General features: G+C 34.6%; 49 protein-coding genes (2 of these 49 cut by a window edge). 21 read left to right on the top strand and 28 right to left on the bottom strand.

Going from position 1 to position 57,671, the window contains the following annotated elements; all coding sequences use genetic code 11:
• Positions 1–4,225, bottom strand: partial view of a fibronectin type III domain-containing protein gene (locus tag BC781_RS21020; protein WP_109621619.1) — the 5' portion only. 857 nt of this gene lie to the left of the window's left edge; 4,225 of the gene's 5,082 nt are visible here — the first part of the coding sequence; its start codon is at positions 4,223–4,225; its stop codon lies beyond the left edge, outside the window.
• A 382-nt stretch (positions 4,226–4,607) separates the two neighbouring features.
• Here BC781_RS21020 and BC781_RS21015 point away from each other — a divergent pair, with 382 nt between their 5' ends.
• The 4 genes from BC781_RS21015 to BC781_RS21000 all read left to right on the top strand — a co-directional run bounded on the left by BC781_RS21015 (position 4,608) and on the right by BC781_RS21000 (position 8,044).
• Positions 4,608–5,498, top strand: a complete 891-nt coding sequence (locus BC781_RS21015; protein ID WP_109621616.1) for a dienelactone hydrolase family protein — start codon at positions 4,608–4,610, stop codon at positions 5,496–5,498.
• A gap of 584 nt (positions 5,499–6,082) precedes the next feature.
• Positions 6,083–6,814, top strand: coding sequence for a DUF6261 family protein (locus BC781_RS21010; RefSeq protein ID WP_109621614.1), 732 nt, complete (start codon positions 6,083–6,085; stop codon positions 6,812–6,814).
• A gap of 188 nt (positions 6,815–7,002) precedes the next feature.
• Positions 7,003–7,563 (top strand): hypothetical protein, encoded by a 561-nt coding sequence (locus tag BC781_RS21005; protein WP_109621612.1) that lies wholly within the window; start codon positions 7,003–7,005, stop codon positions 7,561–7,563.
• Positions 7,564–7,759: 196 nt separating this feature from the next.
• The gene (locus BC781_RS21000; RefSeq protein WP_146201751.1) at positions 7,760–8,044 is read left to right on the top strand and encodes a hypothetical protein; all 285 of its coding nucleotides are present in this window, start codon (positions 7,760–7,762) and stop codon (positions 8,042–8,044) included.
• A 77-nt stretch (positions 8,045–8,121) separates the two neighbouring features.
• On the opposite strand, the gene smc is transcribed toward BC781_RS21000, so the two are convergent.
• Complete coding sequence (gene smc / locus BC781_RS20995; RefSeq protein ID WP_109621608.1) at positions 8,122–11,673, bottom strand: chromosome segregation protein SMC; 3,552 nt, start codon at positions 11,671–11,673, stop codon at positions 8,122–8,124.
• A 101-nt stretch (positions 11,674–11,774) separates the two neighbouring features.
• Here smc and BC781_RS20990 point away from each other — a divergent pair, with 101 nt between their 5' ends.
• The 4 genes from BC781_RS20990 (at position 11,775) to BC781_RS20975 (ending at position 14,174) form a co-directional block, all read left to right on the top strand.
• Positions 11,775–12,233, top strand: coding sequence for a hypothetical protein (locus BC781_RS20990; protein ID WP_109621606.1), 459 nt, complete (start codon positions 11,775–11,777; stop codon positions 12,231–12,233).
• A 16-nt stretch (positions 12,234–12,249) separates the two neighbouring features.
• Positions 12,250–12,666, top strand: a complete 417-nt coding sequence (locus tag BC781_RS20985; RefSeq protein ID WP_109621604.1) for a hypothetical protein — start codon at positions 12,250–12,252, stop codon at positions 12,664–12,666.
• Complete coding sequence (locus BC781_RS20980; RefSeq protein ID WP_109621602.1) at positions 12,659–12,922, top strand: hypothetical protein; 264 nt, start codon at positions 12,659–12,661, stop codon at positions 12,920–12,922. Before BC781_RS20985 ends, BC781_RS20980 begins: the two co-directional genes overlap by 8 nt.
• A 154-nt stretch (positions 12,923–13,076) precedes the next feature.
• On the top strand, positions 13,077–14,174 hold the full coding sequence (locus BC781_RS20975; RefSeq protein WP_109621600.1) for a hypothetical protein: 1,098 nt from the start codon (positions 13,077–13,079) through the stop codon (positions 14,172–14,174).
• 44 nt (positions 14,175–14,218) lie between these two features.
• Here the strand turns inward: BC781_RS20975 and BC781_RS20970 are convergent, their stop codons facing one another.
• The 3 genes from BC781_RS20970 to folK all read right to left on the bottom strand — a co-directional run bounded on the left by BC781_RS20970 (position 14,219) and on the right by folK (position 17,000).
• Complete coding sequence (locus BC781_RS20970) at positions 14,219–14,701, bottom strand: SiaC family regulatory phosphoprotein (protein ID WP_109621598.1); 483 nt, start codon at positions 14,699–14,701, stop codon at positions 14,219–14,221.
• 345 nt (positions 14,702–15,046) lie between these two features.
• On the bottom strand, positions 15,047–16,447 hold the full coding sequence (rlmD, locus tag BC781_RS20965) for a 23S rRNA (uracil(1939)-C(5))-methyltransferase RlmD (RefSeq protein WP_109621597.1): 1,401 nt from the start codon (positions 16,445–16,447) through the stop codon (positions 15,047–15,049).
• A gap of 55 nt (positions 16,448–16,502) precedes the next feature.
• Positions 16,503–17,000, bottom strand: coding sequence for a 2-amino-4-hydroxy-6-hydroxymethyldihydropteridine diphosphokinase (gene folK, locus BC781_RS20960; RefSeq protein ID WP_109621945.1), 498 nt, complete (start codon positions 16,998–17,000; stop codon positions 16,503–16,505).
• A 251-nt stretch (positions 17,001–17,251) separates the two neighbouring features.
• Here folK and BC781_RS20955 point away from each other — a divergent pair, with 251 nt between their 5' ends.
• On the top strand, positions 17,252–18,031 hold the full coding sequence (locus BC781_RS20955; RefSeq protein WP_211323913.1) for an alpha/beta fold hydrolase: 780 nt from the start codon (positions 17,252–17,254) through the stop codon (positions 18,029–18,031).
• Positions 18,032–18,157: 126 nt separating this feature from the next.
• Positions 18,158–18,805 (top strand): HAD hydrolase-like protein, encoded by a 648-nt coding sequence (locus tag BC781_RS20950; protein WP_158281543.1) that lies wholly within the window; start codon positions 18,158–18,160, stop codon positions 18,803–18,805.
• Positions 18,806–18,855: 50 nt separating this feature from the next.
• Here BC781_RS20950 and BC781_RS20945 read toward each other — a convergent pair whose 3' ends face one another.
• The 5 genes from BC781_RS20945 to BC781_RS20925 form a co-directional block, all read right to left on the bottom strand.
• Positions 18,856–19,377: a DUF6913 domain-containing protein gene (locus tag BC781_RS20945; protein ID WP_109621591.1), complete on the bottom strand. Its 522-nt coding sequence runs from the start codon at positions 19,375–19,377 to the stop codon at positions 18,856–18,858.
• An 82-nt stretch (positions 19,378–19,459) separates the two neighbouring features.
• Positions 19,460–21,511 (bottom strand): NAD-dependent DNA ligase LigA, encoded by a 2,052-nt coding sequence (ligA, locus tag BC781_RS20940; RefSeq protein ID WP_317047248.1) that lies wholly within the window; start codon positions 21,509–21,511, stop codon positions 19,460–19,462.
• A gap of 57 nt (positions 21,512–21,568) precedes the next feature.
• Positions 21,569–21,964, bottom strand: coding sequence for an HIT family protein (locus BC781_RS20935; protein ID WP_109621588.1), 396 nt, complete (start codon positions 21,962–21,964; stop codon positions 21,569–21,571).
• A gap of 241 nt (positions 21,965–22,205) precedes the next feature.
• The gene (locus tag BC781_RS20930; protein ID WP_109621586.1) at positions 22,206–22,958 is read right to left on the bottom strand and encodes a tetratricopeptide repeat protein; all 753 of its coding nucleotides are present in this window, start codon (positions 22,956–22,958) and stop codon (positions 22,206–22,208) included.
• A gap of 141 nt (positions 22,959–23,099) precedes the next feature.
• Positions 23,100–23,978: a prephenate dehydrogenase/arogenate dehydrogenase family protein gene (locus BC781_RS20925; protein ID WP_158281542.1), complete on the bottom strand. Its 879-nt coding sequence runs from the start codon at positions 23,976–23,978 to the stop codon at positions 23,100–23,102.
• Positions 23,979–24,116: 138 nt separating this feature from the next.
• Here BC781_RS20925 and BC781_RS20920 point away from each other — a divergent pair, with 138 nt between their 5' ends.
• Complete coding sequence (locus BC781_RS20920) at positions 24,117–25,490, top strand: hypothetical protein (protein ID WP_109621582.1); 1,374 nt, start codon at positions 24,117–24,119, stop codon at positions 25,488–25,490.
• Here the strand turns inward: BC781_RS20920 and BC781_RS20915 are convergent.
• Positions 25,468–25,965 (bottom strand): hypothetical protein, encoded by a 498-nt coding sequence (locus tag BC781_RS20915; RefSeq protein ID WP_109621580.1) that lies wholly within the window; start codon positions 25,963–25,965, stop codon positions 25,468–25,470. The genes BC781_RS20920 and BC781_RS20915 overlap by 23 nt on opposite strands.
• Positions 25,966–26,126: 161 nt before the next feature.
• On the opposite strand from BC781_RS20915, the gene BC781_RS20910 reads away from it, so the two are divergent.
• Positions 26,127–26,600: a DUF4293 domain-containing protein gene (locus BC781_RS20910; protein ID WP_109621578.1), complete on the top strand. Its 474-nt coding sequence runs from the start codon at positions 26,127–26,129 to the stop codon at positions 26,598–26,600.
• A gap of 120 nt (positions 26,601–26,720) precedes the next feature.
• Here BC781_RS20910 and trxA read toward each other — a convergent pair whose 3' ends face one another.
• Both trxA and BC781_RS20900 read right to left on the bottom strand, forming a co-directional pair.
• Positions 26,721–27,044, bottom strand: coding sequence for a thioredoxin (gene trxA / locus BC781_RS20905; protein WP_109621576.1), 324 nt, complete (start codon positions 27,042–27,044; stop codon positions 26,721–26,723).
• A gap of 198 nt (positions 27,045–27,242) precedes the next feature.
• On the bottom strand, positions 27,243–27,836 hold the full coding sequence (locus BC781_RS20900; RefSeq protein WP_109621574.1) for a nitroreductase family protein: 594 nt from the start codon (positions 27,834–27,836) through the stop codon (positions 27,243–27,245).
• Between the two features lie 177 nt (positions 27,837–28,013).
• On the opposite strand from BC781_RS20900, the gene BC781_RS20895 reads away from it, so the two are divergent.
• Positions 28,014–29,201, top strand: a complete 1,188-nt coding sequence (locus BC781_RS20895) for a proline dehydrogenase family protein (protein ID WP_109621572.1) — start codon at positions 28,014–28,016, stop codon at positions 29,199–29,201.
• Positions 29,202–29,254: 53 nt separating this feature from the next.
• On the opposite strand, the gene BC781_RS20890 is transcribed toward BC781_RS20895, so the two are convergent.
• Positions 29,255–29,899 (bottom strand): hypothetical protein, encoded by a 645-nt coding sequence (locus BC781_RS20890; protein WP_146201750.1) that lies wholly within the window; start codon positions 29,897–29,899, stop codon positions 29,255–29,257.
• 376 nt (positions 29,900–30,275) lie between these two features.
• Between BC781_RS20890 and ispG the strand changes: the two genes are divergently transcribed.
• Positions 30,276–32,270 carry a (E)-4-hydroxy-3-methylbut-2-enyl-diphosphate synthase gene (ispG, locus tag BC781_RS20885; protein ID WP_109621568.1) on the top strand — a complete coding sequence of 665 codons (1,995 nt, stop codon included), beginning with the start codon at positions 30,276–30,278 and terminating at the stop codon, positions 32,268–32,270.
• A gap of 74 nt (positions 32,271–32,344) precedes the next feature.
• Here ispG and eno read toward each other — a convergent pair whose 3' ends face one another.
• Together eno and BC781_RS20875 are read right to left on the bottom strand one after the other, a co-directional pair.
• Entirely contained in the window at positions 32,345–33,754 is a 1,410-nt protein-coding gene (gene eno / locus BC781_RS20880; RefSeq protein ID WP_109621566.1) for a phosphopyruvate hydratase, read from the bottom strand.
• 129 nt (positions 33,755–33,883) lie between these two features.
• Positions 33,884–35,122 (bottom strand): aminotransferase class I/II-fold pyridoxal phosphate-dependent enzyme, encoded by a 1,239-nt coding sequence (locus BC781_RS20875; RefSeq protein ID WP_109621564.1) that lies wholly within the window; start codon positions 35,120–35,122, stop codon positions 33,884–33,886.
• A gap of 329 nt (positions 35,123–35,451) precedes the next feature.
• Between BC781_RS20875 and hrpB the strand changes: the two genes are divergently transcribed.
• The 3 genes from hrpB (at position 35,452) to BC781_RS20860 (ending at position 39,303) form a co-directional block, all read left to right on the top strand.
• Entirely contained in the window at positions 35,452–37,935 is a 2,484-nt protein-coding gene (gene hrpB, locus BC781_RS20870; RefSeq protein ID WP_109621562.1) for an ATP-dependent helicase HrpB, read from the top strand.
• 140 nt (positions 37,936–38,075) lie between these two features.
• The gene (locus BC781_RS20865) at positions 38,076–38,591 is read left to right on the top strand and encodes a DUF3575 domain-containing protein (protein ID WP_109621560.1); all 516 of its coding nucleotides are present in this window, start codon (positions 38,076–38,078) and stop codon (positions 38,589–38,591) included.
• 271 nt (positions 38,592–38,862) lie between these two features.
• A complete protein-coding gene (locus tag BC781_RS20860) occupies positions 38,863–39,303 on the top strand; it encodes a hypothetical protein (RefSeq protein WP_109621557.1) in 441 nt (146 codons plus the stop codon).
• A gap of 61 nt (positions 39,304–39,364) precedes the next feature.
• On the opposite strand, the gene BC781_RS20855 is transcribed toward BC781_RS20860, so the two are convergent.
• The 7 genes from BC781_RS20855 to BC781_RS20825 form a co-directional block, all read right to left on the bottom strand.
• Positions 39,365–41,761, bottom strand: a complete 2,397-nt coding sequence (locus tag BC781_RS20855; RefSeq protein WP_109621555.1) for an outer membrane beta-barrel protein — start codon at positions 41,759–41,761, stop codon at positions 39,365–39,367.
• A gap of 744 nt (positions 41,762–42,505) precedes the next feature.
• Positions 42,506–42,928 carry a DUF1353 domain-containing protein gene (locus BC781_RS20850; RefSeq protein ID WP_109621553.1) on the bottom strand — a complete coding sequence of 141 codons (423 nt, stop codon included), beginning with the start codon at positions 42,926–42,928 and terminating at the stop codon, positions 42,506–42,508.
• Between the two features lie 33 nt (positions 42,929–42,961).
• Entirely contained in the window at positions 42,962–43,708 is a 747-nt protein-coding gene (locus BC781_RS20845; RefSeq protein ID WP_211323911.1) for a lycopene cyclase domain-containing protein, read from the bottom strand.
• Positions 43,699–44,172 carry a sterol desaturase family protein gene (locus BC781_RS20840; RefSeq protein WP_109621551.1) on the bottom strand — a complete coding sequence of 158 codons (474 nt, stop codon included), beginning with the start codon at positions 44,170–44,172 and terminating at the stop codon, positions 43,699–43,701. Before BC781_RS20840 ends, BC781_RS20845 begins: the two co-directional genes overlap by 10 nt.
• 14 nt (positions 44,173–44,186) lie before the next feature.
• Complete coding sequence (gene idi / locus BC781_RS20835) at positions 44,187–44,708, bottom strand: isopentenyl-diphosphate Delta-isomerase (RefSeq protein WP_109621549.1); 522 nt, start codon at positions 44,706–44,708, stop codon at positions 44,187–44,189.
• Position 44,709: 1 nt separating this feature from the next.
• Positions 44,710–45,555, bottom strand: coding sequence for a phytoene/squalene synthase family protein (locus BC781_RS20830; protein WP_109621547.1), 846 nt, complete (start codon positions 45,553–45,555; stop codon positions 44,710–44,712).
• A gap of 6 nt (positions 45,556–45,561) precedes the next feature.
• On the bottom strand, positions 45,562–47,070 hold the full coding sequence (locus tag BC781_RS20825) for a phytoene desaturase family protein (protein WP_245935643.1): 1,509 nt from the start codon (positions 47,068–47,070) through the stop codon (positions 45,562–45,564).
• 285 nt (positions 47,071–47,355) lie between these two features.
• Here BC781_RS20825 and hemH point away from each other — a divergent pair, with 285 nt between their 5' ends.
• The 4 genes from hemH (at position 47,356) to BC781_RS20805 (ending at position 52,153) form a co-directional block, all read left to right on the top strand.
• Positions 47,356–48,420 carry a ferrochelatase gene (gene hemH / locus BC781_RS20820; RefSeq protein ID WP_109621543.1) on the top strand — a complete coding sequence of 355 codons (1,065 nt, stop codon included), beginning with the start codon at positions 47,356–47,358 and terminating at the stop codon, positions 48,418–48,420.
• A 121-nt stretch (positions 48,421–48,541) separates the two neighbouring features.
• Entirely contained in the window at positions 48,542–49,786 is a 1,245-nt protein-coding gene (locus BC781_RS20815) for a cystathionine gamma-synthase family protein (protein ID WP_109621541.1), read from the top strand.
• A 94-nt stretch (positions 49,787–49,880) separates the two neighbouring features.
• Entirely contained in the window at positions 49,881–51,215 is a 1,335-nt protein-coding gene (locus BC781_RS20810) for a hypothetical protein (RefSeq protein WP_109621539.1), read from the top strand.
• Positions 51,216–51,307: 92 nt separating this feature from the next.
• Positions 51,308–52,153, top strand: coding sequence for an SDR family oxidoreductase (locus tag BC781_RS20805; protein WP_109621536.1), 846 nt, complete (start codon positions 51,308–51,310; stop codon positions 52,151–52,153).
• Here the strand turns inward: BC781_RS20805 and BC781_RS20800 are convergent.
• From BC781_RS20800 to BC781_RS20780, 5 genes are all read right to left on the bottom strand, one after another.
• Entirely contained in the window at positions 52,148–52,540 is a 393-nt protein-coding gene (locus tag BC781_RS20800; protein WP_109621939.1) for a thiol-disulfide oxidoreductase DCC family protein, read from the bottom strand. The two genes, BC781_RS20805 and BC781_RS20800, sit on opposite strands and share 6 nt — an antisense overlap.
• Positions 52,541–52,623: 83 nt before the next feature.
• The gene (locus BC781_RS20795; RefSeq protein ID WP_158281541.1) at positions 52,624–53,931 is read right to left on the bottom strand and encodes a sensor histidine kinase; all 1,308 of its coding nucleotides are present in this window, start codon (positions 53,929–53,931) and stop codon (positions 52,624–52,626) included.
• Positions 53,924–55,327, bottom strand: a complete 1,404-nt coding sequence (locus BC781_RS20790) for a sigma-54-dependent transcriptional regulator (protein ID WP_109621532.1) — start codon at positions 55,325–55,327, stop codon at positions 53,924–53,926. The genes BC781_RS20795 and BC781_RS20790 overlap by 8 nt, the downstream gene beginning before the upstream one ends.
• A 9-nt stretch (positions 55,328–55,336) precedes the next feature.
• Positions 55,337–56,524 carry an ABC transporter permease gene (locus tag BC781_RS20785; RefSeq protein ID WP_109621530.1) on the bottom strand — a complete coding sequence of 396 codons (1,188 nt, stop codon included), beginning with the start codon at positions 56,522–56,524 and terminating at the stop codon, positions 55,337–55,339.
• Positions 56,521–57,671, bottom strand: the 3' portion of a protein-coding gene (locus BC781_RS20780; RefSeq protein WP_109621528.1) for an ABC transporter permease. The gene runs 82 nt beyond the window's last position; the window shows 1,151 of its 1,233 coding nt (coding positions 83–1,233); its start codon lies off the right edge, out of view — the gene reads right to left on this strand; it ends in the stop codon at positions 56,521–56,523. The genes BC781_RS20785 and BC781_RS20780 overlap by 4 nt, the downstream gene beginning before the upstream one ends.

The raw sequence follows: 57,671 nt of genomic DNA, 5'->3' as shown, positions 1-57,671 counted from the left end.
ACCATCCTGTAATATCTTCACGAGCGGCAGCCAAATCACCTCCATGTGCAAATTGAGCATCCAATACATCATCTACAGGAGAAGCACTTGCCTGCCATACATAAGCCACATTCGTAACGCCTCTACTACGCATTCCTTCTACTATATGTCTCCACGCAGCTTTGTATTCTTCTTGTTTGTGATAACCACCCGGATAATCTCCACCTGCTGTATCTTCAGAATTCCAACGTCCTTCGAATTCATAACCTATACGTAAATAGATTTTCTTATTCGGATATGAATTACAGAATAAAGCAAGCTTATCAATATTTGCTTCATACTGTCCATTTGCAATTCCTTGCAGTCCATTCAAGTTCCAGTTTTCAGTGATAGACATAGCCATGATCAGTGCCGAATGATCCCAACCGTCCGCTACACTTGCAGCATTCAAAGGACCAGCTCCCCAATCAGTATCTACACCGGTTAAATTACCGCCATTATCCATACCTGTAGCACCGTAATTGATACCATATTGATCTAAGGTTAGCATGTAGAAGGCAATATAAGCTACTGCTGCTCCTGGTTCTGGCATTCCGCCCTCTCCTGCTTGTAGACCAAAATCATAAGTATCTGGCATCACATCTCCATATCTATAACCAGCTAAAGAGAATAAATCTTGGCCAATCGCTAGAAGTGTCTTGCCATCTGCTGGTGTAAATTTCCCCTCAATCTTATCTGATGGAGGTGGAGGCGTAACTCCCGTTTCTGTCGTAGCACTAACTTGTGAAGAAGGATTACTTTCACCTACTGAATTTGAAGCAGAAACCACAAAGTAATAAGTAGTGCCTTCAAATAAGTTTGATATACTTGTAGAAGTCGAATTTACATTTTTAGCAGTAGTATAAACACCACTACTTGTTCCATAGCTCACCGTATAACTATCAGCGTTAGAAACCTCATTCCAAGATAAACTTATTGTATTGCCACTTGCAGAAGCATTTAATCCTGTAGGTGAATTCGGTACAGTACCTGTTGTGTCGCCTTTTAGGATTGCAAAAAGATTTTCTGAACCATGAATCCAAGAGTCTTTTGCCAATTCTGCAGCCCATTGTTGACTTACATAATCATTGGTTTCAATACGAGTATCTCCCCAAAAACCATTTCCAGCATCTGGCCATCTCCACATTTCTTGTGATTGCCAATCGGCATTGATATAAGCCACAGAACGAATCACATCTTCATTGTTATGGATAAATGGTAAAAGTTGATCAACCCAATACTGATTCCAAATTTCTTCACCAGTCATAGCTGTTGGATTCGCCAGACTGTTGTATGGATGGAATAACCCTAGCTCTAGATCATAATACTGAGCCGATACTTCAGCCATCATGATTGGAATCTGCTTTTCTCTAGCCAAATCAAGCATATAATTAAGATTTGGGCCATTGAAACCTTCATCAAAGAAGAAGAATGAAAGTCCTAAATAATCTACATAAGCATCTCCCGGATACCAGCTACTAATTGGCAAGCCATTGTAAGTAGTTCCATAAGTTGCCGATTGCCAAACGTAAGCGACATTTTCTACATTTTGAGCATTCATATAATCAACTAAATACTTATATGCAGCAATGTATTTACTTGGCTCGTAGTGATTCCATTCACCATCAAACTCATAGCCAATTCTTAAGAAAATTGGACGATCAGCATTGTTATTGAAGAAATCAGCTATTCGTTGCAATTCTATGTCATAAAGACCATTTACAATGTCCGTTAAACCATTCGGATGGTCAATTCTACCTAATCGGTCAGGGTTTCCTTTTCCGTCATTGTCTTCTACCATATACAAACCAATAGATAAGGTAGAATTTGGATAGCTATCTAAAGCACATTGTAGACACAAATCTCCAGCACCATAGTTTGTTGTGGTTTCCAAACCTGCCAAATCATAGATATTCGTGTATTGCGTGACACCTCCTATTTCTGGGAATTTCCCACTATTCACATAACCAGCAACTGATCCAAGATCTTGCCCTAAAATTAAAAGCGTTTGTCCTGTACTCGCTGTAAATTTAGCTTTAGCTTTGCCATCTTCATTTCCATCTACTGGAGGGTTTGTTTCATCGGGAGGCGTTGTAGCTGTACTGTCTACAAAAGCAGAAACTTCTGAAGCATCGGCACTACTACCCACACTATTCACTGCATTTACTGTGAAATAATAAGTAGTAAGTTCTTGCAGATTTGAAATAGTTCTGCTCGTTCCCGTCAGACCGTTAAGAGTTTGACTGTAAGACTGAGATGCCGTACCGTATTTAAGTGTATATGAATCAGCATTGCTTACGCTATTCCATCTCACTGTTACTGATGTACCATTAACTGATGCAGATAATCCCGATGGTGTATTAGGAGCTGTTTCTACTGGTTCTTCAGGTGTCTCTGTGCAACCACTACTCGCTGCTTGTTGCCCATCTTCCCAACATTGCCCACAAGCCTCATAAGGGTGAGATGATGGACAATTACTACTTGCAGGAGGCGTCGTTTCCCCATTATCAGGGTTCCCTGTATTTGGATCTTCAGTACAACCTGCACTTTCAGCTTGTGCAGCATTTTCCCAACAATTTCCGCATGCTTCATAAGGATGAGAAGTTGGGCAATTATTACTTGGTGGAGGTGTTGATATGTCATCTGTAGTAATAGCTACAGAATTACTATTTGCTGAATTCCCTTCGGCATTATAAGCTTTTATTTGATAGGTGTAAGTAGTTGATGCGCTAAGTCCTGTATCAGTAAACGAAGTTGTATTTGGGGCAATCGTGGCATATTGCACACCATTTCTAGTTACATAAAAACCGTCTTCATTATCTGAATTATCTGTCCAAGACAGCGTAATTTCATCTGCAGACTTTGAAGTACTCACCAAAGCCGATGGTGTATTCGGAACTGTCTCTGAAACTGGATCACAAGGTGCACAAGAACCTCCACAATCAATACCTGTTTCATCGCCATTCTGAATTCCATCTGCACATGATGGTTCTGGAGACTGCCCATTATATTGCACATAGCGAGAGTTATTGATGACATTTTCCATCCAATACGCTTTTACATCAGCAAAAGCTTCAACTCTAGAATCAGCCCATTGTTCTGGCCAACCATGTGATTGCCAATCTGAATTGATATAGGCCAACGAACGGATATCATAGTTTTCTACGACTTCCAACAGACGATCTAAATATTCAATAAAGGGATTGTCATATGGAGAAGAAATATAGTCTTTCCACTCGGCAGGGGCATTCTGATAGGCCGATTCAGCGATAATCACTGGCTTTTTAGCCGTAGACCAATCCAAACTTTGTTCTAGATTTCCGTCCAGTCGAGAACCATTCGAACCAATTTCACGAATGACTTGAATCGACTCATCAGTACCCATAGAAATGTCATGGTTAAAGATCGAGAAAGCAATATAATCGACGTATTCATCGCCAGGATAAAGCAATTTCACCTCTCCAAAACCACGAACAGGATGATAGACAAACTTCACATTTGTAGCTCCTTCCTGCTCTCTGATGATCTGAGCCATTTTATTGTAAGCATCTGGAAAGGCATCAACATCAATATGATCTTTTGAAACCGTATTATAAAATTCTTCTTTCGGTAAATCATAGATATTCACGCCTTGGTCATTGTAGATGTTCAAAACATCGCCAAATTCCATTCCTTCAGCAGCATTTCCCATAGCCAAAAGACTGACTTCATAACCCAATCTGACCATAAATTTAAGGTTGGGGAAAGACTTAAACTTATTTGCCAATTGAGCAATCTCCGCATCCCATTTAGTTGTGTAAGCGATATCCTTGGTCGCTTTATACACCCCATTAGGATCATAATTTGAGCTATTCGGATTCAATTCACCATATCCTCCAGCACCCGGATTATCTTTGATGCTTATAGCTATCAGAATTGTTGCTCCTGGATAATTGTCATTTACCCATGTTAAATACGGTGACGAATCATCAAAATTTACGCCGTCATCGCCTTGGTTGATGGTACCCGAATACAATTCGGCGTAATGTGAAGAACCTGCAGGTGCAGTACCGATGCCATTGATATAATCAATGTATTCTTGTTGGAAAGTCTGACCAATGATTAGGGATGTCTTACCATTTCCGTAGTCAAAACTTTGTGCTAGTGTGTATAAATGAAAACCTATGACGAGTAGTAACGTTAGGCAGCTTTGTAAAACATTTTTCATAGTGTTTAAGGTGTGTGTTTATGAAAAATAAAATGCTGTGCGCATCAGCATCAAAATGAAAGCAGAAAGTAAGCTTAGCTTTTGCTTCTACAAGTTTTGAATATTTTAAGCTGTTTTTGAAAGATTTAGCTACTTCACAGATACTTCACTTAGACTAAAAAGTGTATTTTCAACTATTAAAAAGTATTATTCACACTTCAATATTTCAACGTGCGTATTTACAACACTTATAAGAGAGTTTTCACGCTAAAAATTGGCGGCTATTAATACATAGAGTTCCCGTTCATTTTTTCTATCTCAATTAAAACTCAAACATTCTTATTTCTTTATAGTTTGAAAGTCAAAGACCTTGGTCTTACACTACAATTCCAAAAACTAAAACATGAAAAAACTATCACTACTGATCCTAGGCTTATGTTCAAGTCTTCTGATTACCGCTTTTGTTCTCAAACCAACAGATAATGGCTACATCACTCCTTCTAATGTAGGTGTGTACTGTCATGGTAATTATGAGGCGATTGACAACTTTGCGACACTGACAGAGGACAAGGACTTTCGTATGGCTCATGAGCTACCAAGAGCTATTACAACTGAAGGTACAGGCGAAATGATTACTTACACAGTAAAAGGTGGAGGCGAAGCCAACGCTTACCTGATCAAATCCGCTCAAGCTTCTGACAAATACCTTTTTGTGATTCATGAATGGTGGGGCTTGAATGATCATATTAAAGCTGAAGCAGAAACACTTGCTAAAGCCTTGAAAGATGTAAATGTGATTGCCTTAGATATTTATGATGGAAAAGTAGCCACTACAAGAGAAGATGCTGGTAAATATATGCGTTCGGTCTCTAAAGAAAGAGGGCAAGCCATTGTAGAAGGAGCGATAAAATACGCTGGAAAGAAGGCTGAAATAGCTACGATTGGTTGGTGTTTTGGTGGCGGATGGTCTTTACAGTCTGCACTATTGGCTAAAAAACAAACGGTAGGCTGTGTAATATATTACGGAATGCCCGAAACAGATGCCAGTAAATTGAAAGGCCTAAACTCTGATGTATTGGGTATTTTTGCAGCTAAAGACAAATGGATTACTCCAGAAGTGGTTGGTAAATTTGAGGAAAGTATGAAAAGCCTTGACAAAGGTTGCCAAATAGAAATGTACGAAGATGCAGATCACGCTTTTGCGAATCCTTCTAGCCCTAGATATGTGGAAAAAGACGCACAAGATGCTAACGCAAAAGCTGTTGCTTATTTGAAAGAAAGATTTGATTCTTAGTTTTAACTAGACCTTTAGTAAAAAAACAAAAGAGACAGGTAGTTAATACTTGTCTCTTTTTTTGTAGAAACATTTTGCCAATAAAGATTTTTTAATCTTCTAAAGCATAACTTTTTAGCCTACAACACCAATGATATAATTATTGGCCCTAAAGGAGTTTAAAGTCTGCTTATAAATCCAGCCAGCATACCCATGAATAATTTTTTAGGCAGCAAAACGTAGCCAAGTAACCTCAGAATTATTTTTAGTGGGGCTAAATACAGCCAGCATGCTAAAAAACTTTTAGAAATGGATTTGGCTGTATTTTTTGTAGTAAAAATCTTTTGGGAACAACCCTAAATGTAGCCAACCTAGCTTAGAATTTTTCTAAGGCTACTTGGCTACATTTAGGCTTAGTCAGAATTATTTTTTAGTAGGCTGGCTATATTTAGGCTTTATAAAATTTAATTATGACTTAGCTAAATACAAAAACAAAGCTCTCAACATCATTTATTTACACCAATTTCAGACATACTCTTTATATTATACTATATTGATTTTACATTAATCTTTTTTAAGTATCACTTTTTCAACCCAACTATACTATGATAGAGGTAAAAACAATCCCAAGTTATAATCTTACTGTAGACGAAACGAGAGCCATTGGAAAAATGTATTTTAATCTGTTCCAAGATTTTGATGTCGCTACGCATCACCTAGAAAACTATGTAAATCCGTTTAACACCGCATGGACAGATTATGACGCTGTCAGTAAACCTAGTGGTGCTTCTGTCATCACAAAAGAGATCAGAGATTATGACCAAGATCGTGACTATGATTTCTTAATCTTCCGTTCTTATGTAGAGCACTTGCGTTATGTTCAGAGAGGTGCCGAAAGCAGAAGCTTAGACGAATTAGAACTGCTGATACAGACCTATGGTTATTCGCTCCAAGCTTTTGGATATATCAAACAAAGTAGTGCAATGGATGGCTTATTGAAAGATTTGAGAACCAAAGAAAAGGCCATAGAAGCGATAACAGAATTTCAATTAGAAGAGAAAGTTGCTGCTATGGAGGCTAGTCAGCAGAAATTCATGGATGCTTATGTGCAGAAGTATGAAGAAAAAGCGGAGAAAGCAGCAGTAGGAAGTGCCATTGAACTTCGTAAAGTTTTGCTTGAGAAAATGATGAAATTACTCACTGGTCTAGAAATAGCGGCTAATATGTTTATGTCTGAAGAAATCAAAGATTTGGTTCAAAATATCAATGCGATCAATGAAGATTTCAGTGCACGTATTCAGAGTAGAGAAACCAGAAATGAGATAGGTGCTTCTTAAGCTAAATTGCACCTTTTAGCTTTTTATAAAAAATAAGAGATTTTAGAGTCTAAGTGACTGAGGAAATTGTCATTGAATTATAAACTTTAATTCAGAACATTGACAAGTAATTAATTCCTCTGTTACTCAGACTCTTTTTTATTGAATTAATACACTTTTTACGAAGTATTTAATGACTTTTTAGACAAATGAAAAAACTCTCAATTCTGCTTCTGCTATTCTTAGGTAGTTTTAATCTCTTCGCACAAGTTTCTTCCGATAAAGCTTTGATGGCTGGTGTGGGTTACGCGCTCTCTTCCAATAGAGAAAGCGATGGGCAAGGTATGAGTTATCAATTCGGGTATCAGCTACCGATAGGTATAAAAAAGCGAATCAGGTTTATCCCTAGCTTGACTTTTGGGACATTTACAGAAAATGGTTTTGATACCGAATTCGGGATTAATTCTTACTTCAATTCTACGAATCTAAAACTAGATTTGAACTTCGATGTTATCAAAATTGAAAGCTTTTCTTTCATCTTAGGGACAGGTATAGGAGGAAATTATAGTACAGGATTAACCATTGCAGGAACATCAAATACCATTAGAGAATCACATCTTACAACCAATCTATTACTTGGTTTTAGAGTAAATCCACCCAATCACAGATTAGGCTACGAACTGAATCTATTTAATGCTTCTTTGAATTTCATGAGTTGGTACGCAGAGGCTAGTCCTTTCCAGTTTAGGGTATTTTGGAAGTATAAGTGATTGTTTTATTTGATCTTACTCTGTTAATGAACCTCTAATTTTTCATTCTACACATTTTTATACTAATAAATTAATTATGAGAAACTCTTATTTTTTTTACGTCTTAACCCTTTTATTCCTCAGTTTCTCTTCGTGTGAAACTGCTGATTGTGATGGTTGTACAAGTGATACCATCAAACTTTCAAAGAATAAGGTAATGTTTAACTCAAGTGAAAACTCAGAAACAATTAAAACTGAAGGAGCAAATTGGTGGATAGCATCAATTATAGTTGATAAAAATGGGATAGATCTAGGTGACATTGATACAACTAAAAAGAGCTTTTTAATTGAAAATGATGTATTTACATTTGAGAGACAAAATGGGAATGAAATTTTTATTTCAGTTTCAGAAAATCAAACAAATGAAGAACGGATAATTACTTTTACTTTACAGAGTGGGAATTACCATGATGGAATTAGAGTAGTACAGTCTTCAAATTAAAAAAAATCCCCACTAAAATTGAAAATCAATTTTAGTGGGGATTTTAATTTATCTCAAAATCTGGTGATAAAATAAGTTTACGTCAATTTCAATTCTGGAATATTTCTGATATCTACAGGTACTACTGAAGTAACTCCTTGCTCAATCATCGTCACACCATAGATCACTTCAGTACTGGTCATCGTACGTTTGTTGTGTGTAATAATGATAAACTGAGAATTCTCAGAGAACTTACGGATAATCTTGTTGAACTTATCTACATTAGCATCATCCAATGGAGCATCTACCTCATCAAAAATACAGAATGGTGCAGGCTTTAGTAGATAAATTGAAAAAAGAAGTGCTGTAGCTGTCAGTGTTTTCTCTCCTCCCGAAAGCTGATTGATGGTCAAAGGACGTTTTCCTTTCGGCTGAGCCATAATCGCAATCTTAGAATTCAAAGGATCATCAGGATCAACTAAACGAAGGTCACAGTTATCTTCTTCTGTAAATAACGAACGGAATACTTCGATAAAGTTATCACGTACCAAATCAAATGACTCCATAAAACGCTCCCTCGCTACCGTGTCAATATCAGAGATCGTTTGAGCCAATTGTTCTTTGGCTTTCAGTAAGTCATCTTTCTGCGTTGTGATAAAAGTATGACGCTCTTTCACCTCATCAAAAGCTTCAATAGCCATATGGTTCACTGGCCCAATTTTACTGAGCTTCTCTTTTGTCTGAGCAACCAACGGACGAAGTTCAGACTCTGCCATTTCTTCAAATGGATTGTCTTCGTCTTCTTCATTGGCTAATTTCTCCAAATCAAGATTAAACTCCGCAGATATCTTTTCTTTTACAGAAGTCAAGTCCAAACGGATATTCTGAATTTTTTCAGAAAGCTGCATGATGACATTATCCGTAGTTTCTTTCTTACGCTGATAATCTCTTAGCTCAATTTCAAGATCATTGATATTACCACGGCTCGCATAGAAAGTCTTTTCCGCCTCTTTCACAGCTTCTTCAATCGCTTCTTTTTCTTCGTATAGCCCTTGAATCACTTGATCTCCGGCTACATCCATATTAGAAATTCGTTGAAGCTCCTCCTCTACTTTCTTCAGTTCGTCATGAATGGCTTGCAAACGCTCACTACCTTTTGAATAGGTGGATGCTTTGAAGTTTAGCTCATTTTCAAGGCTCTGAATCTTATTTTCTTGCTGATGGAAAAGGATGTTTTGCTCATTGTATTGAGCCGATTTCTGACTTAAAAGCTCTTGCTCCTTTTGAAGTTCATCTTTGATGTCTTCAAAACGATTTTCAAGGTCTTCCAAAGTGTAAGTCTCATCCTCCAATCTCGGACGGTCATTTTCTAATGCTTCTTGAAGACTTACTATCTTCTCTTGCATTGCCTCACGTTTGTGTTCAGCGTCAGAAAGGAAAGAAATGAATTGCTCACGTTTTGTCTGAATTTTCGTCAGTTCTTGACTTACCACATGGTATTTATCCGTCAATTCTGTGAGTAATTCTTTTTTATCTTGATCTAAAAGTATCTCTAACTCAATCTTGATGTTCTCTAAAGCTTCTTTCTTAGCTGAAATTTGAAGTTTTAGTTCTTCAATCTCTTGAGCAAGGTTTTCAAGGTTCTTTGATCTACCAATCTTTTTCCCTTCAAAAACACCCACAGAACCTCCCGAGATGATAAATTTCTTTTTGATAAACTTACCATTTTCAGAAATAAAGATCGCTGAATCGTCAGCAGGTAAATCTTCTACATCTCCCTTTAACATATAAAGATTGTCCAACATAAAGTTGACCAAATCTCTATGCTTTTCATCGTATTGAACGATATCGATGACAGGGAAAGCATCTTCAAATTCTTTCTTAGGCAGGGGCTTATACCCCGAAAATTTACTTAACAAAAGGAAGTTTGCTCGACCTTTTCCATTATTCGTCAAAAGCTCAATCGACTTCCAAGCGTGATCTTCATCTTCAAGAATAAAGAAGTTCAGATATGGCTCAAGATAATTCTCAATAGCTGTTCTGTATTTCTCTTCAGAAGTGATCAGATCAGATAATAGAGGTGCTTTTTGCCCCCAAGAAGTACGTTTGCGAATAAACTTAATCGCCTCAGGAAAACCTTCAAGGTTATCGACCATAGATTTTGTTAAATCATACTCATTCTGCTTTGCATCAAGCGTACGATTCAACTCTGCTACTTCATCTTTAATGGTTTTCTCCTGCCCTTCCAGCAGAGCCTTTTTACTATCGTTTAGTTGTTGTTGCTCTTTTACTTGCTCCAACTCCAAACGCAATTCTGTTTCTTCTTTCTGAATTGTATTCAGTGCTTCATCAAACTCTTGAAGGTTGTTTGATTTCTCTGAAGAATTCTGATGTTCTTGTTCCAACTCTTGCTTGAGAGCTGTAAGCTGAAGTTCATTGACTTCTAAGCTCTTTCTCAGTTGGAAAAGTGTGGTTTGTCTATTCTTTATCTGAACCTCTAAGTCTGTAGATTGACGTTTTAATCCTTCTACTCGCTCCTTCTGAGATTCAAATGATGTTTTATATTCTACGAGCAAATATTCGGTTTCAGCAATCATTTTCTGAACCACCTCAGACTCCACTTTCAGCTTGTCTAAACTCGCTTTCATGGAATTGATACTTGCTTGCTCTTCATCTAAGTTTTGGAAAAGTGCCTGTTTCTTTTCGTCTAAGAAACGTCCTTTTTCAGCCTTGAGCTTTTTATCTCCTTCCACCTCATGAATTTTCATGAGATGTTCATTGAGTGTTTTTCTGCGGCTATCAACTAGTTTTTCTTTATCCTCTACTCCTTCTTTTTCGTTCTTGAGTTGGAGTTCTTTCTCTTCAGCAAGTTTATTGAAATTTTCTTTGAGCGTCTTTTCTTGTTGGATTCGATCAGCAAATTCTTCCAATTGATCCAATTGGCTACTCACTGATTTTTTAGCATAACTAATACTGATCTGTTTGTATTCCTTTTTGAGTTTCAAGTAACGTCTCGCTTCTCTAGCCTGACGCTCCAGTGAACGCATGTTTTTCTCAATTTCATGCAAAAGATCATCTACACGCTCAAGATCGGCATCTGTATCAGCTAATTTTTTAAGCGTTTCTTTCTTACGTTTCTTGAATTTGGAGATACCTGCTGCCTCTTCAAATAAGTTACGACGAGAATTATTGATATCGTTGAGGATTTCATCGACCATTTTTAACTCAATGATCGCATAGCTATTTGAACCAATTCCCGTATCTAGAAAAAGATTTTGGATATCTTTCAAACGACAAGAAACACCGTTTAGAAGGTATTCTCCATCGCCCGAACGGTAAAATCGACGACCAATAGTCACTTCCGAATATTCTGTAGGAAGTAAATTCTTGTGGTTTTTAAAAGTTAGAGATACCTCTGCCATATTCAACGGACGACGTTTTTTCGTACCATTGAAAATGATATTATCCATCTTTTCTGATCGCAAAGCTTTTGTACTTTGCTCTCCCAACACCCATCTGATGGCATCTACAACATTCGATTTCCCAGAACCATTGGGCCCAACTACCGCAGTTACTCCTTCATCAAAGTTCAGAGTCACCCGATCACCAAAGCTTTTAAAGCCTTTTATCTCCAGTTTATTCAGTAGCATAGTTAAAGCTAAAAATCCTCATATCAATCCAACAATAGAAACAAAAATATCACTTTTTTAGGATTTCTTTGCTATTGCTCGGTATTTTAAACTATCTTAAGATGACTAAATATGATGATATGGATAATTTCAGCGAGTTAATTTATTATGCCATTTTCCTAATTATTTCTTGGGCATTAAGCACATTAGGAAAAAAGAAAAAGAAAAAACCTATCCCTACTTCGGCTGAGCAAAACCAAGACGGACGAAACACATCTAGTTCTCCTAACATCAATTGGGAAGACTTGGTGAAACAGCTAAACCCTAATTATGTAGAGACAAAAGAAAGGCCTCAATTTGAGGAAGAATACGAAGTTGAAGAAGAAGAATATGAACCTGTTCTAAATACCTTCGAGCAGACAAGTGTAAAGAAAGAATATGAAAAGAATCAGACGAATCTAAAAGACACTTCAACTAAGGAAAATAAGTCAAAGTCAAGAAGTCTTAGGCATAAACTTAGAAATAAGAGTGATATTCGGGATGCATTTGTGCTTAAAGAAGTTTTAGACAGAAAATTCTAACACACAAACCTAAGGAATGAAAACTCTGATTGATGAAATCAACGTTAAGCTTCAACTTGATGAAGTAAATAAAGTCATTGAATTATTATTCAGTGGAAAAGTAGAAACTTCTGATTATCAATTCGCCTATAATCACCTACTTACCTATGCAGAACTTGAAGAGATAAGTAGCTTTATCATCAATGAGAAAAATGGTGATATTCCTACTGAAGCTAAAGCATGGCGTTTAGGTGTTTTTTTCCCTAAATTAGTTGCAAAAATAGGCAGAGAACTCAATTTAGTTTTTATTTCTGAAAGTGGCTCGAAACGTTCTTTGAGCCTAAAGACATTTGAAAAAATGCTTGAAAAGATAAGTAAAAGACTAAAACTTACGTTCAGTCAGAATGAAGAGTCAGCCAGAAAATTTTTAATAGATAAAAGAAAAAATGGATAGATTATTATTCAGAATGCTTGCTATGGGTCTTCTTATGGGAGTTATGGTTGGTGATTTTGTATTTAGAAAAGGCCTTTACGGAGATACCCAAGATGATCAGACCGTCTTATTTATAGGTTTTGGAGCATTATTTATGCTTGTTTTATCTGGGGTTTACTTCTTGATTAAAGATAAAGAAGAAAAAGCAAGACAAAATACTATGCTAGGAATTGTTGTAGTGGCTGGACTTATTGTAGCTGGAAACTATTTGATGTAATATTCAAAAATACATTTCTACAGGAAAGGCAATCTGAAAAGATTGTCTTTTTTATTTTAAACTTACACTGCTTACTTTTTCACCCTAATTAATGGATAATTTTATTCTCAAAATTGTATCTGATAAGTAAATAAAAGATGCGAATTTTAAGAGTATGAACAAGCTGACTAACTACATTCTAATAATTCTATTACTATTTGGTTTTTCATGTAAAGACAAAGATAAACTAAGTAACCCTAAGCCAAGCGAACCCGATGAGTACAATTTCAGAATTGCTTTTAGAGTCGAAAGAGAAAATGAAAACTCTGCTGTTTTAAATAGAATACAACAAGATGATTACGTCATAGAAATTGATGGACTTGAAACAGGGATTCCTTACCTAAAAGACAGTATCAATATCTTAGATGAGGTTGAAGTTACTACACTTGACAAGATTCTTCATATTACCCTTAAACCTATTTTTGAGAAAGAAATTTATGATTCTGTACAGATAGAATGTAATGAAGACATTTCTTACAAAGACTCCTTAACACAGTTTATCAACATCGAAAATAAAGACTGGGATGTAATCACATTGAAAGATTCTCTACTCGTTGAAGATGAAACACCATTAGTTTTTAAAGATACAGCGCAGCCTGAACCTGATTCATTATCACTTGAAAATGAACAGTACATCATCTTTGCAAAAAACAGTTTAGATAAGATTTACTTAAAGTACAATTCAATTTTTGGAGTACTTAGTGATACTATATCAATAGTTGGGAATAAAAGACACCAAAGTGATTTAGAGCCGATCTTTGATCCTAATTGGATTTATAATGCAGAAGTAAGCATCCCTAATCAAGCTAAAAATAGCTTCAAAATTATAAATCAAAATAATAAAGCAGCAAACATCAAACCTACAGGTGAATTTGGTCAATTACTCAAAGATTTTAAATATGACATCGAGTTTGACACAGGTGTAGAGACACCATTTCTGAATATATATATTATAGAATTTTTGAACGACAATAACTCAAATAAGAAGAGAATCGATGTGTATTACACACAGGAAGGAGACGTACAAGGATACTTAATTGATAATACTGAAAACTTTGATTCTTGGGAGCAAGTTTTAAATAGCTATGGGGAATGGTATGTAAATCCTAATTATATAGAATTTCCTTTAAGAACAAACTTAATACTCCGATTAGGAGATACAAGATACAGAGGTAAAGATGAGTCTATTATAAGAAAATATAAATGGGAATAAATAATAAAAAAAGCCTCTAGATTTCTCTAGAGGCTTTTTTATTATCAGTTTTGAGGAAGATCGTCTTTAGTTAAGTAACCATTTTCATCCATGATAATAGGTAGCCCCGTATCATCAGTAAAATCTTGAATCTCTTCTTTCAAATCTGAATCCAAACTGTCAAAATGCCAATGTACAGAAATATCTGGGTATTCTTTTGACCATTCCTTACACGTAAAGAATAGCTTTAATAGACCTTTTGAAGATCCTGAATTAAAATAATCTAAAGATAAATGAAGTGATTGCCAATCCTCTTTTTTTAAGCTTTTAGATAAAAAGTTTATTAATTCATCAAAAAATACCGCTGAATTCTCCATATATGCAGCACCAAGCATATATACCTTTTTTCGATCTGAATCAATAGAAATTTTTGGTATATAAGGCCCCTTTCCATAAGGATCTAACCAAGACAAATCATTTTTTTCAGTTGCCTTTGTTTCTCCTTTTTTTGACTTTGAAGAAAGTAATGAAAAGATCGGTTTAAACATCGTTAGTCCTTCTTGTGGTTAAAATAATATTCCCAAATTAAAAAATGATCTAGACTATACAAAGATAGTTAATAATTAATAATAAAGGAATATGATTAAAATAAGTTGTATATAAACTTTTCTAGAATAAATAGAATAATAATACTGATACTAATCGTTTATATACGTTTTTATGAATATTAATTTTTCAAATTACCATTGAAACCACTTCATAGTACATCACGATGTAGCTATTGAATTATAAAGTGATATCTAACAAAATGATTCATATTAGATTGTACAAAAAAGAGGTAGCATACCTAATTTGTATTAGCTTACCTCTTTTTTGAAATATAAAAATTATAATTATTTCAACTCTAACAGTACCACATTTTCGATATGCCAAGTATGTGGAAACTGGTCAACAGGTTGTACTTTAATAACTTTATACTTAGCATCTAATAATTCTAAATCACGAGCTTGAGTCGCAGAATTACAGCTAACGTAGACAATTCTTTTCGCAGCTACTTCCAATAATTGATTGACTACATCTTGATGCATACCAACTCTTGGAGGGTCAGTAATAATAACATCTGGAATACCATGAGCATCAATAAATTTCTTCGTTAGGAGATCTTTCATATCACCTGCATAGAATTTACAATTAGTAATTCCATTTAGCTCTGCATTCTTCTTCGCATCTTCTATAGCAGCTGGAACAGATTCAATCCCTACAACCTCTTTTGCTTTTCTAGAAACAAACTGAGCAATAGTACCTGTACCTGTATACAAATCATAAACTCTCTCATTTCCTGTAAGCCCCGCAAAATCTCTCGTGATTTTATACAGTTCGTAAGCTTGAGCAGAATTGGTTTGATAGAATGATTTTGGCCCTACACGGAATTTCAGGCCTTCCATTTCTTCAGTAATGTATGGTACACCATGATAACAAACTACATCTAGGTCATAGATCGTATCATTTCCTTTACCATTTACTACATACATCAGAGAAGTAATTTGAGGGAATTTCTCTTTCAAAAATTCCATCGTTGTAGTAATAATTTCAGTTTCTTCTTTATGAAACTGTACTAAAACCATAACATCACCAGTTGATGCTGTTCTAATCATAAGCGAACGCATCAGACCTTCTTGCTTTCTAGCATTGTAACAAGTCAGATCATTTTCTTTAATGAAGTCCATCATTGCAGATCGGACATCATTAGAAATATTTCCTTGTAAATGGCAGTGGTTTAGATGTACAATCTTATCAAACTTACCAGGTATGTGGAATCCACAACCCCTCGTTTCTTTTATATCAAGGTCTTTCTCCTCTTCAAGTAACCAACGAGTATCAGTATATGCAAACTCCATTTTATTCCTATAATAGGTAATTTCTGGAGAGCCAAGAATTGGAGTTACTTCAGGTAACTCTACTTTACCAATTCTTGTTAAATGATCAACAACTTCTTTCTGTTTGTATTCAAGTTGTTTTTCATATGGTAGCTGTTGCCATTTACAACCTCCACATAAGCCAAAATGCTCACAAAATGGTTCTACTCTATCTTCAGAATATTTATGGTAAGCAGTAGGAATTGCCTCCATAAAACTTTTCTTCTTTTTGACTACTCGTAGGTCTACAACATCTCCTGGTACTGCACCAGTGACAAACACTACTTTATCATCAATTTTTGCGATGCTTTTACCTCCACTCGCAACGTCTGAAATTTCGACGTTTTCAAATACGATTGTCTTTCTTCTTCTAGCCATTTTTTACACTTGAGTGCAAATACCACTATAATGGAAAATTATTTATTCTAGAGGGCTATTCAGCCAATTCTAATTGCCTTACTTCAAGTTCATCCTTGCACAAGGATTTTAGCGTTGCTAAACTCTTACCTATCTTAGGATGAACATATTGAGAGTCTATTTCTGCTAATGGAGCAAGAGCAAACATCCGATCATGTAAATACGGATGAGGAACAATAAGACCTTCTTCCTCTATGATCTCATTATCATAGAAAAGTATATCTATATCTATAAGTCTTTGCCCCCATTTCAGTATTCGTACTCGACCTAAGTCTTTCTCAATCTCTAAAATCGTAGAGAGTAATTCTCTTGGAGAAAGCTCTGTTTCCACCAAAATAACTTGGTTATAGAAAGCTGGTTGATCAGTTACACCCCATGCATCTGTTTCATAAATGGAAGAACTCTTTAAAATAAGTCCTACCCTATTTATCAACTCATTACTTGCATCTTGTAAAGCCTGTAACCTATCACCCATATTTCCACCAAGGGAAAGAAATGCTTTATGTTTACCCATTACTTTTTTCTTAACAAACAGCAAAAATACAAGCTTTCGCACAAAAAGAGGATAATTCTATCATATTTATATTTTTCTAACTGTATGTAATTTATTTTATTATTATGTTATTTATATATTTTCGCATATCGTTAAATAATTGATGAGTATCTTTTTTTTAGTAATATTTGTATTACAAAACGTTATTATTGAATATGATACAACGAAATATTCATCTATATATAATTACGCTACTATGCTTGACTTCTTGTATGAAAATGCGAACATCAGATGAGGAAATGCTAAAATCATTAAAATCGGAATTTTCTTCACCTAAAGTATTTGATTATAAAGTAGGTGATAAAAATATGCATTACATTCAGTCAGGGAATAAAAATGCTCCTCTCCTTCTGTTTGTTCATGGAGCGCCAGGTTCTTTGGATGCATTCAAACAGTATATGGAAAATGATACTTTAAATATGAATACTTTGATGATTTCTGTTGATCGTTCTGGTTATGGAAAATCAGATTTTGGAGTTTCAGAACCTTCCATTGAGAAGCAAGCAGAATTAATTCAACCAATTTTAGAAAAGCATAAGGACAAAAAAATCATTTTGGTAGGGCATTCTTACGGTGGACCAATTATTTGTAGAATATTAATAGACTACCCCAACTATAATTATGGAACTGCATATTTATTGGCTCCTGCCATATCTCCAGAATTGGAAAAAATGTTTTGGATTAATAAACCAGCCGATTCACCTATATTCAAATGGATGATCCCAAAAGCTTTTAAAGTAGCTAATGATGAAAAAATGGTCCATGCAAAAGAATTAGAATTGATGGACACTTTATGGCAAAATATTAAGACACCAATCAAAGTATATCAAGGTAAGAAAGATAGAATTGTTGATCCAAAAAATGCTGAATTTGCTAAAGAAAAAATGATCAATACAGAAGTAGAAGTAGTTTACTTGGAGGAAGAAGATCATTTTATTCCATGGACAAAATTTGATTTAATCAAGAATGAACTATTGAAGAGTTTACATTAAAGTCTTTTTCGACACTTTTAGAAATTTATAATTCACTTTGAGCTAATATTTATTTCAACTAAATTATTGTTATTGTGATAATAAGAAAATGAATAATTGAACAATAACTGCTCAAATAAAATGCTTATGAGCTATGTACCTTACGTAAGAAAAGCCATCATTTTCGACTTTGATGGAACAATTGCTGATACTACTAGACATATTTATCGTATAGCTAATAGTGTTGCACCACAACTAGGTTTAGACCCCGCATCTGAGCAAACTTTTAGAGAATGCCGTGATATGGATAGCCTTTCGGCAATGAAACACCTAAATATTTCCCCACTAAAAATCCCGTCATTAATCAAAAGAGTAAAAAGTGAGTTGAAAAAAGAGATTGGTGAAATTCCATTAATCATAGGGATGAAAGATTGTTTAACATTCTTAGCAGATCAAGGTTTCACTCTCGGTATCGTCACTTCTAACTCGGTAGACATTGTAGAAGATTTTTTAAGAAAACATCAATTAGATCATTTTTTCAAATTCGTACATTCTGCAAGTGGACTTTTCGGGAAAGATAAAATATTAAAAAATGTCATTAAAAAATACGAGCTCATTAAAGAGGACACTTATTATGTTGGAGATGAATGCAGAGATGTAAAGGCTGCAAATAAGTGTATGCTAAAAATGATTGCAGTAGCCTGGGGATTTCATTCTTCTAGAATTTTAAAAGAACAGAATCCGGCTTTCATTGCAGAAAGGCCTGAGCAAATCAATGAGTTTGTACTTATCTAAAAAATAGAAATTGAGCTAAAGAGAGAATTAGAAAAATCTAGTTCTCTCTTTTAGTTTATAGCTTCAGCTAACCAAAGCATTTGCTCTAAAGACTCTTTATATTTTTCTGCGGGTGCTTGACCAACCATCAAGTCAAGGTAATCCTCTGTGCCTTCTTGATGCATTCCGACCCTATATGTAGCCTTACAATTTGAAAGAATATATGTTTCAATCAATCCGTCCAAATCTGACAGACAAAAAACAAAATCAAAATAAGTATCTAAGAATTCTTGAAGTTCAAAACTCTTCAACTTACCAAAAGTGCTAAAATCTCTGAGGGAGACTAGAGGATAAGGACAAGCAATATTTGTTTGCTCTGCGTTTTGAATACCTATAAACTTCACATTTGCTCCTTGCTTACGAAGTTTATCTGACAAACTTTCTAGTGTTTTTGAATCATAGCTTCCTCCTTCCTGAAATACTACTCCTATTTTTTTACTTTCAGAAAGTTTTTTAGCTAAAACTCTAAAATCACGACTGTCTTTTGCCGCATCTATTTTTTTCTCCCAAATGTATTGTTTGATTTTGTTCACGTCCTATTGGTTAGTTTTAATTTTAAAACAACAACTATGCTCTGATGAGCATAGTGTGTAATATGTTATTGTTTTAAAACCATTATGATTTAATCATTCCCATAAATTCTTGTTCTGTAAGAATTTGTACTCCCAGTTTCTCCGCTTTTTCTCTCTTAGAAGGACCCATTTTGTCCCCTGCCACTACAAAGTCAAGCTTCTTGGAAATGGAAGATACAACTTTTCCTCCAAACTTCTTGATTTCATCTTTCAAGCCATCTCTGCTAAAATTCTCAAAGACGCCTGAAACAACAAAGCTTTTCCCTTCTAACATCAAATCAACTGCCTCATTTGAAGCTTCTTTCTCTTCAATTTCTAATTGTAAACCACTTTCCTTTAAAGAATTAATCAATGTTAGATGATCTTCATCTTTAAAATAATTCACAACACTTTCGGCTATACGCCCACCAATTTCATCTACTGCAATAAGGTCATCATGACTTGCTTGCATCAAATTATCGATAGACTTAAAATGTGAAGCCAATTTTTCAGCAACAGTAGCACCTACAAAACGAATACCGATACCAAATAGTACTCTTTCGAAAGGAACATTTTTAGATTCTTCAACTCCGCTTACTAATTTTTCCGCAGATTTCTGTCCAAATCTATCCAATTCCAATAATTGATCTATTGTAAGGTTATAAAGATCAGCAGGTGTTCGAACCAAGCCTCTTTCCATCAACTGATCAATTGTTTCTTTACCTAAAGAGTCAACATTAAGGGCTTTACGTTGAATGAAATGCTCAATTTTACCTTTAACTTGTGGTGGACAAGCCTTTTCATTTTTACAATATCTAGCAGCCTCCCCTTCTATTTGTACAAGTGGACTATTACAAGCTGGACAATTCTCAATAAATTGAATTTTCTGCGCACCATCCTTACGTTCTCCAACTGCTACTCCTGTAATCTTAGGAATGATTTCACCACCTTTTTCTACATAAACCATATCATTTTCATGTAGATCAAGTCGTATTTCGATTTCTTGGGCATTATGCAAAGAAGCACGTTTTACCGTAGTCCCTGCAAGTTGTACAGACTCCAAATTAGCAACAGGTGTCACTGCTCCAGTTCTACCAACTTGATATGACACTGAGAGCAAACGAGTTTTTACATTCTCTGCAGGGAACTTGTAAGCAATCGCCCATTTAGGAGATTTTGCAGTGGTACCAAGCAATCTCTGTTGCTTAAGGCTATTCACCTTGATCACAATACCATCTGTTTCCAATGGTAATTCTTGACGATGATCAGCCCAATGATTGATAAATTCAAATACAGCTTCAATTGAGTCACACTTTCTCCAAGTATCTGAAACATTAAAACCCCATGTTTTCAGTTGTTCTAAAGCTGCCCCGTGAGTAGGAATCGTTTCTTCATCCCCCAAAAACCCATACAAGTAACAATCAAGACTACGATGTGCTACTACTGAAGAATCTTGCATCTTAAATGATCCAGATGCTGCATTTCTAGGATTTGCAAGTGGTTTGAGTAAAGCTTTCCCAGCTTTTTCTAATTCAATATTTTTTGAAGAAATTTCTTCATTAAGTCTCGAGAAAGTTTCCTTACTCATAAAACCTTCTCCTCTAACTTCAAAAACAGGAGGAATATTGTCTCCAAAAAGCTTTAAAGGAATAGTTTTTATTGTACGGACATTTGGTGTGATATCATCTCCTTGTACACCATCTCCGCGGGTAACTCCTTTGGTTAGGATACCATTTTCATAAGTCAGACTGATTGCAACACCATCGAATTTTAACTCACAGATATACTCAAAATTATCACCTATATCTTTGCGAATTCTTTCATCAAAGTCTCTCAAATCATCTTGATTGTAAGAATTACCAAGTGAAAGCATTGGATAGCGGTGTGTAACTGTAGGAAATTCTTTAGTAACAGCACCTCCGACTCTTTGAGTTGGTGAATCCGTTCTTTTCAAACTTGGATTAGATTCTTCTAAGTCTGAAAGTTCTTTTAAAAGCATATCAAAATCATAATCTGAAATAGCAGATTCATCCTTTTGATAATACAGATAATTGTAGTGATTCAGTTGATCTGTAAGTTCGTCTATACGAGATTTTGCTTCTTGTTCAGTCATCATATTTTGTATAAAAGCTTTTATAAGCTCCTAATAATTCCTTCTCCTTACGTTTAAAGATTAATCTAAAAACGATCTAATTTTCTCAGCAGATGCAGCCAAAACTTCATTTGAAAGTTTTAGTTTTTCTTTTGTGAAATCTAAGTCACTCATTCGATCCATTGGTACTAAATGCAAATGAGCATGAGGTACCTCAAGACCAATTACAGCTGTACCGATACGTTTACAAGGATATGCTTGAATTAATGCCTTGGCTACTTTTTTTGCAAAAACATGCAAATCAGCTAATGCATCATCATCTAGATCAAACATATAATCGACCTCTTCTTTTGGGATTACCAAAACATGTCCTTCTCTCAATGGAAATACATCAAGAAAAGCTAAAAAACGGTCGTCTTCCATGATTTTATGAGATGGAATGTCTCCTGCTACGATTTTTGAAAAGATACTTGCCATAATCTAAAGAATAGTAACATTAAAAGATTTACTAATAAACAAAAGTACTAACTAGAAGTACATTTTTGTCTTAAAAAAAATAAAATTTATGATCAATAAAAATGTTCTCATCTACTTTGAATACCTAAGTCTGTAAGTATCAAAGCATAATCATTCTTCTGAATATTTGATAGCGTTATTAATCAGAAAAAAACGGGATGACTTTTACAAATCATCCCGTTTCTAGAATTCGATTTTCTTATCATTTCAACTTAAATCCATTGAAAATAAAAGAAAGAAACTCTCTAAATATTTCCTTTTTAGTAAAAACTTCTTTCAATACCCCAGCATATTCGGCTGGTTTGAATTTAGTATTTTTAGGAAGAGTCTTTACTTCAACTTTTTGCTTAGCATAAACTTCAAGTTGCTCTTTTTCCTTCTTCTCTTGTTCTTGCTGTTTTTTATAGTCTTCTAAAATCTGATTGACATCTGGTTTTTGATAATTGGAATCAATATCAGCATTTAGTTCATCAGCTCTTTTAAAATTCTTTTCAGCATCTTTTTTAAGACCAATTCTTTCTTGAAGCAAGCCCATGTTATTGTGCGCAATAGAATCTTCTGGATCAAGCTCTATCGCTTTCTCATAATCCTTGATTGCACCAAAAACATCACCTGTATGTGCCTTAATAAAAGCTCTACTTGAGTAACGGTAAGGGTTCTCTGGTTCTAGAACAACTGCTTTATCAAAATCTGAAATAGCAGCTCTACTTTGACCGTTCATATGTTTTGCGACAGCTCGATCAGAAAGGATATCGGCATTGTCTGGAGAAATTCGGTTAGCTACATTAAAATCATCAATTGCTAACTTATATTCTGACTGCTTATATCTTGCTAATCCTCTATTATAAAAAGCCGCTGCATCTTGGGCATTTTCCTCTATTGCTTTTGAAAATGCTTCAATCGCTTGAACGTATTCTTTATTTTTTGCGTGCTCTAAACCTTTTTGAAAATGCATGAATATATTCTCTTCTGCTTTAAATTATTCCTTTCAATTGTCTTTGAGTCTCTGTACAGATATAATTACACAACAGTCTGAAGTAGCTTATGTTTGATTGAGGCTACCTAGAACTACTCAAAGAACTCATCCCAAATTCAATTATTTCTTTGGTTCTAAGATATTTCCCAACTGATAAATCAACTGAGTTGAGGTAGAAATATCTGAAGCATTATCTTCAAAATAGGGTTTCATTTCATCTACATAAGAAACAAAGCCTGTTCGATCTTTATTTTCAATAAGATCTAAAAGATTATCTACTTCTTTTCTGAAAGTCTTCAATACTTCTGTTACGTATTCATTATACATTTGGATATCTGCATAAAGCTCTGCATTAGAGAGTACGTAACGTGTAAAAAAGACCAAAAATATACGATAAGCAGGTGATGAAACTGCTTTTATCATCTCGATATTATCGTGGAAGTCATGTAGTGTACGGGCACTCACAAACAAATTAAAGTGATTTAGTCCTTGTACCAAACCCATTAATTTGTCGTGCTCCAAATAATCTATATCATGAATTACGGCATAATCTTCAAGTAAAAATTCTTTAAGACTTTGCGTAAACTCAATCTGCTCTTTATAGATATAATTGAAAAGGAATGCATGACCTGTTAAGTTCTTAATTCGAGGCCCAAACATTGGGTGAATCGAATAATAACTCAAATCTACTTCAGGATAAGCTTGTTTAAGCTCTAAGAACTTATCAACTATAAACTTTTTTACTGAACAGATTTCAATTAAGAACTTCCCAGACAAGTGGGGATATATTTCTTCTAAGGTTGAAGTCATTGCTTGGATTGGCACAGCCAATACAACGATATCTACTGCTTCAACAAGTTCAATATTTGAATTAAACTCTGTAGTTTCATCTAAAGAAGTGAATTTAGTATCCAGACCTCTGTAGCGGAAGTGTTTCACAAACCAACTACCAAGACCTTGACTACCTCCTATTACCCCTATTTTTTTTCCTTTAAACACTATCAGATTTCTTAAAAAAGCTTCACTTTTCACTAAAGTGAAGGGAATTAATTGAATTATTTAAATAGAAATACAAATTTAGCTGAATCATTGATTTATCCATAAGCTTTTTAACTTTTAGCAAGCAAACATTTTAAAATGCGAAAAGATACTTTTTCACTAAGCAAGTCATCTCACACTAAACTCTTGACTTATAGCTTGATGCTATTGAGTTTCATTTTATATATCAGTATTTCATATTGGACAAAAAGGGAGCAGTTCAATTTACTTTGGGGACAATATTTAGTGCTATTTGCTTGTTACTTATGGTTTATAAAGAAACAATTTTCAATAAAAACGGTACTAGCTTTAGGAGTTATATCGAGAATTCTACTACTATTTAGTACTCCCAACTTATCTGATGATTTTTATCGATTTTTATGGGATGGAGAACTTTTAACTAAAGGAATTGACCCATTTCTAAAACTTCCTTCAGAATATATTCAAGACGGTTCATATATAGAACTTGGATTAGAAAAGTATCTTTTTGATAAGATGAATTCTCCAAATTACTATACGATCTACCCCCCAGTTTTACAAGCTAGCTTTTATCTTTCAGCATTGGTTAGTAAACTTGGAAGTTACGCCTATGGTATATTTTTAATGAAGCTTTTAATCCTTTGTACTGAGATTGGAAGTTTCTATTTCATTCTAAAATTATTGAAACTTTGGAAGAAGGATTTAGCCTACTTGGCGATTTATGCATTAAACCCTTTGGTAATTATTGAATTGGTCGGGAATATTCATTTTGAAGCATATATGATCTGCTTCTTACTAGCTAGCCTTTATTTTTTACAAAAGCAGAAAATGTTATTATCATCTTTCTTTATGAGTCTCGCTATAGCTTCCAAGTTACTACCTCTCATGTTTCTTCCTTTTATATTTTGTAAACTCAATTTTAGAGACTCTACCCTCTACTACATTCGTACATTTATATTCTGTATCATTTGGTTTGCTGTATTCATGGATTTTGACAGTTTGATACACATGAGAGAGAGTGTAAATCTCTATTTTCAGAAATTCGAATTCAATGCGTCAATTTATTATCTCATTAGAGAAGTAGGTTATTGGCATAAAGGATATAATATTATTGGGACAGCTGGAAGATCTTTGAGTTTGATTCCGATTACGTTTATTTTAATTACTGCAGTTATCAAAAAAGGAAATGTAGAAGTAGTGAGCTTCTTTATGTTACTTAGCCTATTAATCTACCTTTTATCAGCAACAATCATCCACCCTTGGTACATAATTCCTATGATTGCTTTAGGATTGTTTTTTGATATGAAGTTCCCAATTTACTGGTCCCTAGGAGTTATACTCAGCTACATAGCCTATCAAGACAGTTCATACGCTGAAAACTATTATTTTATTGGATTAGAATATTTAATTCTATTGATAGGAATATGGAAAGACCGTCTAAAAATCAATGAGATTTTTAGACGAAGTCATACTATTCACTTAATTCCATTTTAAGTTTATTTGGGATTGGCGTTTCAACACTTATCAATTTGATGTTTTTCTGACTTCTTTTAAAAGTCCATTTCCCATAAAGTCTACCAAATAGTCTCACAAAAAAGAAATATAACCCTGCCAAAGGAAACTTCGAATGCCTCAACATCAACAAGAAAATCTTATCTGATTCCTTTCGAGAAATTGGTACTACTGTTTTATTTCTATACACCAAATCATGAAATAAACTCGCATAATAGGTCTTAGGCTTTTCTGTTATTTCATCGGTCACACCATCTGGAGTACCGAAATAAATACCTAATAGTGAAAATTTAGGAGAACATCCATCCCATGCAAAACCTTCTTCTGATTGCTTAAATATCCATTTCCCTTCTTCGGTAATTTTCAGAAACTCATTCTCAAATTCTCTATCTAAAATATTTGTCTGAATAGAACATTCCTCTCTATGTATAAATTTATATTTATATTTATGCTTCATGATTTGAATAATTTTAGATTTTATTTAAACTAAAACGATCCAATTTGACCTATATTGTGGCGATTATTTTCCTTAATGGTTTATAATTCAAAAACGAATAGTTAAATTTGTCGGCATTCTATATTAAATAGATACGATCAAGAACAATAAAGATTTCTAACATGATTCAAAGAATTCAATCGGTATTTTTATTTTTAGTTGCCGCATGTATGTTTGGAGTACTTTTCACTGATATTTGGGTGAAAATAGAAGGAGATGATTTAGCCGTTTTGAATGCTATGAGCCTTACACACAGCAATGACGATACGGTAATTGCAACAGTAAATACAATTTATCTTGCCATTGTCGCTTGTTTAGCTTCTGCTATTGCTATGGGTAGCATGTTTAGCTTCAAGAACAGAATGAATCAGGTTAAGATCAATACGCTAAATGCACTATTCATTGCCGCTGTTATGGGAATCAATGTTTATTTGGTGTTCTTAAAAGGAATTCCAATGTTTGGTGAGGAAGTTAACCAAGGAAATTTCAAAGCTGGCTTCTTCTTACCTATTGCTGCTCTTGTATTCAACAGAATGGCAACTCGTTTTATCTGGAAAGATGAGAAACTTGTTAAATCTGTAGATAGACTTAGATAATTATTCTTTAAAATACAGAATACCAAAAGGCTTCAATCAAATTGAAGCCTTTTTATTTTTGCTAAAAAAAGGCCTCTTTGTTTCCAAAGAGGCCTTCATTCTTTAATATGTAATCTCAAATTACATTTGAGCTTGAATTCTAGCTTCTAGATCTTTTTTAGAAGTCGCTCCAACTACTTTATCTACTACTTCTCCACCTTTGAAGATTAGCATTGTAGGGATAGAACGAATACCAAATTCAGCAGCTGTATTTTGGTTTGCATCTACATCTAGCTTACCGATAACTGCTTGTCCGTCAAAATCACCTGCCAATTCTTCTACGATTGGAGCAACCATTTGACATGGTCCACACCATACAGCCCAAAAATCAACCAAAACTGGTTTTTCAGAACTCTTCACAACTTCAGAGAAGTTAGCATCGGTAATTTCAATTGCTTTTGCCATTTTTTTTAATCGCTTTTATGGTTATTAAAATGAGTTTCGTATTCAATACATGAAGACATCTTCATAATACAATACTACAATTATGATCGAAATGTTTCAAAAACACCAATCGATATTTTCTATCGTTAAATAGATTTTGCAAATATCATTAAAAGAAGGTCATTTACAAAGTGAAAAAGGCAACCTTCTTAAATCGATCTATTCAATCCAAGTCACTTTTTCTTGAATTGGTTTCCTTTTCCCTTCTAATTCAAGTCCTTCCTTAGGATAGCCCAAATAAAAAAATCCTAAAACTTTATCATCCTCCCCTAATCCGAATAACTCTTTTGCTTCTTCCATGTAGGTAATTCCACCACTACCCCAATAACCTCCTACTCCATAAGCTGTGGCCGTTAGGTAAATATTTTGAACGGCACAGGCAACAGCTTCAATTTCTTCAATTTCAGGAATCTTAGGATTATCCCCTCGTTTCATTGCAATAGCTATAACATGTGAAGCCATATTGGGTTTATGAAGTAATTTCTCAAATTTATTTTTATCAAAATCCTCTTCTGAGGTTACTTCTTTATAAATTTTAGATTGAGCCTCTCCTAATTGTTTCAAACCTTCACCAGAAAAAACAAAAAATCGCCAAGGTTCAGTATGCCCATGATTCGGAGCCCAATTCGCATTTTCTAGTATTTGATCAATGACCTCCTTCTCGATCTTTTTATCAGAAAATTGAGCTGGAAATACTGATCTTCTCGACCTGATTACGTCATTTATTACCTTATATTGATACTCTTTTACCATATCACTTCTATATTAACAAACATTCACGCGTGTAAGGTTTAACTTAAAAGCACAAGTATTGTTTCTTTTTATTTATAATTGGATATTTATATGCAGTATTTGGGCAAGTCCGCTCAAATTGCTACTAAACACAATACAACTACCTCACGTATTAATAAGAGAGAAAAATAACAAACTATGGTAAACAAAACACACGTTAATTTTGAGGATACAAAGAATGCTTTCATTCTTAAAAACGATCAAGAATTGGCTAAATCGTATGCGTTATTTGCCGCTATGGATTATCCTTCCCTTGTGAAGTTCGGTACGAGCTTTCTAAATACCGCCTTCAAAATCCATTTACCATTTGTGAAATCTATTGTGAAACACACCATATTTGAACAGTTCTGTGGTGGTGAAGATATCCAAGATTGTAAGTCAACAATCAAAAAACTATATAATCAACAAGTAGGTACTATCCTTGATTACTCTGTAGAAGGAAAAGAAGATGATTCTAGCTTTGAAGCAACAACAAATGAGATCATCAGAACAATTGAGTTATCTGCGAAAGAAAAAGCTGTACCGTTTTCTGTATTTAAAGTAACAGGTTTATTACCAATTAGTCTTTTACAAAAAGTACAAGAAGGTAAAACACTTACACCTGAAGAAAGAAATATTTGGGAAAAAGGGAATGAACGAATCCTTAGAATCTGCCAAACTGCTTACAACTTAAAAGTTCGCTTATTTATCGATGCAGAAGAAACTTGGATTCAACAACCAATTGATAATATAGCTATTGAAATGATGGAACGCTTTAACCAAGAGTCCCCTATCATTTATAACACTTATCAAATGTATGTGGCTGCTAAATATGATCAGTTGGTAAATGACCATGCCAATGCAACTAAAAATGGCTACTATTTTGGAGCCAAGCTTGTGAGAGGTGCATACATGGAAAAAGAAAGAGAAAGAGCGACAGAAATGGGTTATAAAGACCCTATTCAACCGAATAAAGAAGCTACCGATAGAGATTTTGATAGAGGATTAGAACACTTGATCTCAAATCATGAAAATGTAGCTTTATGTTGTGCAACGCACAATGAAGACAGTAGCCAATTATTAGTTAGAATGCTTCGTCAGAAGGGAATAACTCCTAACGATCCTAACTTCTTCTTTGCACAATTATTTGGAATGTCTGACCATATATCTCTTAACCTTTCAATTACAGGTTATAATGTTGCGAAATACGTTCCTTATGGACCTGTTGAAGAAACAATGCCATATTTGTTCAGAAGAGCTGAAGAAAATACTTCAATCTCAGGACAAAGTAGTAGAGAATTCTTATTGATTAAGAAGGAAATGCAACGCAGACGAAATGAAAAGTAATTTTCAGAAAAAATAAATAAGAAAGCCATTCTGTTTTAGAATGGCTTTTATTTTTATACTAAATCATATTCACGTAAAACTCTCGGGCTAGTTTTAAAAGCAATTTTTGCCATCATTTTTAGCTCATCAACCCATTCATTTAATTTTTTAAATAAAAAACGTATTCTTCTATGGGCTTTTATAACAGCCCCTTTCTTTTGAAGTGATTCATCATAAGTATCTTCAAAAGTATTTATGAGTAGTATTAACTCTTCAATTTCTTGTTGATTAATTCCTTCTGATTGAAGTAAACTAAGAATGTCCGAGTTTAAAAGCGCATTTAAATAAAAGGCTTTAACCTGCTCTAACCAAGAGACAAAAGATTCTCTTCTTTCTTCTTGTAATTTCATACTTACTACAGCCTCTTTATGGTTTGCAAGAACTACACACGCTTGCTCAAAATGAACTAAAAACCTCTCATTAATATGTTCTTGTAACTTTTTTAGAGAAACTATTAGCTCCTTGTTTAGGATTTTTTCATCAATGATTAGATAATGTACCTTTTCAGTCTCTTCTAATAAAATTTTACCTTCAATTAGTCTATCAAGGCCAAAACCATACTCATCTAAAGCCGCTTCAATATCATCATTATTAATTGAGGCTTCTATGATAGATTTCGCCTGCTGCAATTGATTATATCTTATCAGACTTTTACTCATAGCTTTTGATTTATTATGTCTAATAGGGTAATAATTCATATGCAATGAATAACTAATACACAGCCTTATGACTAAAATCGGGCAAGAGACTTTTAAATTTTCTTTAGAGATTACAAAGACTCTGAGTTTAAATACTAAAAACACAACATTTCAAGCGTATTATTTACATTTAAATAAACGCTAAATTTGTAGTTGATTTCTGCCTAAGCTTTCATAAAAATGAGCTGTAGAAATTTAGTTCTTTTCCATTGATTTAGATTTTTTCATCATTTATTAAACCGAAAACATTATTTCTTTTTTAGTTTTGTAAACAAATTAGTTCTATGAATAATTATAGTTATAGAATTTAACTAAGATAAAACACTCGAGATCATATATGTGCGCTAAAACTTTGAAATCACCTTTTTCATACTGTGATGATCTAAATCGTTATAAAAGACGTAAAACCATCCCTGTAAATATTGGAGGGATAGAGATGGGAGGAGATAACCCAATACGTATTCAATCTATGACGACAGTAGATACCATGGATACAGAAGGCTCCGTAGAAGAAATTTTGAGAATGGTTGAAGCTGGTTGTGAATATGTCAGAATCACTGCTCCTAGTATCAAAGAAGCGCAAAACCTTCAAAATATTAAAGATAAACTCCGCAAAAGAGGTTGTACTGTACCACTTGTAGCGGACATTCACTTTACTCCAAATGCAGCAGAAGTAGCCGCAAAAATTGTTGAAAAAGTTCGAATCAATCCTGGTAACTATGCCGATAAAAAGAAATTCGAATTTATTGAATACGATGATGCGACTTACCAAGAAGAACTAGACAGAATTAAGGAAAAATTCACTCCTTTGGTTGAAATCTGTAAAGAACATGGTACTGCTATGCGTATTGGTACCAATCACGGTTCTTTATCAGACCGTATTTTGAGTAGATATGGTGACACACCAATGGGTATGGTGGAATCAGCCCTTGAGTTCTTGCGTATTTGTGATGAACTAGACTATCACAATATTGTGATTTCTATGAAAGCGAGTAACACTCAAGTAATGGTTCAAGCATATAGATTGCTCGTTCAGAAAATGGATGAAGAAGGCTTAAAACCTTATCCATTACATCTTGGTGTAACTGAAGCTGGTGATGGTGAAGATGGTCGTGTAAAATCTGCTGTAGGCATCGGGACACTTCTTGAAGATGGTTTGGGTGACACTGTTCGAGTTTCGCTTACTGAAGACCCAGAATTGGAAGCTCCAGTAGCTAGAAAACTAGTAGAACGCTATGAAACTCGTGAGAAAGACCAAAAAGAGTTTCCGATCCAACACGATGTTGCGCCTAAGAACCCGTTCCAGTACGAAAAAAGAGCTAGCGTTGAGATTGAAAATATTGGAGACCATAACGTGCCTAGAGTAATCGCAGATTTCAGTAATAATGCGTCTATTGAGGTCAAAGACTTAAAGAATATTGGGCATTTCTATCTTCCAGAATTAGATAAATGGGGAATGAATGATCAAGGAGCTGATTATATCTATTCAGGTCAGCAAAAGATCAGCTTTATGCTTCCTAATGGTCTAAAAGAGATCGTTGATTACTCAACTTGGAATACGCTAGAAAACAAAGATGAAGTTTACCCTCTTTATAATTTAGCCGAGCTAAAAGATGCTACTTTCCATCAGTCAATTAATTTCTTAAGAGCTTCTGAAGAAGAACTAACTGAGGAAATCGATGAGACAATTGCTAAAATTCCGAACCTAGTACTTATCCTATCTACAGAGAATGCACACGCAATGCCTGCGCTTCGCTCCGTTCTTTTTGATTTCTACAAAAAAGAAATTGGCATTCCTGTAATTATTGAAAGAAGTTACAACGAACCCGATCAAGAGAAACTTCAACTGCACTCTGCTACAGATATTGGAGGCTTACTCATTGATGGCATGGGTGATGGTGTGATGCTTTCTACAAATCTGATTAAAGAGCAAGCAAATGATGCTATTCTAGCCTCAATTAAAAACTTTAATCAACTAGCATTTGGTATTCTTCAAGCAGCTAGAACAAGAATGACCAAAACTGAGTATATCTCTTGTCCATCTTGTGGTCGTACCCTTTTTGATTTGCAAGAAACTACCGCTATGATCCGTAAACGAACAGATCACTTGAAAGGTGTTAAAATTGGAATCATGGGCTGTATTGTAAATGGTCCTGGAGAAATGGCTGATGCGGACTATGGTTATGTAGGTTCTGGTAAAGGAAAAATCACACTATATAAAGGGCAAGAAGTTGTCAAAAGAAGTGTCAATTCAGAAAATGCCGTTGATGAATTAATCAATATCATCCGTGAAGATGGAAATTGGATTGAACCAGAAAATATTGAAGGATAATCCTTCTTTAAAATAAATTAAGCCAAGCTCTGATTGAATGAGCTTGGCTTTTTTATTTCCAAATTATTATGCTCTTATGAAGCTTTTTTAGTTGATGTTCTTCTTTTTCTAGGAATTGACTTTACATTCGATTTTTCAGTAGACTCATTCTTTTTCAGTTCAGTATTTGTTTTATCTGTTTTCTGGACTGTATTTTTTAATGCATTGGAATTTTTAAACGTATTAATTCCTGCAAAAGTCGCTTGATTCCCTAGTAATCGTTCAATTCTCATCAGTTGATTAAACTTCGAAATTCGTTCCGAACGACATCCAGAACCCGTCTTTAAATGTCCAGCACCTATTGCCACAGTCAAATCAGCGATGGTGGTATCTTCGGTTTCTCCTGATCGATGTGAAACAAAACAATTGTAATTATTCTCTCCAGCTAATTGAACTGTTTCTAAAGTTTCAGAAAGTGTACCAATCTGATTTAACTTAATTAGGATGGAATTACAGACATTCAAATCAATAGCTTTTTGAAGAAGCTTTTTATTGGTACACAACAAATCATCTCCTACCAATTCTACTTTATTTCCGATTGCTTTTGTTAAGGTATCCCAACCTTCCCAATCTTCCTCTCCCATTCCATCTTCAAGAAGAACAATTGGATATTTTTTTACCCAGTCTTCATAAAGTCTTACCATCTGATCTGAGGACTTTAGAGATTGATCAGATTTGAAAAAACGGTATTTACCATTCTCCCACATCTCAGATGAAGCAGGATCAACACAAATAGAAATATCTTCACCAGGAATATATCCAGCCTTTTCTATTGCCCTCAGTATAAACTCTACCGCTTCTTCATTTGATTTTAGATCGGGCGCGTAACCTCCTTCATCACCAATTCCTGTATTCAATTTATGATCTAAAAGAACCTTTTTTAGTGCATGAAAAGTCTCAACTCCCATTCTGATCGACTCTTGGAAATTTGGTGCATTATGAGGTGCTATCATAAACTCTTGAAAGTCTACCCTATTCGTTGCGTGTCTCCCTCCATTCAATACATTCATACAAGGCACAGGAAGTTTACAGGCATTCACTCCTCCAAGGTATTGGAATAATGGCATATTCAAAGCTTGAGAAGCAGATCTAGCGGAAGCAAGTGAAACCCCTAAAATAGCATTAGCACCCAAAAGACTTTTGTTGGGTGTACCATCTAGCTCAATCATTCTATAATCAATTTCACGCTGTCTAGTTACATCCATCCCGATTAGTGCAGGGGCAATAATGTCATTTACATTACGAACAGCCATTTGCACTCCCTTCCCTTCGTACCTATTCGGGTCATTGTCTCTGAGCTCGACAGCTTCTTTTTCACCCGTAGATGCTCCTGAAGGAACAATAGCTCTTGCTATTTGTCCATTTGACAAGGTTATTTCAACCTCTACGGTAGGGTTACCTCTTGAATCTAAAACCTCTTGAGCTTGAATATTTCTAATCTCCATTTTTGAATTAGTTTAGTTCTTCATCCTAAACACAGAGATTTAATTAAATCAAGCAGAATAGACTGAGGTGTAATAAAAAAGCCCTTTCTGAATAGAAAAGGCTTCTTAAATATCTATTTATCTGAAATGTTATTTTTCAGCATCTGCAAGTTCAACACAAAGACATACAACTTCCATTGCTTGTCTTATTTCGTCAATACTTGGGAAAGTTGGCGCTAACCTGATATTAGAATCTTTCGGGTCATTCTTGTAAGGGAAAGTTGCCCCTGCTCCTGTCAGTTTTACACCTACAGCATCAGCCAACTCTACAACTCTTTTAGCGCAACCTTCATTTGTATCAAGACTGATAAAGTAACCTCCATTTGGTTTTGTCCAAGTCGCAACACCTTTACCGCCCAATTCAGCCTCTAAAACTTCAATTACAGTATCAAACTTAGGCTTGATAATCTCAGCATGCTTTTTCATATGCGACTTCAATCCATCGAAATCTTTGAAGAAACGCATATGACGGACTTGGTTAATCTTGTCTGGACCAATAGTAGACATTGATAAATGTCCTTTCATCCAATCCATATTGGCTTTACTACCAGCCATTGCAGCTACTCCAGAACCTGCAAAACTAATTTTTGAAGAAGAACCATAAATAAAGACTCTATCCAAAGTGTTAGCTGCTTTACATAGCTCGAAGATATTTGCCAACTGATAACCTTCGTCTGCAAGATGATGAACCGAATAAGCATTATCCCAGAAAATTCTGAAATCAGTCGCAGCGGTAGTCATTTTCGCTAAACGAGATACAACTTCTTCGCTACAAGTGATACCTGTAGGGTTAGAATATTTAGGAACAACCCAAATACCTTTGATTGAATCATCTTCAGCTACTAACTTCTCTATTTGATCACAGTCAGGGCCTTCTGGAGTCATATCAACGGTAATCATTTCAATACCAAAATGCTGACAAACTGAGAAATGCCTGTCGTAACCAGGAGATGGACACAAAAACTTCACTTTGCCAAGCTTTGACCAAGGTAGTTCACTTCCAACCACGCCATGAGACATCGCTCTAGCTACCGTATCGTGCATCAAGTTCAAGCTAGAATTACCTCCTACAATTACTTCATCTTCTGATGATACTTCTAAAAACTCTTTGAAGAAAGTCTTCATTTCAGGAATTCCATCGATACCGCCATAATTTCTAGTATCAGCTCCTGCTGCTGTTTTATAATCAGAAGAAGTCACCAAATCCAACATTGGCAATGTAAGGTCAAGCTGCTCTGAACCAGGCTTACCTCTTCGCATATCTAAATCTAAATTTTTAGCTTTTGCTTCTTCGTAACGCAGTTGTAAAGATTCTAATTTTGAACTCATTATAGTATAGTTTGATCTACTTCCCTCTTTTCTATTACAAATTTTAATTTGTACTTCTAGAGAAAAAGCAGAATGAAATAAGACAATATTGTATCCAATAAGTAATATTCCAAAATTGCGAAATCTTTAAATAATAAGCACGAATTCTTTGTTTTTTTTACAAATATCTAAATCAATTAACTCAATCTATGAGACAATTTAAATGTATAATCAACAGATTAAGAAATATCTAAATTGAAAATTGAAGCTATTTGATTTATTCTAAGCACTCTCATGTTTAGGGTCTGAGTAGGAATTGGTAAATTGCAGATCAAACAGAATCTAAACTTATGGCATTTGACTTCGCTTCAATAGATTTACCTGTAAAAGATATTATCCCTGAGGTAAAAAATCATTTAGAAAACGAACAAACACTCATCATAAAAGCACCTCCTGGTGCTGGAAAAAGTACCTTATTACCACTTGCGTTGTTAGAGCAATCTTGGTTGGGTAATAAGAAAATATTAATGCTAGAACCTCGTAGACTTGCGGCAAAAAGTATTGCTGCTCGTATGGCTGATCTATTGGGTGAAGAAGTTGGACAAACTGTCGGTTACCGTATCAGATTTGAAACAAAAGTATCTTCAGAAACAAAAATTGAAGTGCTTACTGAAGGTATTTTGACTAGAATGCTTCACAATGATAATGCACTAGAGAATATTGGGTTAATCATTTTCGATGAATTTCATGAAAGAAGTCTAAACGCAGATGTAGCACTTGCACTCAGCAGAGAGTCTCAACAGGTTCTTCGTCCCGATCTGAAATTACTGATCATGTCTGCTACTTTAGATATGAAACACCTTTCAACTATGCTAAATGCTAAAGTAGTTGAAAGTGAAGGAAGGCAATATCCTGTAGCCATTCATCATTTAGAAGATACTGATCCGTACCTAATACCCGAATTAACTGCCAATGCAATCATCAGAGCGGTAAAGAAACATGAAGGTGATGTTCTAGCTTTCCTACCCGGACAAGGTGAAATTATGCGTTGTGAAGGTATTTTGAGAAATGAACTTCCCGACTTTAAAATACATCCATTATTTGGACAATTACCTCAGGGTAAACAACGCGCTGCTATTTTACCAAATAGAGAAGGAAAGAGAAAAGTAGTACTATCCACTTCAATAGCTGAAACGAGTTTAACCATTGAAGGCATTAAAATAGTTGTAGATTCTGGGTTTGGAAGACATTCTGAATTTGATCCACAATCTGCTCTTACAAGACTCAAAACTCATCGAATTTCTAGAGATTCAGCAGATCAAAGAGCAGGTAGAGCTGGTCGTTTGTCAGAAGGAGTATGTTATAGGCTTTGGAATCCAGTAACCAATTCAAGACTCGATGAACACCGTATGCCTGAAATAGAACAGGCTGATTTGGCTTCTTTAGTTTTGGATATGGCTGAATGGGGTATTCGAAATCCAGAAGATTTAACATGGCTTACTCCTCCTCCAAAAGGTAGTGTTTCTCAAGCAAAAGAATTATTACACAGTCTTGATGCGCTTGAACATGGAAATATCACTGAACATGGGAAAGAGCTACATCAACTTCCTACACACCCAAGGATTGCGCATATGCTCGTTTATGCAGAGGAAAATGACCTTTTGGCTTTGGCAACTGATTTAGCTGCCTTATTAGAAGAACGTGATCCTTTAGGGAAAGAACATGGAACCGATATCAATGAGCGAATTGAGGCATTAAGACGTTACAGGAAAGAAAAAGGTAAAGGAAAGCGTTTTGCTCACATCGAAAAAATCGCTAATTCTTACCGAAAACTATTCAAAATAGAAGCTGAAAATAATTACGTTGATGCTTATGAAACAGGCATTCTTCTAGCTCACGCTTATCCAGAAAGGATTGCTTGTGCAAGACCGGGTAACAATGCACAGTTTCAATTATCAAATGGAAAAATAGCATTCATTGGTCATAAAGATGATTTAGCACATGAGCCTTGGCTAGCCGTAGCAAGTATAGATGCAAGAGATGAAATGGGTAAAATATTTCTAGCCTCACCTCTCGATCCTAAAGATTTAGCTCCTATGGTAAAACAAAAGGAAGTTATCACTTGGGATTACCGAGATGGAGAATTGATTGCCTCTAATGATCTTAGAATTGGAAATATAGTATTAAAAAGTACACCTATTCATCACCCCGATGAGTCTCTTAGACAACAAGCAATTTGTGATGCCATAAAAAAAGATGGAGAACGGTTGTTAGACTTCAATAAGGATGTTCAACAATGGCAATCACGTATTCTATCACTTCGTCATTGGAACCCGGAACAACATTGGCCAGATGTATCAACGGCTTCTCTACTTGTTGATTGCGAAAAGTGGATTTCGCCTTATATCAATAAAGTCAAAAATGCGGACGACCTGAAAAAGCTCAACTTACTAGAAATTCTACAGCATAGCTTGGATTGGGAATTTCAAGAAAAGTTAGAAAAACTTGCCCCTAGCAAAATCAAAGTACCGAGTGGATCAAACATCAAGATTCAGTACGATGAAAAAGGTAACCCTCCAATCTTAGCTGTAAGACTTCAAGAAGTCTTCGGATTGGAGGCTACACCAATGATCAATAATGGAAAGAATGGTGTTCTTATGCACTTGCTTTCCCCAGGATTTAAAGTTGTTCAAATTACGGCTGACTTGAGAAGCTTTTGGGAAAACACCTATTTTGAAGTTAAAAAAGAGATGAAAAGACGTTACCCTAAACATTCATGGCCAGATGATCCTACAGATGCAGAGGCTGTGAGAGGCGTAAAACGAAAAAAGTAGTATTTAGCAAAAGGGCAAAGTAATCTTTGCCCTTTTGCTTTTTTTGACCAATATTTTTCATCTGTAAATAGATTGACTTTCAAATAATTCTATATATTAGAGCATCCAAAAATTAACATTTATTATTTTTTATCTACATTATGAAAAAAGCTTTACTACTATTTTTCGCTCTATTATTAACTACTAGTATTGTCAATGCTCAAGATGAGCAACCAAAAAATCTTGTAAAGGTAAATCCACTAGGCGCTCTATTAAGTGTCTACAATTTGACTTATGAACGTCAGATTGGAGAAACAGCATCCTCGGTACTTCTTTCTGGGGAATACTTAAACTGGAGTACACTTGGAATTACAGGAACAAGCGTAGGTATAGAATACCGTTTCCACTTTTCTAAGAACCGTACATCCCCTGCCGGAATGTACCTTTCTCCAGTCCTTTCTGTTGGTAGTCTGACTGAAACTTCATCTGACAATAGTGTGGCATTTACTCGAATTGGTGCTGTATTTGGTCATCAATGGATTTATGACAGTGGCTTTGTTCTAGACCTTTATGGTGGCTATGGTTCATACAGCTTCGATGAATCTTCATTTGATGAAGGTACATCAATTTCAGCTACTGGCCCTATTTTGGGTATAGCTCTCGGATATGCATTTTAATCAAGAGTGATCACGAACAAAACAGTTTGTATCTCTAAAATATTTATGGAAGCATCAGGTTTATGATCTGATGCTTTTTTAGTGAAAAACCTAACCAAAACTAAGCACTTCATTCTCAATCAGAATCTATTATCTACTATTCTTTAACTCTTCTTCAGCCCTTCTAAACAAGTTTGATATTCTGTTAATACTTTCAATGTGATATATCCATTCCCAAGATTTATAGGTTATTTTATTTCATGATAAGGAAGTGTGATTAAATCCTTCGTATATGCTTAATGAAAATATCAAAGTTGAAATCAGAGAGAATTATATCTATGCATTCCAATCTGGGGAAGACAGTTTTGAAAATTCATTAGAACTGTGGACTAAAGTTCATGAAGCATGTTGTGAAGTAAATAAATTTAAGGTGTTAGGAGAATCAAAAACAGCGAATAATTTATCATTAAGAGATGCTTTTCAACATGTCAAATTTTTTGAAATATTAGACGTACCTGTATATCCAAAGATTGCATGGGTGAATCATGTTCCTGAATACAACGAGACGTATCACTTTATTGAAACGATTGTAACAAATAGAGGATTGGCAGATGTAAAGCTCTGCAAAAATTATAAAGAGGCCGAAGAATGGCTCTTGGAAAATAATTACAAGATTGAAAGAGAAAAAGAAAATGATTTACTAGATGATAGAATTTTCATTTTCAACAAATGACCAAATAATAAGCCCGAATCAATACACTAATTGATTCGGGCTTTTATTCATTTAAATAGTTTTATAAACCTCCACTACCTTCTAACTTTCTCTTTTGACGTCCTTGAAACTTCCCTCCAAATGAATAAGTAAAGGATGCTCTGAAGATCGGATTTTCGCCATAATAGTGAACATTTTCAGTAAATCCATCTCCATATACTGTACTCGGGTAACCGCTGTAAATCAGATTATTTACTTTAAGACTTACATTCCCAGCCCCTTTCAGCACTTTTTTACGAACGGCCAAATCTAAATTATAATTCGGTTGATTTATACTCTGTGCATCATACCTCTCTCCTGAGTATCTTCCCATTGCTTGAAATTGAATATCCCAAGGTAATTGAATTTCTGTGTTTAGCTTTGCAGAAAAGTTTAAAGGCTTAGCATCTTCAGGAATCGTGAAATTTGAATTTTCATCAGTAATATCTAAATAATAAATATCCATACTCGGACTAACATTAAACCAATCAGTTATAGATATTTGCCCAGACAATGAAAGTCCACCTGTCAAGGATTCTCCTAAGTTGGCATAGGTCATCACTGTTCTATTATTCTCTTCATCAAAAGAAGTAACTCCTCTAATAATATCCGTACTATGACGTATGTACAAACTAGAATTCAGACTGAATTTTTCTTTAGTTTTACCAAACTGCAATTCCATAGAATTGGTAAAGGATGGCTGTAAACCGGGATTTCCTACCTGCACACTCTGAGGGTTATTTGAGTTTTCTACAGGTAATAACTGCATGACATCTGGTCTTTGAATCCTACGGCTGTAACTCAATCCAAATTGACTTTCTTCACTCAACTTATATTGGAAATGTAAGGTTGGGAAAAGGCTCGTATAATTTATATTGAAAGTAGTATCTACACTGACTTCATTTACAGTTCCATAAATACCTCCATCAATTGATGCATTTTCAACTCTAAGACCTGCTTTTACAGTAAACTTCTCAGTCAACTGATTCATATAGTTTCCATAAACTGCATGTATATTCTCAAGGTATGGATATTCATATAAATCTGGGCGTTCAAAACTTTCTTTATCATCTTCTATTTGAACCTCAGCATCAATGATTTGCCCTTTGTACCCCAATTCTAATTTAGATTTCTCGGTTAAGGCCGTTTCATAATCAATAGCAAAACTACCAAAATACCAATTGGCATTATTTACAATTTCAGTAAGTGGTTCATAATCCATTAGCTCACCACTTTTAAAGAAATTACTAGGATTAAAATCAGCTGAACCTTTTTCAATAAATGCATCCATTTCTAGACTGCCCTTTTCTAACTCTCTTCTGTAGTTTAAGTTAGCCTCATCTCCTCCTGACCTGTTATAAAAAAGCCCTTTGTAAAAGGATTCTTCACCAGTAGAATGATCTATATTTCTATAAATATTGGTGTCATCACCTCTCCATTGCCATCGTTGTACAGAGAATGTCAAAGTGTTTAATGAATCAATAAAGTAATCGAAACCTACTTTTAAATTTCCGTAACCATTTTTAGAAAGACCATTTTCTTTCTGAGAAAAATTAGCTTGGTCAATAGAAGTATAAGTACGTTCTAATGTTCTTTCACTTATATATCTATTATCTGATTGATAAGACTGTAAAAAGGTATTAAACTTCTTATATCGATAATTCAGATTTATACCTCCACTATATTTGTCCCTTGAACCAAGGTTAGCTGAAATACTTCCGTTTAATCCTTGCATTCTATCTTTCTTCGTAATTACATTAATTATCCCCGACAGTCCTTCAGGATCATACTTAGCAGAAGGATTAGTTATCACTTCAATTTTATCAATAGCATCTGCTGGCATCGATTGTAATATTTGTGATGGATCAATTTGAGAGGGTTTACCGTCAATCAACACTCTCACATTTGACTCTCCTCTAAGGCTAATCTGCCCATTTGCATCCACATTTACTTCCGGAATAGTATTCAATACTTCGGTTGCCAAATTACCTTCAGCAATCATAGCCTCACTCACATTGACAATTTTCTTATCAATCCGATTCTCTATCATTGCTTTTTTTCCCTCAACAACAACCTCTTCTAGCTCTGATACATTTTCCTCAATGGAAATTGAAAGGTCTACACTCTTTGATTCTTTTGTTAGCAATACACTCTTCTTAAATGTTTCATAGCCTACAAATTGAATAACTAAGGTATATTCTCCGAGAGGAATATTTTTAAGATGAAACTCACCATTATCATCTGTCAGAGCCCCTCCAATAGATTTTTCATTTTCATTTAAAAGATTTACAGTAGCATAAGAAACAACTTCTTTGGTCTCCTTATCTAGAATTTGACCCTTAATTGTTCCTTTTACTGGTTTTTCTTCTGCTAAACTGAAAGAGGAATTTCCTAAAATAAAAAATACGGTTAGTAAAAAGATTTGATTGAATCTGTTCATAATTGGTTTGTGTGATCTGTAAAAAATTATTGACACTGAATATTGAGTAATGTTACTCAATGCAATTAGAGATTCTCAAAAACGGCTAGGGTTGCTTGACTTAAAAAATATTTCAAAAAATATCTCTGACACAGATTACAATTAAGTCTTTGAAATGGTATTTTCTTCTCTCAAGAAAAGGGAGGTAGAAGGTGATTTTTTATTTAAAGCATAAAAAAACGACAAACTGAAACAGCTTGCCGTTTTCGAAAAACATACAAGTAAAATCTCTCACTATTCTTGAAATATCATATATAGTATCCTGTCATTGAATTTGATAAACGCTTTATTATACTGTGATTTAATTCTTCTGTTTGGTAGGATTACCCCATTTTGGATAGTATTCATGATAGTGAACATACTCAATAATGATGGTCTAGAAGAACTTTGACTTGAATTGCTTTAACATAAAAGCAGTCATTAGAATGGTGTCATACGACAATAGTAATATAGGTTATCATATCAAATTAGGTTTTTAAATTTAGTAGTTATTTTCTCTCTTCTTGATTTTCAGTAATAGAACCACACGCACTGAAAAGTCGTTCTTGGGTTTCTATCAATCGAGATTTCTAATCGATAAATAGTTTGTTATTTTCGGTAAGTTCAACAAACTAGAGATAGGATGCTCCCTCAAATAATTAAGGGGGTTTGATTTAGATGAAAAAAAATCTGTTTATAGTACATAAACAGATTCAAATATATTTTTTACGCTATACAAATAGTATGATCAATATTGGTATCAACTCTTTTGGCATGTTTGCCATTGGCTAGCCTCAAACCTAAATACCAGTAAAATGATCGAAACTTGCTCATTCCTGCATCCCGAAGCATGGTTTTAAATAATTGGTCAGTGCTTTTAACCTCAGATTGCGGTAAATAGCCCTCTCTGAATAGCTGATAAAATGCGTCATGAACTAATGAAGCTTTCATCGAATTCTCAGTGTCAATAGTAGGACCGCTAGCTCCATCCCAAGCATAGCCTTTCTTAATACCTATCACTCCATCTTCATTCAGAGCTATGAATTTATGATTTTCTACCTTATAATTTTTTATAGTAGACTCGTAAGTAAAATCCTTTACAAGTTGATACTTGTACTTCTGTAACTTTCTATAACATGTATTACTCATAAAAAAATATCTAATCGATTCTGAGATTAAATTCTAAATAGATTTCTTTAAAGCCGTCTCTACTCTTGATGTCCCTTTTTCTTCCTTTCGTTTTACCAGCAAATCAAAAATAAAGATATTTAGCATCAGTAAGAGCATCCCGTAAAAGCTATCCTCCATTGGTATTGTAAAAATACGTACACCAATAATTTCCATAGGATTATACCAAACAATTGGTTCATCTAGAAATGATCCTGTTAATACGCCGTTCGAAAGGAGAAAAAAAGGCAATATTAAGATATATACAGGATAGAATTTACTTAAGAATGTCACTTTTCTGATATGCTCAAGGTAAAAGATAGTGATTGAGAGTAAAATGAAAGTCACATTTGTATACCATTTACCCCAAAATAAGAAAGTACTGATAACTAATCCGATAATCAGCAAATTTGAGATGTGCTTCTGTATTTTTCTAAAATAATCTTTTGGAACCCAATAAGTGTAACAACCATAGGTAAATACACATGCATATGGTATGATTATAAAAAACAGAATTTCCTCTAATGGTAAATGCCCTGCATAAATACCAGTTAAATATCTTGGGTTAAATCCCCACACTCCCATCTGAGTGAAAGCTTCATCCCAGACTATAAAGAATATGGCAGGAATTAGAATCGCCCAAAATGCCTGTTTCCAATTTTTATAAAAGAAATAATAGGGACCAAAGCTCAATAGTATTGGAAAAAAGATAACCCCAAAATCTACCAAAAGGTAGTAATATGTTTCTGGAATCATTTCCATACCGCTTCTTTTTTAGTCGTCTCTTTGAAATACTTAAGAGGGACAAATAACATCCCAAAGCATTCACCATCCTCTTTTTGTTGGTGTTTATGGTGTACTTTATGAGCTTTTCTGATAGCTCTAAAATAACGATTAGTCGTTTTATCAAACCACTTGAACCGTCTATGGATCAGAACATCATGAACTAGAAAGTAACAGATTCCATAAATAAGGATTCCTAAACCCATAAAAAAACGAAAATCAATACCTTCTAGAGAACCAAAAATGAATAGCAAAGCTGAAGGAACTGCAAAGATTAAGGCAAATAGATCATTTTTTTCAAATAGGTTATTGTGAACTCTATGATGATCTTCGTGTAAACCCCATAGAAAACCGTGCATGACATATTTATGAGCAAACCACGCGACGCCTTCCATTAAACAAAAAGTAAATAAAGTGGATAAAAAGTAAATAAATATTGTCATGATCAGTTTAGTTATTAGCTAATTTTATTTTGCAAATGATGAATTACATCTTCAAAACATATTCTGAACCAAGTTGTAAATTGTTCAGGATTTTCTCTAATCTCTTCTAATATTTTTTCTGGTTCAAGCCATTTCCACTCACACACCTCTTCTAGGTTAATATCAGGTTCTTTATCGTAATACCCTACAAACACATGGTCTAATTCATGTTCAATTAAACCATTTTCAAAATCACTTTTGTATATAAAGCTAAAACAGTCTTCCAATGGTGTTGTGAAACCCATTTCTTCATCTAGCCTTCTAATTGCAGCATCAAGATTTGACTCATTATTTCTAGGATGACTACAACAAGTATTTGTCCATAAGCCTCCAGAATGATATTTTTCTAATGCTCTTCTTTGAAGTAAAAGCTGATTTTTTTGGTTAAATATAAAAATGGAAAAAGCACGATGGAGAACTCCTTTCTCATGTGCTTCTAGTTTTTCCATTAATCCTATTTGTTCATCCTTTTCGTTCACTAAAATGACTTGCTCCATACTAGTTCAACAAATTTAATTGATGTTTTACATAAGTACTTGCAAACAAAGATAGCTTACGTGGATTTGGGATACGGATACGACCTTCCATTACTTTCGTATGAGGTGTATTTTTAATTTTTTGGAAAAGTCTTGAGTAATAGACATAGGCTAGATATACTCCAAATCTTGAACTTTTAGGTAATTGTACAATCCCTTTGAGTGCATATTTAAAGTCTTCTTCTATTTCTTTCTCAATTTCTCTTTTGGTATCATCGTTAAAATCTGAGACTACCAAGTTTGGGAAATAGAATCGGCCTAAATCCTCAATATCATCTTTTAAGTCTCTGAGAAAGTTCACCTTTTGGAATGCTGAACCTAAACGCATAGCATATGGCTCTAGCTTATCATATTGTTCTTGATCTCCATAACAGAAAATCTTTAGACACATTAGCCCTACCACTTCTGCTGACCCCAAGATATATTCTTCATACTGTGATGGATCATACTCTTTTTTATTAAGATCCATTTCCATACTTTTTAAGAAAGTATCAATATGCTTATAATCTATATTAAAATCATGAACAGCTTGCTGAAAACTATTTAAAACTGGGTTAGTAGAAATACGCTGATCTAATGCCTTGTATGTTTCTTCTTTAAATTCTTTTAGCAGCGTTTCTTTGTCATAATCATGAAAAGTGTCTACAATCTCATCAGCAATTCTAACAAAACCGTAAACAGAGTAAATAGGTCCTCTTAGGTCTGAGTGTAGGCATCTGATTCCTAAAGAAAAGGAAGTACTGTATTTTTGAGTTATATGCTTGCTACACGCAAGTGAGATATTGTCGAATAATGCTTTCTTATTCATAATATTTTAGTTTGATATGGTTTGAGTTTCTAGTGTTTGTTTGAATGACTCATCTTCATTCATAATTTGTTTGGCTACTACCTGTCCAGAGATGATTGACGGTGGAACTCCTGGGCCTGGTACAGTAAGCTGTCCTGTGTAAAATAGATTAGAGACCTTCTTATTCTTAATACTAGGTTTTAAGATCGCAGTTTGGCTTAATGTATTCGCTAAACCATAGGCATTACCTTTGAAGGCAAAATAGTCTTTACTGAAATCGGAAGAAGCATAGGCTCTTTTATAAACAATATGTTCTTTAACAGAAGTGCCTATATGCTTTTCTAACCTATCTAAAATTATATTTAAATACCTTTCTTTTACTTCTTCAGTATCTTCAAGTCCTGTAGCTATTGGGACTAATAACATTAAGTTCTCACAACCTTCAGGAGCTACTGTATCGTCCGTTTTTGAAGCTACACTAGCATAGAATAGAGGGTTTGAAGGCCATTGTGGATCAGAGTAAATTTCTTCAGCATGCAAATCAAATGGTGCATCAAAGAATAAATCGTGGTGCAATAATCCATCTAATTTTTTATCTACTCCTAAGTAATAGAGTAAACATGACGGTGCCATCAGACGCTTATCCCAATACTTATCAGAATAGTTTTGATAAGCTTCATCCAATAAGAACTTATCTATATGATGATAATCTGCACTGCCGACAATGTAATCTGCTTCAAGAAAAGTACCATTTATACTTACCCCTTGAGCAACTCCATTGATTACATTTATTTTTTCTACTTGTGATTCAAATAAAAATTTAACGCCATTTTCCTCAGCCAGTTTGTGCATTCCTTCAACAATTTTATGCATACCCCCTTTTGGATACCAAGTACCCAATTCGATATCTGCATAATTCATGAGGCTATAAAGTGCTGGAGTGTTTTTAGGAGTAGCACCTAGAAATAAGATCGGAAACTCGATTAGCTGTAGTAAACGCGGGTGTGAGAAATATTTTCTGATGTAGTCATAGAATGATTTCACTAAATCAAGCTTAAAAGCATTAACGAGTACATCAAGGTTTGTAAATTCGAAAATTGAAAGCCCTGGCTTCTGTACAAATTTATTCATTCCTACTTCATACTTAACTTTAGCATCAGCCAAAAACTTCTGAAGTTTCTTAGAACTACCTTTTTCGTACTTTTCAAAAAGCTTAAACAATTCATCAAGGTTTGCTGGGATTTCATCAGCCTCGCCATTTCCCCAATAAACTTTATATGAAGGAGATAAACGTTCTAATGTGTAATAGTCTGAGACACTTCTGTCAAAGTAGTTAAAATAGTTTTCAAATACTTCTGGCATCCAGTACCAGCTAGGCCCCATATCAAATTTAAAACCTGAATTCTCAAAAAATCTTGCTCGTCCTCCTGCCTGATCATGTTTTTCGACTACTGTGACATCATATCCTGCATGAGCCAAAGTAGTGGCAGAAGATAGACCTGAAAAACCCGCACCTATAACAATTACCTTTCTCATATACATAAACACATCAAAAGTACTAATTCGGTCAGCTAAATTTATAAGATAAATATTATCCTTGATAAATTAGCTTGATTCAAGATTTATTAATCTTAAACTTTTATCATACTATTTTCTACCTTAACAGGAGTTGCATTTTTTTGTTTTAATAATTCTTTATTTTATTAAACAAAACCTAAACATTTTAACATCTTATAAGGTATTATATTCAGTTTTATTAAATCAAGCTTTCCTCTATCTTTGAGGCGTTCTAAAGAATTCAATTTTATAAGATTTATAAATATGCAGCAGAAGCAAGCTCTAAAAACAGGAGTTCTATTAGTGAATCTTGGTACTCCTGATAGTCCTGAAGTGCCAGACGTAAGAAAATATTTGAGAGAGTTCTTAATGGATAAGCGAGTGATCGATATCTCTTATTGGAAAAGGTGGATGTTGGTAAATATGATTATTGCACCTTTTAGAGCTCCAAAATCTGCAAAAGAATATAAAAAGCTTTGGACTGAAAACGGATCCCCTCTTTTGTACTATGGAGTGAAAGTGAAGAGCTTACTTCAAGAACAATTAGGTGAAGAGTTTCATGTTGCTTTAGGTATGCGCTACCAAAGTCCGAGCATTGAGGGTGCACTTACTGAACTAAAAGCACAAGGGGTACATAAAATAATCGTTGTTCCATTATTTCCTCAATATGCTTCTGCCACAGTGGGTTCTGTTACTGATAAAGTAATGGAACTTGTCAAAAATTGGCAGATTATCCCAGACATGGACTTTATAGATCATTTCCATGATCATCCAATGTTTATCAATGCTTTTGCAGAAATTGGAAAATCATATCTGAAGAAGAAAGATTATGACCATGTTATTTTTAGCTACCATGGTGTTCCAGAAAGACAAATCATAAAAGCAGCTACTGATACTTGCTGTAAATTAAAGGATGCTACTTGTGCTTGTAATCAAGAGCAAAATATTTACTGCTATAGATCTGCTTGTTTCCATACTACTAAATTACTTGCTGAAGCTTTAGGCTTAAAAGATGATCAGTATTCGGTATGTTTCCAATCAAGACTTGGTAAAGACCCTTGGATTCAGCCTTACACGGAAGATGTAATTATCGACTTGGCAAAGGCTGGTAAAAAGAAGGTTTTAGCTTATTCACCTGCTTTCATAGCCGACTGCTTAGAAACTACACTTGAAGTTGGCGAAGAATATAAAGAAGTATTCGAGGAAAATGGTGGCGAAGAATGGGATTTGGTCGAAAGTTTGAATGAGCACCCACTATGGATTGATTGTTTGGAACAATTGGTAAAAGAGCGTTGTAATACACATGCTTTTAATCCAACAATCGCTTAATATTAAAATAAAGATTTTTTGCAACATATTTTTTCTTTAAATCTTTCCTAATTTAAGCCTATCAAGTTTCACTCTTCTGAAATTTGATAGGCATTTTTTTAACATACCAAACCACAACACTATGGATATAAAGAATTTTCGACCAGAGAGTCTAATGATGTCTTATGGCTACAATCCTGAATGGTCAGAAGGAGCGATCAAATGCCCTATTTTTCAAACATCAACTTTTGTATTCAAGAAAGCAGAAGAAGGAAAAGCATTTTTTGAAGTAGCTTATGGTCTTAGAGAGCAAGAAAAAAATGAAGAACTAGGTCTTATTTACAGTAGATTAAATAACCCTGACCTTGAAATCCTTGAAGACCGTCTAACACTATGGGATGGCGCCGAAGCTTGTGCCGTTTTTGAGAGTGGAATGTCAGCAATCAGTACTGTATTTCTTGAAAATCTTAAACCAGGAGATGTAGTTCTTTACTCTGCTCCTATCTATGGTGGTACAAACCACTTCATTCAACATATCCTAACTAAATATGGGATAGAATCATTAAGTTTTGAAGCTACTCAATCTGAAGAGGAAATTCTTCAAAAAATTTCAGATCATGATTACCAAGATCGCTTGAAGATGGTGTACCTAGAAACACCAGCAAACCCTACAAACGATCTTATTGATATCGAAATGTGTGCTAACATCGCTAAACACTTCAATACAGAAGATAAAGAAGTACTTACGGTAGTAGATAACACATACCTTGGTCCTATTTGGCAACATCCTTTAAAACATGGAGCTGACCTTGTTGTCTACTCTGCTACAAAATATATTGGAGGTCATTCAGATGTAATTGCGGGGGCAGTTTTAGGTAATAAAGCTCAGATTGCTAAGATCAAAGGCATGCGTACTTTCCTTGGAAATATGGCTGGTCCTTGGACTGGTTGGCTATTGCTAAGAAGTTTAGAGACTCTTAAAATTAGAATGGAAGAGCAAGCTAGAAATGCACAAAAAGTTGCAGATTATCTTCTTAATCACCCAAAAGTACAAAGAGTCGGTTATTTGGGACACCTAAAAGAAGGTGATGCACAGTATGAGACATTTATGAAGCAATGTAGCTCTCCAGGAGCTATGGTATCTGTTGAGATTGAAGGTGGCGAAGCTGAAGCTTTCAAATTCTTAAATAGCCTCAAACTAATCAAACTAGCAGTGAGCTTAGGAAGTACAGAGTCATTAGCGCAACATCCAGCAACCATGACACATGCTGATGTTTCTCCTGAAGACAAAGAAAAGTTTGGGATCAAGGAAAACTTGATTAGGCTTTCTATTGGGGTTGAAAATCCTGAAGATTTAATTTGGGATATTGAACAGGCATTGAAGTAATTACAATTTTATAAAGCAATCCAAACGGATTGCTTTTTTATTTGTGTACAGATTGGCTTATCTTTTGTTGTATTGCTGCCTAAAATCATGCTTTATGAAACTAAGACTTTTATATAAAACCATTTTTCTATTTTCTATTCTGTATATCTCTGATTTGAGTATAAATACCTCTTTTGCTCAAGAAGCTGAAAAAAAATCGCTTAGAGAAGATGGATACAAAGGGAAAAAGAAATTTAAAAAAAGAAAGTCTAAGAGGAAGGAAAAAAAGAATGAAGCCAAAACAACAGAAGGGCTTCAAATGAAAAACTATAGACTAAAAGCTAAAACCAAGTCAATTAAGGCTGATGGATATAGAGGTAAAGATCGGTCTAAAGTTAAGTTCAAACCTGATAGTAAATCTGCTCAAATTAATCCAAATGTATACATACCATATACAGTAAAACCAAAAGCTAAAACCAAATCATTAAGAGCTGAAGGTTATAAAGGGAAAGACCGTTCCAAAGTAAAATTCACACCAGATAGTAAAACAGCTCAAGAAAATCCAAATATCTATATTCCCTACCCCGTTAAACCAGTTGCTAAGACAAAGTCTCTTAGCCAAGAAGGTTACAAAGGTAGATTAGTAAGTCCCCCAAAACCTAATACAGAAGGGCAAGAACTAACCAAAGAGTTACCAAAGTACAGATCTTCAATATTTCCAATCTTAAAAAAGATACATAGAGCTAACGTAAGTATAATTATAGACCCTAACAAACGTAAAAAAATAAGTAAGGCAGCTTCTGATCATACTGGAACTACAATAGTCGTAGATCTGAACAAAGGGAAAAAGATGAGCAGAAAAGTAAAGAACTTCACCGGTTCTACTGTTTTGATTGACCCAAATAGGAATAAGAAGATTAGTAAAGCAGCCTCAAATCATGGTAACTATATTGTGGTTGACCTAAAGAAAAACCGAAAAATATCAAAAGCGGCAGCAAATTACCAACCAAATTACGTAGTCATGAAACGAAAGATATCACTTATGAAGATGTCTTTTGTCTATTCGGGTAAAGTAAAATGGGGAAATAGAAAAACAGCTCCAAAACCCAAGTTTGGTATTTACATGACCAAAAAACGAGAAGGACTAGCAAGAGGTAAATCTAACCTAGAAAAAAGGGATAACAAGAAAATATACAGCTACGACAGAGGTGAAGAAGCGCTTTGGACTTCAATGGCTCCGACTCCAAAAAATGAAGAAACCATAGAAGAAGAGCCTATCGAAAAACCTAAAAAGGAAAAGAAAGTAAAGGACAAACCTAAAAAAGAAAAAAAGGTAAAAGAGAAAGTTATACCTGATGAACCCGTCGAAAATAAAAGAGATGAAGAAGAAGATGTCTTAGATGATTTGAATGAAGGCGGTGATGAAGAAGAGGAAGAAAGTGATGAGTAATTCATGAATATTAATAAACTATAGCCTACTTACTTCTTCTATTTCATGTTTGAAATAGTAATTTTACTGTTTCATTTAATCTAAAACATCCGATGAAGAAAATATTATTTACAGGAGGAAGTGGTTTTATTGGTACTCGATTCAAAGATTTTGTCAAAGACCAATATATTGTACTAAACCCTAGTAGTAAAGAATTAGATGTCAGAGATTTTACTGCCATCAATAATTATTTTGATGTTCATCAGCCCGATTATGTCATTCACGGAGCAGCTATTACAAGCACACAACTTTGTGAAGAAAATAAAGAATTAGCATATGAAGTAAATGTGTTAGGCAGTAAAAACATTGCTGAATGCTGTAAAGAATATGGCATTGAGCTAGTTTTCCTAAGTACAGAACAAGTTTTTAACGGGAATGAAGAAGAAGGTCCGTATTCTGAAGAAACACTACCTAGCCCAAATACTTATTACGGAACTACAAAACTAGAAGCTGAAAAGGCGATTGCCGAAACTCTAGATAATTTTTGGATTCTTCGACTGACTTGGTTGTTCGGTATGCCTGAAAGAGGCTTAAAGATTAACCCAAATATTTTATGGTCTACCATTCATGATCAATTAAAAGGAAATGTCATGAATGTATCGGATATGGAATACAGGGGGCTAACATATGTCTATGAGTTTATAGAGAATCTCACCAAAGTCTTTGATCTTCCACATGGATTATATCATTTTGGTAGTGAAAACCCATTCAGCAGATATCAGAATGTAATCCAAGTTTTGGAAAAGATTGGAGTTAATCCTGCTATTACAACCGTTCAAAAAATTCATAAAAGCCGAGATATTAGGCTTTCTATGGAGAAAATAAATGAGAATGGCATTTTCTTTTTAGAAAGTCCCGATGCCATTGATCGAGCGTTAAAAGAATATTCCTTTTTATAAAAATTTTTGCCGTAGCTCAGGTGTTGGGATACGGCATTGATCTTCTTTCCCAAACCAATTGTAACGGTTTCTTGCAATGATATCGTAAAAGAAATCTCTAAAAGCCTTAGGCAAAAACAACAAAGGTTTAAACAAATTCCACGGGAAAGCTAACCCACTTGCGATTTTTAGAGCTGCAGTCGATTTTGTGAAGACTTTTTCTCCTTCAACTAAAACTAAGCTATCCAAATAATCTGAAGAAAGTCCTGTTTTTTGAAGTATCTTCTCTCCTTCTTCTGATTGTAAAGAAGCAAATACAAAACGATTAGATTTATCATGATCAATGATAAAATTCACACTCGAATTGCAAAGATTACAAACACCATCAAAGAGAATTACACTTTCCATTTTTAAAGATTTAAAACCATAAGTTGTAAAATGAAAACACATAAAATAGACTATGGTTTTCATTAGATCACTATTAATCTAAGCTAAATTTTAATTTCAAAAATAGCTCCTCCTTTTTCTGGAGAATAAAGCTTATAATCCCAATGATGTTTCATTAAAATATCCCTACAAATCGTTAAACCAATACCTTGCCCATTTGCTTTAGAACTAAAGAAAGGAGTAAATAGCTGCTCTTCTATCTCCCTAGGAATTTTATTCCCTGAGTTCCAAACTTCAAGTGTTTTCTTTTTAGGGTTCCATGACACATTTATCAATTTACCCCCATCTTCTGAGGCTTCTTGAATAGCTTCCACAGCATTCTTGAAAATATTAATAAATACCTGTTCCAATAGCATTCGATCTGCTAGTACAGGAATTTTATAGTTTTGATAAGATTTTACTATTTGAATGTCTGCTTCATCTATATTTTGAGCAAAAAGTAAAAGCACCTGATCAATAAGTTTTCCTAAATCAACCTCTTTTAAATCTACATCAGGTATTTTCACCACAGAAGCAAAAGCCTTCATAAAATCAGCCATTGCCGTATTTCGTCCTTGCACGACATCAATCGCTTCCAAATAATCATCCTTCACTTCATCCTCTTCGGGTGCAAATATCTTCAAGGTATCTAAATACGAATTGACTGCACCAACCGTATTATTTACTTCATGGCTCATCATTCTGATCACTTTGCTGTAAGCTTGTTTTTCTTTCTTCATATCAAGAGCTAGACTGTCTTGAATGATAAGAAACTGCTGTGGAAAGCCTTTAAAAATAAAACTTGTTTTCTGACACCTATATCTCCGACCTCCCGATAGATTTATTTCAATGACTTCATCTAGAGGAATACTAACTAATTTCTTTAAGAAATCATTCTTGATTTCACCTAGTGCCTTTCCCTTCAGTTCCTCAAGCTTAGATTCTGTCATCTGCAAAGCTGAAGGGTTCACTTGCAACACATTTCCATCATAATCCAATACAACAATACCGTTTGGAGATGCATTGATCAGATGTTCCAAAAAGTATCGCTGTTCTTGTTGTTTTACACGTTCCTGTTGCAAACGTTCCATGATCTTGTTATAAACTACAACTAACTTGTTTACAACAGGATGCGGGCTCGTAATTAATCGAGATTGGAAATCATTATGCTTGAGAAGGTTTAGTGCATTATTCAATTCTTTGAGTGGCCTATGAAAAAAATACCATAACCTTAGATGCCAAAACAGTACAATTACAGAGACAACTTCAGCTATGATAAATAAATGTGGATGTTCTAATCGTAAAGGAAAAGTTATCCCAAGTAGAGTTCCTACGATAAGTAGGGTTAAAAAAATGTATTCTAGTCTAAGCATCTGATAAATTATACTTCTCAATTTTTCTGTAAAGAGCATTTCTCGAAATGCCTAAAGCTTTGGCTGCTGGAGCAATTTTATAGTCGTGAGCTTCTAAAGCCTTTTTCACCATAAGTTCTTCCATTTGCTCCAAATTAAATCCTTCGGGAAGAAATTCAGTTTCTAATTCATCGTCCTTAAATGCATTTACATAAGTTGGGTTTGTCTTAAAATCCTCAACTTCTAAAGTTTCATTTTTTGACATCAGAACCGTACTTTCAACCCAATTCTTTAGTTCTCGGATATTCCCTTTTAGTGGTTGATTTTTTAGCCAATTCATTGCTTCTTCTGAAATTCCTTTGGAAGGTATGCCATAAGATTCAGAAAGCTGATCTAAAAAGTGTTGAGCTAATAACGGAACATCTTCTTTTCGCTCACGCAGAGATGGTAAATAAACCGTAATCAGATTAATTCTGAAAAATAAATCTTCTCTAAACTTCCCTTCACTCACCAACTCTGGCAGTACTTTATTTGTCGCAGAAATCACCCTAAAATCAGCTTTTTCTGTTTTACTACTTCCTAAAACCTCAAACTTTCGTTCTTGTAATACTCTCAGCAATTTTACTTGAGAAGACAAGTCCAACTCGCCCATTTCATCCAAGAAAATACTGCCTTTATCAGCCAATGCAAATCTTCCGATCCGATCTGTATGAGCACCCGTAAAAGCTCCTTTTTTATGTCCAAACATTTCACTTTCAAATAATGATTGTGAAATTCCTCCAAGATTTACTTTTACAAATTCATTTGCCTTTCTTGGACTATTCAAATGTATAGCTTCAGCAATCAATTCTTTTCCTGTCCCACTCTCTCCCATGATGAGGATTGGCGCATCTGTTTGAGCCACTCTCCCTACGGTTTCAAGAACTTCCAATAGCTTTGAGTCTTGCCCAATTATTTTAGAGAAGTTATATTCAAGGTCTAGTTTTTTTCGTTCTGAGCTTTTAGAAAACTTTTGCTTTTGCGGCTTCTCTTTCGCCAATTCGATTGCAGTATTTACAGTTTTCAAAAGATGGTCATTTTCCCAAGGTTTACTCACAAAATCAGAAGCTCCTCGTTTCATCCCCTCAATTGCAAGTTCCATTGTTCCCCAACCTGTAAATAAGATAACAGGCAATTTAGGGTAATCTTTTTTGATCTTAGAAAGTGTTTTTAAGCCATCTTCACCTGTGGTTTCGATCTTGAAATTCATATCTAAAATCACACAAGAAAATTGAAACTCGGGCAAAGCATCAAAAGCCTCCTTTGGATTGGAGGCTAAGACAGGATTAAATCCTTTTTGTTTAAAGAAAAAACCTAATGACTTACACACTGCGGGGTCATCATCTACAATCAAAATAAACGGCTTAGGCTTAATCATATCTCTAAATTATAATTCATGAAGTGCTTCAACAGGCGTAATACGAGAGGCTAACTTACTTGGATAGTAACCACAGAATATAGTTATCACCCCAACAAATATAAATGATAATAAAGCCCCCACAATATATTCGGAATTGGTAAAGTTAAAGATCCCTAACAAAGGGAACTGAATTGCAAATATACTTCCTAAGAATACAGCTACAGTAAACAGTGCGCCAACTTCAGATAATATTTGAAGAGTTATGCTCGTCTTATCTGCACCTACCGCTCTTCGAAGCCCTATTTCACTTTTTCTTTGACTGATATTGTACCAAAGCACACCGTAAAGCCCCAACGCAATATTAATTACCAAGAATAGACTGATCACACAAAGTAAGATCAAAGGCATTAAAACTTCCTTGTTTGCAGAATCCTTCATATCATCAAAATACCTAGGAACAAATGCCAAATCTGGACTGACCTTTTCTAAATCTCTGATCAGTTGAGCCTCAATGACTCTTGGATCATTCTTTGTCTTAATTAAGATATGGGGCTGACGAAAATTCTCTGGATTACTTGGCCAAAATCCGATACTTAAAGGGTCTTCAAATTCATTCTTTTTCTTAAAACCCTCTACTACACCAACAATTCTCATGCGTACACTGCCATCTAAAAACAGTAATTCTTCTTTTTCATTCAGATAAGGTTTTATTTCTTCATACATGTATTCATTCACGATCATTGATTTTGAATCTTTGTCAAAATCTGAAGGATTAAAATTTCTACCCGAAATAAAGTTAAGATTCAATAAACTCATGGCTTCTATGGTCATGACCTGACGGGTATATTGATATCCAATTCCACTATCCAAATCAATTGATTCTGAATTCCAAGAGCCTGCAAAAGGAAAACTTGAATCGACTCCACCAAATCCTTCAATCTCATCTAAGGATAAAAGAAGTTGATCAATGCTTTCGAAACTCTTCATTTTATCTTTGTCAAAATCTTCACTGCTAACTCGAAGGCGAGTATCATCAACGTAAAGAGCCATTATATTTTCAACATCAAAACCTCTTGGTCTTTTATAGTTATCATAGAAATCAAAAAGAACCGTAAAAACACCAAAGAGTAAGAAAAACGAGAAAGCGAGCTGAAGAATCATCATGAAATTCTTTTGCTTTCGAGCCCACAAAAGTAAAAAGCTATGTTTGATCATTGTTTTGCAGATTTAAGAGAAGAAATAATTTCGAAACTAGACATTTTGAAGGCTGGGTAAGCTCCAGAAAAAAGGCTAAAAAGAAGTGTAATAGAAAGTCCAAATACAAATAGCATCGGATTCATTTCTAAAAACTCATCCGCATTTAGCAGTTGATAGTAATTGATGACTACCACACCAATCGTAGCTAAAACGAAACCTATTATTCCTCCGATTAACGTGATTACGGTATTCTCAACCATAAGCTGAACTACCAAGTCTGAAATGGAAGCCCCAAATGCTTTTCTTACCCCAATTTCACCCGAACGTTCTAACATTCTTGTGATATTGATATTGATCAGGTTGAAAGCTGGTAAAGACATAAAAAGGATAATCACTGTAAATATCACTCCATAAAAAGCAGACGAAGATTGTATCTGAAATAGATTATAAAGTGGATCTTCTGTATACTTTAAACAAATTCCTTTTATTCCTACCTCCTCATTGTCTTTATTCAATGGTAAAGTCTTTACAACCGACTCAAATTCTGCCCTGCCATTTTCTACAGATTCTTTATCTTTGAAATACAGAAACATGGTATAGTTCCCTAAAAATGGACTCATATTTCCACCCCATGAAGGTTCAATCTGATACGGAGTATAAACATCTGCGTAAGAAAAATTTCTCAAACTATTTCCTTTCTCAACCACTCCAAACACTTCAAAATCACGAGAACTAATCCTTAAGGTCTTCCCTATTGGATCTTCTGTTCCAAAAAGTGTAGAAGCAAGTTCGTCTGTAATAATCGCCAAAGCTCTTTCTTGCTTTCGATCTTCTTCAGTAAAAAAACGACCATTAATCAACTCAAAGTCAAAGATTTTGAAGAAGTTTGCTCCCACAGCTTTTCTGTGTACTTTTTCAGCTAAATTCTGGTAGTATAACTTTTGCCAACCCTTATCATTCATCAATACGATTTCTTCAGGTGTTTTCATTTTACTGAAGTAATCTTTGTAAGCTGAATAGGAATATAAAGATGACGAATAACCATTCTCTCTATCAACTTCTAATTTTTTGGCGATTAGAATCTGATCCATTCTTTTTTCTAATCCATAACTCCCATAAGATGTGTCGATGATTGAGCCAACTACTACCAAAAATGCAATCGTAA

The organism is Sediminitomix flava (assembly GCF_003149185.1).
GTDB classification, from domain to species: domain Bacteria; phylum Bacteroidota; class Bacteroidia; order Cytophagales; family Flammeovirgaceae; genus Sediminitomix; species Sediminitomix flava.
Note: the sequence above shows the minus strand (reverse complement) of the source record. Positions and strands in the feature narration are given on the sequence as shown.

Bases quoted from the DNA above. Each gene is read 5' to 3' on its own strand.
- BC781_RS20805 (WP_109621536.1), top strand. From the start codon at position 51,308: ATGAAGAAAATATTATTTACAGGAGGAAGTGGTTTTATTGGTACTCGA.
- BC781_RS20840 (WP_109621551.1), bottom strand. From the start codon at position 44,172: ATGACAATATTTATTTACTTTTTATCCACTTTATTTACTTTTTGTTTA.
- BC781_RS21015 (WP_109621616.1), top strand. From the start codon at position 4,608: ATGAAAAAACTATCACTACTGATCCTAGGCTTATGTTCAAGTCTTCTG.
- BC781_RS20980 (WP_109621602.1), top strand. From the start codon at position 12,659: ATGGATAGATTATTATTCAGAATGCTTGCTATGGGTCTTCTTATGGGA.
- BC781_RS20895 (WP_109621572.1), top strand. From the start codon at position 28,014: ATGGTAAACAAAACACACGTTAATTTTGAGGATACAAAGAATGCTTTC.
- BC781_RS20955 (WP_211323913.1), top strand. From the start codon at position 17,252: ATGAAAATGCGAACATCAGATGAGGAAATGCTAAAATCATTAAAATCG.
- BC781_RS20785 (WP_109621530.1), bottom strand. From the start codon at position 56,524: ATGATCAAACATAGCTTTTTACTTTTGTGGGCTCGAAAGCAAAAGAAT.
- rlmD (WP_109621597.1), bottom strand. From the start codon at position 16,447: ATGGCTAGAAGAAGAAAGACAATCGTATTTGAAAACGTCGAAATTTCA.
- BC781_RS20825 (WP_245935643.1), bottom strand. From the start codon at position 47,070: ATGAGAAAGGTAATTGTTATAGGTGCGGGTTTTTCAGGTCTATCTTCT.
- eno (WP_109621566.1), bottom strand. From the start codon at position 33,754: ATGGAGATTAGAAATATTCAAGCTCAAGAGGTTTTAGATTCAAGAGGT.
- ligA (WP_317047248.1), bottom strand. From the start codon at position 21,511: ATGATGACTGAACAAGAAGCAAAATCTCGTATAGACGAACTTACAGAT.
- ispG (WP_109621568.1), top strand. From the start codon at position 30,276: ATGTGCGCTAAAACTTTGAAATCACCTTTTTCATACTGTGATGATCTA.
- trxA (WP_109621576.1), bottom strand. From the start codon at position 27,044: ATGGCAAAAGCAATTGAAATTACCGATGCTAACTTCTCTGAAGTTGTG.
- BC781_RS20790 (WP_109621532.1), bottom strand. From the start codon at position 55,327: ATGATTAAGCCTAAGCCGTTTATTTTGATTGTAGATGATGACCCCGCA.
- BC781_RS20950 (WP_158281543.1), top strand. From the start codon at position 18,158: ATGAGCTATGTACCTTACGTAAGAAAAGCCATCATTTTCGACTTTGAT.
- BC781_RS20910 (WP_109621578.1), top strand. From the start codon at position 26,127: ATGATTCAAAGAATTCAATCGGTATTTTTATTTTTAGTTGCCGCATGT.
- BC781_RS21010 (WP_109621614.1), top strand. From the start codon at position 6,083: ATGATAGAGGTAAAAACAATCCCAAGTTATAATCTTACTGTAGACGAA.
- BC781_RS20915 (WP_109621580.1), bottom strand. From the start codon at position 25,965: ATGAAGCATAAATATAAATATAAATTTATACATAGAGAGGAATGTTCT.
- BC781_RS20990 (WP_109621606.1), top strand. From the start codon at position 11,775: ATGACTAAATATGATGATATGGATAATTTCAGCGAGTTAATTTATTAT.
- BC781_RS20830 (WP_109621547.1), bottom strand. From the start codon at position 45,555: ATGAATAAGAAAGCATTATTCGACAATATCTCACTTGCGTGTAGCAAG.
- BC781_RS20890 (WP_146201750.1), bottom strand. From the start codon at position 29,899: ATGAGTAAAAGTCTGATAAGATATAATCAATTGCAGCAGGCGAAATCT.
- smc (WP_109621608.1), bottom strand. From the start codon at position 11,673: ATGCTACTGAATAAACTGGAGATAAAAGGCTTTAAAAGCTTTGGTGAT.
- hemH (WP_109621543.1), top strand. From the start codon at position 47,356: ATGCAGCAGAAGCAAGCTCTAAAAACAGGAGTTCTATTAGTGAATCTT.
- BC781_RS20800 (WP_109621939.1), bottom strand. From the start codon at position 52,540: ATGGAAAGTGTAATTCTCTTTGATGGTGTTTGTAATCTTTGCAATTCG.
- BC781_RS20860 (WP_109621557.1), top strand. From the start codon at position 38,863: ATGCTTAATGAAAATATCAAAGTTGAAATCAGAGAGAATTATATCTAT.
- BC781_RS21000 (WP_146201751.1), top strand. From the start codon at position 7,760: ATGTTTAACTCAAGTGAAAACTCAGAAACAATTAAAACTGAAGGAGCA.
- BC781_RS20975 (WP_109621600.1), top strand. From the start codon at position 13,077: ATGAACAAGCTGACTAACTACATTCTAATAATTCTATTACTATTTGGT.
- BC781_RS20810 (WP_109621539.1), top strand. From the start codon at position 49,881: ATGAAACTAAGACTTTTATATAAAACCATTTTTCTATTTTCTATTCTG.
- BC781_RS20935 (WP_109621588.1), bottom strand. From the start codon at position 21,964: ATGGCAAGTATCTTTTCAAAAATCGTAGCAGGAGACATTCCATCTCAT.
- BC781_RS20865 (WP_109621560.1), top strand. From the start codon at position 38,076: ATGAAAAAAGCTTTACTACTATTTTTCGCTCTATTATTAACTACTAGT.
- BC781_RS20970 (WP_109621598.1), bottom strand. From the start codon at position 14,701: ATGTTTAAACCGATCTTTTCATTACTTTCTTCAAAGTCAAAAAAAGGA.
- hrpB (WP_109621562.1), top strand. From the start codon at position 35,452: ATGGCATTTGACTTCGCTTCAATAGATTTACCTGTAAAAGATATTATC.
- BC781_RS20900 (WP_109621574.1), bottom strand. From the start codon at position 27,836: ATGGTAAAAGAGTATCAATATAAGGTAATAAATGACGTAATCAGGTCG.
- BC781_RS20920 (WP_109621582.1), top strand. From the start codon at position 24,117: ATGCGAAAAGATACTTTTTCACTAAGCAAGTCATCTCACACTAAACTC.
- BC781_RS20985 (WP_109621604.1), top strand. From the start codon at position 12,250: ATGAAAACTCTGATTGATGAAATCAACGTTAAGCTTCAACTTGATGAA.
- BC781_RS21005 (WP_109621612.1), top strand. From the start codon at position 7,003: ATGAAAAAACTCTCAATTCTGCTTCTGCTATTCTTAGGTAGTTTTAAT.
- idi (WP_109621549.1), bottom strand. From the start codon at position 44,708: ATGGAGCAAGTCATTTTAGTGAACGAAAAGGATGAACAAATAGGATTA.
- BC781_RS20930 (WP_109621586.1), bottom strand. From the start codon at position 22,958: ATGCATTTTCAAAAAGGTTTAGAGCACGCAAAAAATAAAGAATACGTT.
- BC781_RS20815 (WP_109621541.1), top strand. From the start codon at position 48,542: ATGGATATAAAGAATTTTCGACCAGAGAGTCTAATGATGTCTTATGGC.
- folK (WP_109621945.1), bottom strand. From the start codon at position 17,000: ATGGGTAAACATAAAGCATTTCTTTCCCTTGGTGGAAATATGGGTGAT.
- BC781_RS20795 (WP_158281541.1), bottom strand. From the start codon at position 53,931: ATGCTTAGACTAGAATACATTTTTTTAACCCTACTTATCGTAGGAACT.
- BC781_RS20875 (WP_109621564.1), bottom strand. From the start codon at position 35,122: ATGAGTTCAAAATTAGAATCTTTACAACTGCGTTACGAAGAAGCAAAA.
- BC781_RS20845 (WP_211323911.1), bottom strand. From the start codon at position 43,708: ATGGAAATGATTCCAGAAACATATTACTACCTTTTGGTAGATTTTGGG.
- BC781_RS20855 (WP_109621555.1), bottom strand. From the start codon at position 41,761: ATGAACAGATTCAATCAAATCTTTTTACTAACCGTATTTTTTATTTTA.
- BC781_RS20850 (WP_109621553.1), bottom strand. From the start codon at position 42,928: ATGAGTAATACATGTTATAGAAAGTTACAGAAGTACAAGTATCAACTT.